The organism is Azospirillum oryzae (assembly GCF_900177515.1).
Lineage (GTDB): Bacteria > Pseudomonadota > Alphaproteobacteria > Azospirillales > Azospirillaceae > Azospirillum > Azospirillum oryzae_A.
In genome coordinates this window covers 57672-115342 of sequence record NZ_FXAK01000008.1, presented here as the reverse complement: position 1 = coordinate 115342, position 57671 = coordinate 57672, and the positions used below count along the sequence as shown (strand labels likewise).

Sequence of the window (57671 nt, the reverse complement as noted above, 5' to 3'; positions counted from 1 at the left end):
CTGCCGCCGTCGCTGGAGGCGCGGCGCGCGTCCTTCACCGGCGTGGTGCTGACCCCGGTCAGGATCGGCCCGCTGGTGGATGGGCTGATCGACGCGAACCGCCAGGACACCGGCATCGAGATCTACGACGTGCCGCCGGCCAGCGCCGAATTCCCGCTGTACCGCAGCCGCCGCCCGCTGGACGCCGCGCCCACCCTCAGCCTGACGCGGAAACTGCCGGTCGGCGGGCGGGTGTGGACCGTCCGTTACGACAGCCTGCCCGACGGGCAGATCACCGCGCATGACTGGGTGCCCGGCGCGCTGCTGGCCGGCGGGCTGGCGCTAAGCCTCGCCCTGTCGTTGTTTGTGCGCATGATGCTGGTTACCCACTCGCGCGCGGTGGATCTGGCCGGGGAGATGACGGCCTCGCTCCGCCTGCAGGAGGCGGAACGGCAGCAGCTGTTCACCCAGGCGCCGCTGGGGATCGCGCTGGTCGGCACCGACGGTCTGGTGATGGACTGCAACCCGGCCTTCGCCGCCGCCGCCGGCCTGCCCCGTCAGGAGCTGCTCGGCACCGACCTGCGTCTGCGCTTCGGCGATCAGGCGTCGGTCTTCGCGCTGGAGGCGGCGCTGCAGGGGGAGAGCGGCAAGCTCGAATCCGACCAGCCCCTGCTGCTGGGCGGCCGGCGCAGCCATTTCAGCCTGCATTTCCAGCCGGTCACCGCCGGAGGCGCGCTGAAATTCGTCCTGGCCTTCGCCGAGGACATCGGCGAGAAGCGCCGGGCCGAGCAGCACATCCAGTATCTCGCCCATTTCGACGCGCTGACCGGCCTGCCCAACCGCGTCCTGCTGTACGACCGCATCGCCCAGGCCCTGCGCGAGGGGCGGCGCGACGGCAGCAAGGTGGCGGTCCTGTTCATCGACCTCGACCGCTTCAAGGTCATCAACGACAGTTTGGGCCACAGCTTCGGCGACGAGGTTCTGCGGTCGGTGGCGCGCCGGCTGCAGGCGGGCCTGCGCGAATCCGACACCGTCGGCCGGCTGGGCGGCGACGAGTTCCTGATCGTCGTCCGCCGGGTGGCGGAGCCGAACGACGCCGCCCGCGTGGCGGAGAAGGTGGTGGCGCATCTGGCCAGCCCCTTCACCGTCGGCGGCCAGAATTTCGTGGTGACGCCCAGCATCGGCATCAGCCTCTACCCCGACGACGCCGAGGATCCCGAAGGGCTGATCCGCTGCGCCGACATCGCCATGTACCATGCCAAGGAGCAGGGCCGGAACGGCTTCCGCTTCGTCACCAGGGAGATGGGCGCCAAATCGCGCGAGCGCATGGACCTGGAGGGCAGCCTGCGCCAAGCGATCCGCGACGGCCAGCTGTTCCTGGTCTACCAGCCGCAGGTCGACACCCTGACCGGCCGCATCGTCGGTCTGGAGGCGCTGATCCGCTGGCGCCATCCCGACGAGGGGCTGATCCTGCCCGGCCGTTTCCTGCCGGTGGCGGAGGAGACCGGTCTGGTCCTGGCAATGGGCGACTGGGTGTTGTTCGAGGCCTGCGCCCAGATCCGGCGCTGGCGCGCGCGCTTCGACCTGTCGATCCCGGTTGCGGTCAACGTCTCCGGCGCCCAGTTCCGCGACGGCCAGCTGCCGGCCAAGGTCGCCCGCGCGCTGGACGCCAACGGCCTGAGCGGCCCGGAGCTGGAGATCGAGGTGACGGAAAGCACCCTGATCGACGACGTCGAATCGGCGGCGGCGACCCTGGCGGCCTTGAAGCAGCGCGGAGTCCTGATCGCGCTGGACGATTTCGGCACCGGCTATTCCAGCCTCAGCTATCTGCACCGTCTGCCGATCGACAAGCTGAAGATCGACCGCTCCTTCATCCACGACCTGTCGACCGGCGCCAGCGACTCCTCCGTCCCCCGCGCCATCGTCGGCCTGGGCCGCAGCCTGGGCCTGTCGGTGATCGCCGAGGGGGTGGAGACGCAGGAACAGCTGCAGCTTCTGCGCGACCTTGCCTGCGAAAGCTACCAGGGCTTCCTGTTCAGCCGCCCCGTCCCGGCCGAGGAGGTGGAACGGCTGCTGGAGAAGATGACGGCCGTGGCGCAGCCGGTTTCGGCGGGGTGAGGGGCGCTCGTCAGATTCAGGGGGCCGCTTTTGACCCTTTGCAGACATTCGGAGGCGAACGGCCGGGCGCGCCGACACCACCGCCGCCCTGTCGCGGAAATGGTTCGGGTTCGACCTGTCCCTGCCTCGCTAGAGCTGCGCACGCGCCCATACCAGCCACGCCTGACAGCGGATCATCTCCTCGCGCATCCACTCATGATAGCCGGGGGTGCCGAAGGCGGGCGGGCGCTCGGGCTCGACGTGACAGCCCTTGCGGCCGCAGGCGGTGCAGCGGGCCCGCCGCGCCACCGCCACCAGGGCGGCGCCGGGCCCGGCGATGGCGATCGCTCGGTCGATGGGAATGGCAGTGCGGTGGGTGCAGCGCGATCCGACGCACCAGATCTCGATATGCCAGCAGCCCCGGCGCTTCCACCAGTCGAGGGAGTGGTCGCCATAGGTTGGCTGAACGGGCGGGCGGTTGCTTTCCGGCGTGAGAACAAGAATAGAACATCGTCCACCTGCCGTCCATACTGCGAAGGGCGTTCGCGACCGCCCCAGGCCCCCGCTATGCTGATTTTGGCTCCCAATGTGCCGAGCGCGACACCATCAAAGCTCGCATCTTTACCACGGGTGTCGATCCAGCGCTGCCCCCAAGCGCCGCCTATCGGCTCACAAGCCATTGTTGCGCAAGGGGTTTACCGTTGAAATTGGAACGGATGCAGGACAAAGTCGCCTAAAGTGCTGGAGTGACGCGGGCAGGATCGTCCGTTCACCGTTCCCGACATGCTCACGGTCTGCTAAGTACCAAGAGACGCGGCCCGGGGAGCTACCCTGGCGACCGCGCCGCGTCTCTTGGTAGAGGAGGCGTAACGATGAATGCGTGGCTTCGCAATTTCATCGCGTTCCTGACGCTTTGCCGTCTTGCGGCCTTGGAGGTTCAGGAGCTGTACCAGCTCCTCCGCAGGCTCTTATAGGCAGAGCATAGAGTGCCGGGGCGTTCGCAGCGCCCCGGCATCTCCGGGCGGAAGACTATGGCAGGGGCTTGTCAAATGGCAAGGCAGGATCCGTTACCAATCCCCACAGACTCGGGCTTATCGCAATCGGCACCGGCTTACACCGATTGGTTCGGCCAGGGCCCATGGGCCCTCATAGAAGACGCCTTCCTGCGGCAGCGCACCGCCGATATGGACGGCTTCCAGGCGCAGTCCTGCGGCGAAAAAGCAGAATGCCGTCCGCTCTCTGTGGAGAAAGCGGACGGCATTCGTCACGGTGCAGAGAACGCCCTGTTACGTGCGATTAGGTGAGTTAGCCCGGCTTCTTGGGCGGAACACTACCTTTCTCAACCAAGCGCATAGGCGGGGGAGTGGGTTTCGGTTTCGGAGGCGGCGGAGGTGACGACGCGGAATCGTTCGACATGGCCAACCCTTCAAGGCTAGGTGACAGTCTTTAGATCAATAACCACCTAGCGGCTGGGTGGCAACGATCCATGGCTTTCGGGAGACTTGGAAGCGCCGTCAGTCTGAGCCGGGTGGCCAATCACCTGTTGCTGCCCATCTTCTTTCGGGCTTCCTTGGCTGTTATTGTTCCGACTTCCTTCGCCCCCCATGGGCCGATCTCGATGACGCGCATCAGGGGGGCTTTCGGCTTCGTCCGACTTGCCGGCTCCGGGCTCAACGGGGTGGAGAGGGACGGTTTGGTCTGCTTGGCCGGGTGCGGCAAGTCCGTTGCCTGGCTCTCTCGCTTCCCCATGTCTTCCTGCATTCGCATCTTTAGCTTCCCCGATATGTGCATTCGGTAGGCTTGATGATCCTGAGCGGGCATGGGAACCTCCAATCTGCCTATCTTGAATAATAGTAACACCAACAAGGATCAATGCCACGACCACGGCAATTACGAGCGTAGTGAACATTTTCGCCCGCATGTTAACCCGGGCGAGATTGATCCCCCTCAACGCCTCTGCGTATATAGCAAGTTGAGCAGTATAGGATTTCTGAATATCCCGTATTACGCCATCCTCGTTAACAGAACCGGAACTTCCTGCGCCATCTTTATGGTATTTGACAAGTTCTGTTGCATAATCGATAAGCTCAGACTCCTGCATTGGATGATATTGGTTCCGCTTTTTAGTAGCGTGATAAATAAGGACGGCGAGTATTAGCAATAAAATTGCCAGCAATACGCAAAGTACATATTCTGCAATGGTCAAGACATTAATCGGATGCAAGGACAAGGACGGTTTTACAAAACCCATCAGGGCAAGAAGGGCTGCAATCGATGTAGCAAAGAATGGTAAGCTACGGACTACATTTTCCTCTTGGTCCATCTCCCGTTTGAGACCTTCAGTTACGAGCTTTTCTACGTGCGCAGATACCTTGGATGGAATTTCAACAGGAGGTTCATTCGAGCTTGAATCAGCGTCGACCATCGAACTTCAATCTCCGTATCACATACATCCATATGTTCAGTAAAACTTGTTGGGTTCGACGCCGTGCTCGCTGACGAATTTCCGGCCATACCGCAGCAAGGCCGATGCCGCCTCTTCGGCGTTGTCGAAGGTCACGGCCGAGGGGTAGTAGATCCCGAGGGCATCCGCAGCCGGCCGGTAATGGTGGCTGATATCCCAGTTGAAGTGGCCCGCATCGAGGTTCCGGGACACCCGGCCGCGCACCACCAGGGTTTCCCCATCCTTGGCCTCATGGTTGAACAGATACTCCTTCACGACTTCGTAGACACTGGCGGCCATGCTGATCTCCGTTGGCGGAATGCCGCGGGCATACTTCGCCTTTGGCGCGCCAAGCATGGCAATGCATCGGTAGAGTCGCAAGCGCAGCCTTGAGCATTGCACCCTTTCCGGGCAGCCCGACTCGGCCCTGTGCGAACGGCGTTCGCGGTCCCCGGCCCCTAGATGTTGAGTCAAGGGGAGAGGAATCCTGGGTTGGGACCGCCCTGCCCGGCCGCGGATGGGCGATAATTCCCCGGCCCGGCTAAGTGCTTGATCCCATTGGCACAACCGAGGCTCCGAACAGGTTATCTGGAAAACGCCCCTACGCAACCGGAAGCGAGGGGGGGAGGGGCACTCTTAGATAGGGGGTCGCCAACGCCGACCCCGAAAATGCCCCGGCCGGCACGGAAAACCGTCCCGCCCTATCCTGCGTATATGACACGGGCGGCTCACGGGCTGTATCCACCCCCAAGCCTTATTCCCCAGCGTAGCGGAAGCATGACTCACGAACCGTCGGCAGAGCCGCCGCAGACCGGCACCCTCGCCAAGCTCCGCCACCACCATTCCCATTATCCAGCCTTGTCTTCAGACAGGCCGCTGGTGTCGAGATAGATCAGGAAATCACGACCGAGCGGCGCGATCTCGACCCCGTCAGGGGTCTGCAGCACCAGTCCGGAGCGCAGCAGGAACCCAAGCCACCTTTCGAATCCGTTTTGAGCGTAGTCCGGCGGGAACCGCTCAGCATAGCTTTGGAAGAACGCCCGCGCGTCAGCCAGCGTCACCCGCCCCTGCCCGTTGAGCCTCCGGAGTCCGGCGATCTGGCTGCCGAAGATCCGGCTGTAGACGGTGGCGTGCGCTGCCTCCAGCCGGGCGAGGGACAGCGCGCGCACCAGCGTCGGCACGCGCTCCGCCTCCGGCACACTGGCGAGTTCCTCGAACAGCCGCTGCTCGACGACGTTGACCGCCGGCCGCTCCGATGGCGGCAGCCGGGTGGGACCGGCGGGCGCCGGGACATTGGCAGGGGTTGGGGCGGCAGCCGCAACTGCGGGCTGTGGCAATGGGGCATTCACAGGCGGCTGCACCGCCTGCTGGCGCGGATCCGGAGCGCCCAGCTTCGCCTCAAAGCTGCCCGCCTTCAGGTCCATCTGGCGGTGAAAGAGGGAGCGCAACAGATCACCGAGATCCTTCCTCAGAACCAGCACCGCACCGCCAACCACCAGCGGCCATGCCATGGCCTTGGCCAAACCCACGACCATCTCGGCTTTATCCATCATGATCTCCACCAACAGCGGCGGACACCATCACCCGACATTTCACGCTTCGCAAGAACGAACACCATCAACTCATCCTAAGGACGCTGCCCCTGTTCCGTTTGCGGCGGGGCGCCGAGCGAACGTCGTTCGCGGGGGTGGAATAACTTCCACCCCCGCGCGAAGGCGTTGCAGAGCAGGGACTTACCCCCCTACAACCGGGGCGGGCTTTGGACGTTATGGAACATGAGGCGGCCGGGCGGGGCTGCTGGCCAGCCTGATCCGGATCGCCGCAGCGGTCCCGGCGAGCGGATCGCCCAGGGAGGTGCGGCGCCGTCAGCGCCGGATAAGGGCACCAGGCGCAGGGCCTCGATGTCGACGAACTGTCGGCCGCGGTGGAGATCGAGAAGTCGGCCGGGCCGGTGCTGGCCAGCCTGCCCCGGCTCCGGATCGCCGCCGGTGTGCCGGCGAGGTGGCCATGCGCCCCTTTCGCGACACTCTCAAGCGTCCGCTTCTGGCGCTTTGCGGTCGTTATCACTACAGCACCGCAAGCTAGACACCGGACCAGTGTCAAATCGCGGCTTCTTCAGGTGGTCACCCTCCGCACGTTTGCAAAACCCCGCCGCCAAAGGAAAATTTTCCTGTAGGCTCCTCCGCCAGCCCCCCCACTTGTGGAGTTTCGCCATGCCCGTCGATCCCCGCACTCTCGCCGCCGAAGCCCTTGGTGACCGTTACCCCTGCTGGGCCGAAGAGCCGCCGACGCCGTCCGAAGGCTCGCTGGTCCCCGGTTCGCAGTTCCACGAGGAACAATGGATCATGGCCGCCGGCATGCTGGCGCGCGGCAACAGCTTCCTGCAGGTCTCGCGCGCCATGGGCTGCAGCCGCACCACGCTCTGGCGCGCCTATTACGGATCGCAGGATTTCCGTCACAGGGTGTGGTGGGAAAGGCAGGCGCTGAACCGCGAGGCCGAGCTGCGCCTGTCCTCGCTGCGCGTCCTGGTCGCCGAACAGATCGAGCGGCTGGTGACCTCCGGCGACCCAGCGACGGTGCGCTGGCTGGCCGAGCGGCTCGGCCTCTTCGCCGGCCTCGACCTGCCGGCCGGCAAGCGTACTCCCGAGCCCGCCGCCGAACCTGCTCCCAAACCCGCCCCCAAACCCGAAGATCCCCCCGCCGTCACCGTCCCCGAACTGGACGACGACCTCCCCGGCGAACTGCGCGAGCGCATGCCGCCCAATCCGCAAGCCGTCGCCGCCATCCTGGCCCGCCCGGAATCGGCCGGCCCGAAGGGTGTCTTCCCCTGGACCGCCAACCAGTACGAGCACTACCCCAACCTCAACCCCGGCCCGGTGAGCCGCCGCGGCGCCGGCGCTTTCTCCTGGCGCCGGTAGATGGAACATCCGCCGGAACCTGTTCCACGCCGTTCCATCCGCCGCTCCCGCGGTCAGAAGCGCAAGCCCTCATCACCCCCCATCAACCCCATCGTCGCCAGCGCCATCACCTGGGCCGCCTTTACCATGTCGTCGATGCCGACCCATTCGTCGGGCTGGTGGGCGAGGTCGAGAATGCCGGGGCCGTAGGCGATGCAGTCCTTCAACTGGCCGACGCGGACCACATGCTTCTGGTCATAGGTGCCGGGGGAAACCACATGCTGCGCCGGGCGGCCCAGCACCGTTTCGATGGCGGCGGCCACCGCACGCACCACCGGCGCGTCGGCGTCGGTCATCGTCGGCAGGAAGGCCAACACCTCGCGCAGCTCGTACGCGAAGCCGGGGCGGGTGCGGCGCAGATCCTCCAGGATGGCGACGATCTCGCCGCGCACCGCCTCGGGGTCCTCCTCGATCAGGTATCGGCGGTCGATCACCATGCGGCAGCGGTCGGGCACCATCGGGCTGGGCAGGCCGTCATGGTCCTCGCGCTGGCCGCCATGGATGGCGTTGATGTTGATGGTGGATTGCCGCGCGCCCTCCGGCACCACCGGCATCTCGGTGCGCTTGGCGGCGAGGCGGGGGATCAGCTCGGTCTCGATCCGGTGCAGCACGGCGCCCATGTGGCGCACCGCGCAGTTGCCGAGGAAGGGCATGGAGCCGTGGGCGACGCGGCCCTGGGTCTCGATCTCCGCCCACCAGACGCCGCGATGGCCGATGCAGACGCGGTCGACGTTCAGCGGCTCCGGAATGATGACGTGGTCGACGCGGGGCCGGGAGAAATAGCCGAGCTTCGCCAGATGCCCGACGCCGCCATAGCCGCCCGATTCCTCGTCCACCGTGCCCGAGATCTCCAGGGCGCCGGCCGTCAGCAGCCCTTCCTCCAGCAGCGATTCCACGGCGATGATCGACGCGGCGATGCCGCCCTTCATGTCGCAGGCGCCGCGGCCATAGACCCGGCCGTCCTTCACCACCCCGCCGAAGGGATCGACGGTCCAGCCCTGGCCGGCCGGCACCACGTCGATATGGCCGTTGAAATGGACGCAGGGACCCGGCCGCGGCGCCTCGATGCGGGCGACGACGTTGGTGCGCGGATAGCGGTCGCTGTCGCCGGCCGCCCCCTCCGCCCGCACATACTCGACGGCGAATCCGCGCGCCGCCAGCCGCCGGCCGATCAGCTCGGCGCAGTCGGTATAGACGTCGCCCGGCGGGTTGACGGTGGGGATGCGGATCAGCTCCTGCGTCAGCGCGACCAGATCGTCGCGCCGCGATTCGATCCGGCGGAACAGCAGCTTGGTTGCGGCGTCGGTGTCGGAACGCATGGCCTCTCCCGCGGCAAGGACCGGTCCAGTGTCTCCGCAACCGGATGGTCCGTCCACCCCGCCTTTCGGGAAGTTCGCTTGTGCGGCGCACTTTCCCCCGCCGGCCGGGGCCGCTACAGTCGCGGCGCCCTTCAGCGGAGAAGCTTTCCATGACCGTCACGCACCCCATCGGGCTGAGCGCCCCGACCCTGGCCGACCCGGTGATCGCCGAGGCCGCGGCCCGCTTCGTCGCCGCCCGCCGCAGCGCGACCGGCCTCGCCGAGTTCCCCGGCCCGCTGCCGGCCGACCTCGCCACCGCCTACGCCATCCAGGCGACGGCGACCGCCGCCTGGCCCGACGAGGTCGCCGGCTGGAAGGTGGCGCGGGTGCCGCCGGCGCTGGAGGAGACGCTGGGCGCCATGCGCTACATCGGCCCGATCTTCGCCCGCATGGTGTCGGCCGCCGACGGCGGGCCGCTGAGCTTCCCGGTCATTCCCGGCGGCTTCGGCGCCGTGGAGGCGGAGTTCGCGGTGCGCATCGCTGCCGACGCCCCCGCCGACAAGCTGGACTACAGCCCGGCGGAGGCCGCCGCCTTCATCGCCGCCGTCCATGCCGCCATCGAGGTGGCGGGCGGGCCGCTGGCGCCGGTCAACACGCTCGGCCCCACCGCCTCGACCTCCGTCTTCGGCAACAACACCGGCCTGATCGTCGGCGAGGAGATCGTCGGCGGGGTGGAGGGCGCCGACGCCCTGCGCGCCGAGGTGTTGATCGACGGGCAGAGCGTCGGCGTCGGCAGCGCCGCCAAGCTGCCGGGCGGCATCGCCGCCGCGGTCGCGGTCGCGCTGGGCATGGCGGCGCGGCTGGGCCGGCCGCTGAAGGCCGGGAATTGGGTGTCCACCGGCGCCCTGACCGGCGTTCACGCTATCGCCATCGGCCAGCAGGCGCGGGTGACCTTCACCGGCCTCGCGCCGATGTCCGGCACCGCCGTCACGGCCGAGGCGGTCGCCTGACGCAATCCAGGGTATGGCGGCGGTCATGGCCGGCCGCCGCCTTGGTTGAAGCCAAACGGCGGCGGGGATGCTTGAATGGCGGCCCCCCTCCTGCCGCCGGAACCGCCGCCTTGTCCCAGTCCAGCCTGTCCTCCGAAGCCGCCGCGACGCGGTTCCTGCCGCCGGTCCAGATGCTGGCCGGGCTGGGCCTTGCCGTGGCCGGGGTGATCGCCTTCTCGCTGCGGCCGGTCATCATCAAGCTGGCCTACCGCTACAACGTCGATCCGGTCACCCTGATCATGCTGCGCATGGTCTTCGCACTGCCCTTCTTCCTCGCCATGGCGCTGTGGTCGGGGGTCAAGAAGGGGGAGCGCGCGCCGATCGCCGGCCGCGACCTCGCCCTCACCGTGGCGCTCGGGATCACCGGCTATTACGCCGCCAGCTTCTGCGATTTCCTGGGTCTGCGCTATGTCTCGGCCGGGATGGGGCGGCTGCTGCTGTTCCTCTACCCGACCATCGTCGTGGTCCTGTCCGCCCTGTTCCTCGGCAAGCGCATCGGCCTGCGCGAGGTGGTGGCGCTGGTGGTCTCCTACGCCGGCGTCGCCCTGGTGGTGTGGTCGGAGGTCGGGACCGGCCATCCCGACTTCATGACCGGGGCCGGACTGGTCTTCATGGGGGCCTTCCTCTATTCGATCTATCTGGTCGGCAGCAGCCGGGTGGTGCAGCGGATCGGCTCCATGCGCTTCACCGCCTATGCGATGACGGCGGCCTGCCTGTGCTGCATCCTGCAGTTCCTGCTGCTGCGCCCGCTGTCGGCGCTCGACCTGCCACCGGCGGTCTTCGGGCTGTCGGTGGTGATGGCGGTGGTCTGCACCGTGCTGCCGGTGCTGATGACGGCGGAGGCGCTGCGGCGGGTCGGCCCTAATCTGGTGGCGCTCAGCGGCGCCATCGGCCCGGTCGCCGCCGCCGTCTTCGGCTATCTGGTGCTGGCGGAGCCGATGGGCTGGCTGCAGCTGGCCGGCGCCGCCCTGACCGTGGCCGGTGTCATGATCATCAGCCTGTGGAGAACGACCTGAGCCCGCATTTTTCCATGGAATAACCGCCGCCCCGCCGCCGTCCCATTCCAAACCCATCGGGAAAGAGACAAGCGATGACGAACCATGCCACCACCTATGAGACCGGCGCCGCCACCGGCGGACAGGATGCGCTGCTGCTGGCGGCCCGCGTGCTGCTGGGCGCCATCTTCGTGCAGAGCGGCTTCGGCAAGCTGATGGCGCTCGGCGGCTTCATCGCCGGGATGGAGAGCCAGGGCGTGCCGCTGGCCACGATCGTCGCCCCCATCGGCGCGCTGGTCGAGGCGTTCGGCGGGCTTGCCATCATGCTGGGCGCCTGGACCCGGCTGGCGGCGCTGGCGGTTGCGGTCTTCACCGCCGCTGCGACCCTGATCGCCCACCGCTATTGGGACGCGGCGCCCGACGCCATGAAGATGCAGCAGATCCAGTTCATGAAGAACCTCGCCATCATCGGCGGCTTCCTGTCACTGGTCGCATCGGGGGCCGGGCGCTTCAGCGTCGACGGCTGGCGCGCCCGCCGCTGATTTTAAGCCTGGACCTCACTCGTCATACGCCGTCAGCGAGACACTGGGCACGTCGATCCGATCACGGCCGTTCAGGAAGGTCAGCTCCACCAGGAAGGCGGCGGCGCGGACGTCGGCGCCGACCTGACGCAGCAGGTTGATGGCGGCGGCCATGGTGCCTCCGGTCGCCAGCAGATCGTCCAGCACCACCACGCGCTGGCCGGGCTTCACCGCGTCGGCCTGAACCTCGATGGTGTCGGTGCCGTATTCCAGGTCGTAGGAATGGGCGATCTTGTCGCCCGGCAGCTTGCCGTGCTTGCGCACCATAATGAATCCGATGCCCAGCGCCAGAGCCAGCGGGGCGGCGACCAGGAAGCCGCGCGATTCGATCCCGACCAGCAGATCGGGCTTGTGCGGGCGCACCGCCTCGGCCAGCTCGTCGATGGCGGCCTTCCAGGCGGCGCCGTTCGCCAGCAGCGGCGAGACGTCGTAGAACAGGATGCCGGGCTTCGGGAAATCCGGAATGCCGCGGATATGGTCTTTCAGGTTCATCGAAGGGCTTGTCCGTCAAGAATCGTGTGCCGGCATGAACGGCCCGGTCCGCCGCCCGGCACTCTAGCGGCTGCCCACCCCGGCGCAAAGCCGGGAATGGACGCTTTGGCGGTGCCGCCTTTTTACCGCATGGGGTTGACCATCTGGCGATGCTCGGCCACGTTCCAGGCGCACCGGCCACGTACCGGTGGATGTGCGGAGGCGTGCGGCGGAGCCTGTGGCTGGGACTTTGACAAAGCAAGGGACGGCGGACGAGGCGCGGATCGATGCCGGTCCGGAGGACGGCGGGTGGCGGATCGGCGCCGTCGGGCGCTGGACCCTGCATGGCGCCGCCGCCGCGTCCGATGCGCTCGACCGTGCACCGAAGCCGCAGCACGGTGCGGCCGTCCGGATCGATCTCGCGCGGGTGGAGGCGCTCGACACCGTCGGCGCCTATCTGCTGAGCCGGCTGGCCGACCGGCTGGGGGCCGCCGGGCATGCGGTGTCGGTCATCGGCTTGCGGCCGGACCATGCCGCCCTGTTCAACGCCGTGCGCGACGCCGGCAAGGCGCCGCCCCATCCGATCGAGCGCGAGCATCATCCGATTCTCGACATGATCGTCCGCACCGGCGAAACGACGGTGAACGCCGTCAAGGAAATCCTGGACCTCGTCGGTTTCCTCGGCCTCGTCACCGTCACCTTCGCCCGGCTGATCCTGCGCCCATCGCGCCTGCGCCTGACCTCCGTCCTGTTCCACATCGAGCAGACCGGGCTGAACGCCCTGCCGATCCTGGGGCTGCTGTCCTTCCTGATCGGCGTGGTGCTGGCATTCCAGGGGGCGGACCAGCTGAAGCGCTTCGGGGCGGAGCTGTATGTCGTCAACCTGCTGGGCATCTCCGTCCTGCGCGAGATCGGCATCCTGATGACGGCGATCATCGTCGCCGGCCGCTCCGGCTCCGCCTTCACCGCCCAGATCGGCACCATGAAGGTGAACCAGGAGGTCGACGCCATAGGCACCATGGGCCTTGACCCGGTGGAGCTTCTGGTGGTGCCGCGGGCGCTGGCGCTGATGATCACCCTGCCGCTGCTGGCCTTCTACGCCGACGTGATGGGGCTGTTCGGCGGCGCGGTGATGGCCTATGCCACGCTGGACATCACCTTCGGGCAGTTCATCCGCCAGCTTCACAGCGCGGTGGGCATCAACACGGTGATCGCCGGCCTGATCAAGGCGCCGGTCTTTGCCCTGGTGATCGCCATGGTCGGCTGTTACGAGGGGCTGAAGGTCTCCGGCAGCGCGGAGAGCGTCGGCATCATGACCACCAAGGCGGTGGTGGAGGGCATTTTCCTGGTGATCGTCATCGACGCGGTCTTCTCCGTCCTCTTCTCCATGCTGGGGGTATGATGGCAGGATCTCCCGTCATCCGCGTGCGAGGACTGGTCACCCGCTTCGGCCCGCAGACCGTCCATGACGGCCTCGACCTCGACGTCGAGCGGGGGGAGGTGTTGGGTGTCGTCGGCGGCTCCGGCACCGGCAAGTCGGTGCTGCTGAAGGAGATCCTCGGCCTGATCGACCCCGCCGCCGGGCGGATCGAGCTGCTGGGACACGATACCGCCGAACTCGATCGGGCGGAGCGCACGGCGCTGCAGGCCCGCACCGGCGTGCTGTTCCAGAACGGCGCCCTGTTCAGTTCCATGACGGTGGCGGAGAATGTGATGCTGCCGCTGAAGGAGCACACCGACCTGCCCCCCGCGCTGATCGCCGAGGTGGCGCGGGTGAAGATCGCCATGGCCGGGCTGCCGCCCGATGCCGGCACCAAGCATCCGGCGCAGCTGTCCGGCGGCATGATCAAGCGCGCCGGTCTGGCCCGCGCGCTGGCGCTCGATCCCGACATCCTGTTCCTCGACGAACCGACCGCCGGCCTCGACCCCATCGGTGCCGCCGCCTTCGACACGCTGATCCAGGGATTGCAGCGCAGCCTGGGGCTGACCGTCTTCATGGTCACCCATGATCTGGACAGCCTGACTTCGATCTGCGACCGCATCGCCGTGCTGGTCGACAAGAAGATCCGGGTCGGGACCCTGGCCCAGCATCTGGCCGATCCGCACCCGTGGATCCACGATTACTTTCACGGACCGCGCGGCCGCGCGGCCCTCGACGCGAAAGAGCGCAATGACGCTCGCCAGCTTGCGAAAGGGTAGGGGCACGTCATGGAAACCCGCGCCAGCTATATCCTGGTCGGCAGCTTCGTGCTGGCGCTGGTCGCCGGCCTGCTGGTCTTCACCGCCTGGATCGCCAAGGTCCAGCTGGACGAGACGCGCGAGACCTACCGCATCTATTTCACCGGTTCCGTCACCGGGTTGCAGCAGGGAAGCCCGGTGCGCTACCGCGGCGTGCCGGTGGGCACCGTGTCGGACATCCGGCTCGACCCCGACAACGTGACGCGGGTGCGGGTGACGATCGAGGTGCAGAACGGCACGCCGATCATGTCCGATTCCATCGCTTCGCTGGAGGTGCAGGGGATCACCGGCGGCGCCTATGTCCAAATTTCCGGCGGGGCGATGGGTGGCAAGCGGCTGACCGCCACCGATGCCGACGGCGTGCTGACCATCCCGTCGCGGCCCAGTTCGCTGACCGCGGTGGTGGACAGTGCGCCGCAGCTGGTCAACCGCTCGCTGGAGGTCATCACCAAGCTTGGCGAGATGCTGAACGGCGAGAACCAGAAGGCGATCGGCGACATCCTGGCCAATGCCCGTACCATCAGCGCCGAGCTTGCCCGCGCCAGTGCCGGCCTGGAGGAAACCATGACCCAGGCGCGGCGGACGCTGAACGGGTTCGAGACGGTCGGGCCGCAGCTGGACCGCACTCTGGCACAGACGCACGACACGCTGGCGACGGTGGACGGCACCGCCAAGCAGTTGGGCGGCGAGGCGCGCGAATTGCTGCGGTCGCTGAAGCGCACCTCCGACACGCTGAACGGTCTCGTCGCCGAAAACCGCGAGCCGGTGCGCGACTTTACCGCCACGGGACTGTATGAACTGACATTACTGATCACCCAGCTGCGCGATCTGTCGGGCCAGCTGTCGCGGGTGGTCACCCGGATCGAGAACGACCCGTCGAACTTCCTCTTCGGCGGGACGCGGCAGGGCGTGGAGGTGCGTGGGAAATGAGGCGTGCGAGGATGGAGCGAAGCGGAACTGCAGGGGCTGTCTTGCGCAGGATGCTGGGGGCCGCCATGCTGCTGGGGCTGGCCGCCTGTTCGACGCTGAACCCGACGGCGCCGCATCTCTACACCCTGACCCCGCGGGCCACCGTCGCTCCCGGCCCCAAGGCCGACTGGCAATTGCTGGTGGAGACGCCGTCGGCTGCGGCGGGGATCGACACGCCGCGCATCGCCCTGGCCCGCACGCCGACCTCGCTCGATTATTTCGCCGATGTGTCCTGGGCCGACCGGGCGCCGAACATGGTGCAGGGGCTGATCGTCCAGACCTTCGAGGACAGCGGCCGCATCGTCTCGGTCGGGCGCGACACGGTGGGGCTGCGCTCCGACTATGTGCTGAAATCGGAACTTCGAGATTTCCAGGCCGAATACGCCACGCCGGGTGCCGCCATGTCCGACCGGGTGCATGTGCGCCTGTCGGCCAAGCTGGTCGCCATGCCGCGCCGGACCATCGAGGCCGGAGAGACCTTCGAAGCGTCGGCACCGGTGCGTGGACGCTCCTTCACCGACGTGATCGCCGCCTTCGACGAGGCGCTGGGCCGGGTCACCGGGGAATTGGTGACTTGGTCGCTGTCGCAGCGTTTCCACCCTTCCGGCAGCTGAACGGCCAAGCGCAGGCCTGGCTGCAACCGCAGGTGCGACAATCGAAAAGACCTTGCCACGCCCGCATAGCCGCGTACGTAATAGGGGTGTTCGCGCAGCGCAGGATCGGGCGATGACGGATTTGTCGGACGTGTCCCGGGAAGAGTTGGAGGCAATGGCCGAGGCGGGACGCGAGGTGCGCCTGTGCCAGCGCGTCCTGGCCAAGACCGGCGACACGGTGGTGGGCGAGCTTCTGCGCGGTCACGGCACGCTGTACGAGTGGAAGCACTATCCGCCCGGCGACGTCTACGACGCCGAATTCCATGCCCAGTATTACTATCACTGCCATCCCGAAGGCGAACGGCCCAACGGGGAGCATGGGCATTTCCACACCTTCCTGCGTCCGCACGGCATGCCGCCGGGGCTGCAACCGGCACCGCTGGCCGATTTTGCGCCACCGGACAACGACAACGATGCGCTGTCCCACCTGATCGGCATCGCCATGGACGTGGCCGGCCAGCCGGTGCGGCTGTTCACCACCAACCGCTGGGTGACCGGGGAGACCTGGTACAAGGCGGACGACGTGATCGCCATGCTCGATGCCTTCGAGGTCGATCATGCCCGGCCGTCCTGGCCGGCCAACCGCTGGATCACCGCGATGATGCGGCTGTTCCGCCCGACCATCGTCGAATTGCTGCGCGACCGCGACACCGCCATCCAGCGCTGGGCGGAAAGCCATCCCGACGCCTACGTCTACGAGGACCGCAGGCTGGAGGTCGCCTCGCAGCGCCACATCTCGGTGGAGCAGCAGATCGCCGAGGTGGCGCTGCATCTGCGCGGGACGCGGCGACGCCGATCCATCCTGCCGGAGCCGCCCAGCTTCGTCGGAATGCCGTAAGCGGCTCCTCCTTTCTCAGGCTTATGGCCAAAGGCCATGGGCTTATGACCGCAGGGCGTTAAGGAAGGTTCAACCGTTTCGGAAGATCCTTGATGGTGTGGACAAGTCTCCGCCCACATTCGCGCGGGTTTTGCGTTCCGCAACCCATATGGAGACGGACCAGGGCAGGAAGGGTCCGGCACCCATGAGTGACGGTTTCAAGTCGGGTCATCTGACCCAACAGGACGTGGCGCGGCTTCTGGCCGACCCGTCGCCGAACAGCCGGACCGATCTGGCCGCCAAGCTGGCTCAGCAGTTCGACAGCCCGGAGCTGTCGCAGTCGGAGCGCCAGTTGGCGGAAGACATCATCCGCGTGATGGTCAAGGACACGGTCCTGCGTGTCCGCCAGACGCTGGCGGAGAATCTGAAGTCCAGCCCCTCCCTGCCGCGTGACGTCGCCCTGACCCTGGCCCGTGACGTGGAGGCGGTGGCGATCCCGGTGCTGAGCGTGTCCACCGTGCTGACCCCGGCCGATCTGGTCGAGATCGTGCGGACGGGTGCGGAAGCCAAGAGCACCGCCATCGCCCAGCGCCCGACCGTGCCGGCCGTGGTCGCCGACGCGCTGATCGAAAGCGGGTCCGAACACGCGGTCGCGGCGCTGGTCGCCAATGAGGGGGCGGAGCTTGGCGAGCAGAGCCTGGGCCGCGTCATCGACCGCTTCGGCGCCAGCGAGGCGGTGCAGGACCCGCTGGTCCACCGCTCCAAGCTGCCGATCACCATCGCCGAGCGTCTGGTCGCCGTCGTGTCGGAACGGCTGCGCCAGCATCTTGTCTCGCACCATGAATTGCCGTCGAAGGTCGCGTCGGAGCTGATCCTGCAGAGCCGAGAACGGGCGACCGTGGCCCTGTTCACCGGGGAGAGCGACGAAGGCGCGCTGGACCGGCTGGTGACCCAGCTTGCCCGCACCGGCCGTCTGACGCCGTCGCTGCTGGTCCGCTCGCTGTGCACCGGCGACATCGCTTTCTTCGAGATGGCGATGTCGCGCATGGCGAACGTGCCGCTGACCAACGCCCGGCTGCTGATCCACGATGCCGGACGGCTGGGGCTGAAGTCGCTGTATGACAAGGCGAAGCTGCCGCCGGCCCTGCTGCCGGCCTGCCGCATCGCCATCGACGTGCTGAAGGAGACCCCCTATGACGGCGAACCCGGCGACCGCGAGCGCCACCGCCGTCGCGTCATCGAGCGCATCCTGACCCAGTACGAGGATCTGGCGCCGGAGGATCTGGAGTTCCTGCTGGCGAAGTTGGGCGACATGATGCAGCCGGAAAACGCCGCGGCGTGACTGATCCGACCTTTTTCGCCGGCCCGGCCGACACCATCCGCCGGCTGGAACGCCGCATCGCAGAGTTGGAAGCCGCACTGCGCCAGAGCGAGGCGCGGGCCGGGGAGGCGCGCTTCCGCTCCCTGTTGCGCACGGCGGCCAGCATCATCCTGGTGCTGGGCGAGGACGGTCGCGTGCTGGAGGCCAACCGTGATGCCGAACGCGCCTTCGGGCTGGAGGCCGGCACCGCCATCGGGCGCCCCTGGACCGAGATGATGGGAGAGCAGCCGACCGGCGCCTTCGCCGCCCAGCTCAAGGTCGCTGCCGAGGGAATGGAGGTGCGCAATTTCGAGCAGGCCCTGCGCGAGCAGGACTGCATGAGCGAACGTGTGCTTCTGTGGAACCTGAACCGGCTGCCGGAGGCCGACGGCCCGCCGGCGGGCATCCTCTGCGTCGGCCAGGACATCACCCGCCGAAAGCGGGCGGAACTGGCTCTGCGCCAGGCCCGCGACGAACTGGAGATGCGGGTGGCCGAGCGCACCCGCGCTTTGATGCAGGAGGTCCAGGAACGCCGGCGCGCCGAACAGGCGCTGATCCAGGCCAAAGAGCAGGCCGAACTCGCCAACCGCGCCAAGAGCGAGTTCCTCGCCAACATGAGTCACGAGTTGCGCACGCCGCTGAACGCCATCATCGGCTTCTCCTCGATGATGGAGAGCGAGATCGTCGGGCCGCTCGGCCATCCCAAATACCTTGACTATGCCAAGGTGATCGGCAAGTCGAGCCAGCATCTGCTGGCGGTCATCAGCGATATCCTGGACGTCGCCAAGATCGAGGCTGGCAAGCTGGAAATGCATCCGCAGCCGATGGACGTGCGGGACGCCGTGGAAAGCTCGCTTCTGCTGATCGCCGAACGGGCGGAGGAAGGCGGGTTGACCCTGACCCAGGACATCGCCCCCGAAACGCCCCGCCTGCTGGGCGACCCGGTGCGGGTGAAGCAGATCCTGCTGAACCTGCTGACCAACGCGGTGAAGTTCACCCCCGCCGGCGGCTGTGTCGCCCTGCGGGTCCGCCCGGAAGCCGGCCGCATTCTGATCGAAGTGGCCGACAGTGGGATCGGCATGAATGCGGAGGGCATCGCCGTCGCCCTGCAGCCCTTCGGCCAGGTCGACAGTCAACTGTCCCGCCGCTCCGGCGGCACCGGACTGGGCCTGCCGCTGGTGCGGTCCTTCGTCGATCTGCTGAACGGCACGCTGGACATCCGCAGCCGTGAGGGGGAAGGCACGACGGTCAGCGTGCGGCTTCCGGTGGCGCCGCCCTACGACGGGGATTAATCAGGGAAATACATGGTCATGCGGCAGGGACCGGTTGCGCGGGACGGCGACCGGCAGGACGAACCGTTGTCGGTCGCGATGGTGTTCGGGATTTCCGGGGTCGATCCGCTGGAATGGGATGCCTGTGCCGCCGGCAAGGGGCCGTTCCTGCGCCATGCCTATCTGAGCGCGGTTGAAGACGGCGGACTGGCGGTGCCGGAAAACGGCTGGCGCCCGGCCCATATGATTGCGCGGGATGTGTGTGGCCGGATGGTTGGCGCAGCGCCCCTCTATCTTCGGGACCGGTCCACGGACGAATTCTGGCCCGATCAGGCCTGGATCGACAGCTTCCAGGCCTCGGGCGGACGCTATTTTCCGAAACTGGTCATGGAGGTCCCCTACACGCCGGTGACCGGCGCGCGGATATTGCTGCGGGAGGGGGCGCCATCCGGCGTAGCAGACGCGCTGTCAGGGGCCATGCGTTCGCTGGCCCACAAGCATGGTCTGTCTTCCATCCATGTGGGCTTTCCGGACGAGGAGGACCGCGCCCATTTCGAACAGGCGGGATGGTTGACCCGCCATGCCGTCGATTACGAATGGCGGAACGCGGGCTATGGCGACTTCACCGATTTCACCGCCGCCCTGTCGAGCCATCGGCGCAGCGTGATGCTGTGGGAACGCCGTAAGGTCAGGGAGAGCGGGGTACGGTTCCGCGACCTGCCGGGCAGCCGGGTCGGAGAGGCCGATGTCGTTGCTTTCCTGGATCTGCTGGCTGACCTTCATAACCGTCGGGGCAGGCGTCAGGCGCTGACGATGGATTTCGTTCTGCGGCTCTGTGCGACCTTCGGCGATGCCGTGACGCTGACCTTCGCCGAATCCGTCGGAGTTGCGATCGGCGCCCTGTTGACCATCGAAGGAGAAGGCTGCCTCTATGTCCGTAGCTGGGGGGCGAGGGAGGGTGCGCGACTGGTCCATTTCGAGACCTGCTATTACCGCACCGTCGAACAGGCGATTGCCCGGGGTTTGAACCGGGTGGACGGCGGGCGCGGCGGCCCGCACAAGCTGGCGCGAGGATTCCTGCCGAAACTCTCCCATGCCTGCCACTGGTTCCTGCACACCAACATGCGCCGCGCGGTGGCGGAAGGGCTGCAACTGGACAACGCCAAGGTTCTCGCCGCCTTCACGCAGGAGCAGGCCCGCTCCCCATTCCGTCGGCAGGCTGGCCGTTAGCCGCTTGCACGGCACGGCGCGCCGGGCCACTTTCCCTCTTTGAATAGACGACAGGCGGAGTGGGACATGTCGGTCAGCCGGGCAGTGGGGCGGGACGATCTGAAGACGCGCATCGGGCAGGCGCTGGGCGAAGCGAAGGCCGATCTGGTCATCAAGAACACGCGCTTTCTCAACGTCGTCACCGGTGAGATCGCTGAGGGCGACATCGCCGTCTGCGGCGAGGTCATCGTCGGCACCTACGAGTCCTATGACGGGGTGGAGGAGATCGACGGGCGCGGACTGACCGTGGTTCCGGGCTTCATCGATACCCATGTCCACTGCGAATCCACCTGCGTCACCCCGCAGGAGTTCGACCGCTGCGTCCTGCCCCGCGGCACCACCACCGCCATCTGCGACCCGCACGAAATCTGCAACGTGCTGGGCGAGCAGGGCCTCAGCTATTTCCTCGACAGCGCCGGCGGCACGGCGCTCGACCTGTTCGTTCAGTTGTCCTCCTGCGTGCCGGCGACGGAGCTGGAGACGTCGGGTGCCCGGCTGGAGGCGCCGGACCTGATCCGCCACATGGACCATCCCCGCGTGCTGGGGCTGGCGGAGTTCATGAACTTCCCCGGCGTCTTCCATAAGGTGGACGGGGTGCTGGACAAGTTGGCCGCCTTCGATGGGCGTCACATCGACGGCCACGCTCCGCTGGTGTCGGGGAAGGAATTGAACGCCTATCTCTCCTGCGGCATCCGCAACTGCCACGAGACGACCAGCGCCTATGAGGCGATGGAGAAGCTGCGCAAGGGCATGCAGGTGCTGATCCGTGACGGGTCGGTGTCGAAGGATGTCCATGCCCTGGCCGAAATCATCAAGCCGGAGACTTCGCCCTTCCTCGGCTTCTGCACCGACGACCGCAACCCGCTGGACATCGCGGAGGAGGGGCACATGGATCACCTGATCCGCAGCGCCATCCGCCTGGGCGCCCCGGTCGCTCATGTCTACCGCGCCGCCACATGGTCGGCCGCCCGCGGCTTCCGCCTGTACGACCGCGGGTTGGTGGCGCCGGGTCATCGCGCCGATCTGGTCCTGCTGGACGATCTGGAGGATTGCGCGGTCAACCGGGTCATCCGCAACGGCAAAATCGTCGGCCCTCACAGCTTCGACGGCCGGCCGGCGGTGACGCCGGTGGGGCTCGATTCGGTGAAGCTGGAGCCGGTGGCCGAGGAGGATTTCGCCGTGCCGGCCGGCGGGTCGGTCCAGTCGGTGATCGGGCTGGAGCCGGGCAAGATCCTGACCGAACACCGGAGGATCGAGGTGCCGGTGGTCGGCGGCCGGATGGTGGCCGATCCGTCGCGCGACCTTCTGAAAATCTGCGTCTTCGCCCGCCACGGCAGCAACCGAAACATCGGCCGCGGTTTCGTCCAGGGCTTCGGCTTCACGGAGGGGGCGCTGGCCTCATCGGTCGGTCATGACAGCCACAACATCTGCGTGGTGGGTGCCAGCGACACCGACATGCGCATCGCGGTGAACCGGTTGATCGAGCTGCAGGGCGGTTTCGTCGCCGTGCGCAACGGGCAGGTGGTCGGCGAACTGGCGCTGCCGCTGGCCGGGCTGATGAGCCTGGAGCCGTTCGAGACGGTCGAGGTGAGGCTGCGGTCTTTGCGCGCCGCCGTCCGCGCCATGGGCTGTCCGCTGGCCGAGCCCTTCCTGCAACTGGCCTTCCTGCCGCTGCCGGTCATCCCGCACCTGAAGATCACCGACCGCGGCATGGTCGATGTCGACCGTTTCGAGCTGATTGCCGCCTGATCGGGCGGATTGCCTGCGAAAGCGGCAGAGGGCTGAAGGCTGGGTGGGCCGCAACGCGGCCTGTCCAGCGCATGAGCGTGGAAATGACGCAGTCGGACCACTGGCACGAGCTTTGCCACGACGACACATTATCTGTTGTTCGTCATCGAGCGAGCCCGACCCGCCATGACCCATCTGGCCCCGATGATCCACCAGTCACACAGCCTGCTGCCGGTCCGGCCGCCGGAAACCGTGTCGATGCGGACGCGCGACGGCGTACGGCTGGATGCGGACCTCTACCGGCCCGACGCTGCCGGCACATGGCCGGTGCTTCTCCTGCGCGTTCCCTGCGGCCGGCGCACCGCCCTGACCAGCCATTATGCCCATCCGCGCTGGTACGCCGCGCGCGGCTATGTGGTGGTGGTGCAGGACATGCGCGGCTGCGGCACTTCCGACGGCCGCTTCCGCCCCTTCGAGGCGGAGCGGGAGGATGGAGCGGACGCGGTGGCCTGGGCGGCCTCCCTGCCGGGATCGTCGGGATCCGTGGCGATGTACGGCTGCGGCTATGCCGGCATGGCGCAATGGCTGGCGCTGGCCGAGGCGCCGGCGGCCCTGCGGGCGGTGGCGCCGGCCTTCGCCGGCTGGGATGTCTTCTCCGACTGGGCCTATGAGGGCGGGGCCTTCCGGCTGGCCGATGCCATGGGCTGGGCCCTGCGCACCGCGGCCGACGCCGCGCGGCGGGTCGAGGACGGAACCGGCCATCGGCTGCTGTCGGACGCCGCGTGCTGCCTGCCCATCGACGACGAAATCCCATCACGGCCGCAGGCCCTGCGCGACTACGCCCGCTATACACATTACGACGACTGGCTGACCAACCCGGTGCCCGGCCCGTCCTGGGCCGCGCTGTCGCCCAAGGCGATGCAGGACGCCATGCCCGCCGACGTGTCGGTTTTGCAGATCGGCGGCTGGTACGATCCGCGGCTGGCCGGCATGCTGGATGCCCATGAGCGTTTCGCCGCAAGCCAGAGGGCGCCGGTGCGGCTGGTCGTCGGTTCCTGGGGCGCCGGGGGACCCGCCGCCGAGCCTGGACAGGCGCCGACGCTCGACACGCTGCAACTGGCTTGGTTCGACCGGGTGCTGAAGGGCGAAGGTGGCGACCGCGGCGGTTCGGTCCGCCTGCATGATGTGGAGACCGGACGCTGGCACGACCTGCCCAACCTGCCGGCGGCCGAAGCGGTCCTGCATCTGGCCAGCGACGGCCTCGCCAACCGTCAGGGCGGGCGGCTGGAGTTGGAGATGCCCGATCTGGAGGTGCTCGACGTGGTGGTGCACGACCCGCGCACGCCCGTGCCGACAGTCGGTGGCCATGCGGTGCCGGATGCCGCCGGGCGTCCCGACCGCGCCGCCGTCGACCGCCGCCCGGACGTCGCGACCTACACCAGCCTGCCGCTGGACGGGCCGCTGACGCTGGCCGGGCGGGTGGCGCTGGATGTCTGGGTGGAGGCGGACGCGCCATCCTTCGACGTCAGCGCCGTGCTGTCGGTGCTGCGGCCCGACGGGCAGGTGCTGCCGCTGACCCAGGGCCATGCGCGGGTGGAGCCGGGCGATCCGACCCGTCCGCTGACCATCGGCATGCGGGCGGCCTGCGCCACGCTGACGCCGGGGTCGGCGCTGCGTCTCAGCCTTGCCGGATCCTGTTTCCCGGCCTATCCGGTCAATCCGGGCACCGGGGCGGAGCCGGGCGAGACCCGCCGCGTCGATGCGCTGCCGATCACCCTGCTGATCCACAGCGGTCCCGACCGGCCGTCGCGCCTGCGCCTGCCGGCGGGATCGGCCGCTTAGGGAGCTTCGCCCCCGTCCGCCTCGCCGTCGCCTTTGCCTGCCGCCTCCAGGCAGAAGTCCAGGCTCTGGGACAGGAAGCGCATCATCAGGTCGCGGAAGGGCGTCTTGTCGCCGACCGACCAGGCCCGCTCGACGAGGTCCAGATACAGGCCGCGGTCGTCGGCCTGGACCACCACCGGCGGATAGCCGGCGCGGTTCAGGATCAGGTTGCACAGCAGCAGCGCCGTCGCCCGGTTGCCGGCATGGAAGGGGCGGATGGCGCTCAGCCGGTGATGCGCCTCGAAGGCGGTGTCGGGCCCGGCGTCCGACTTGCGCATCCAGGTCGACAGCGCCGACATCGACACGCGCAGCTTTGCCGGGTCGGGCGCCGTTTCGGCCGGATCGTCCTTTGGTGGACCGTCGCGGTACTTCCCGGCCTCGTCCTCGATCCCGCGATAGAGCACGGCATGGAAGGCGGTGACCGTGCGTTCGGTGACGGCGCCAGACGGATCGAAGGATAGGCGGGCCATCAATTCCAGCGCCGCGCGGTGGTTCAGGACGAAGCGCTGTTCCTCCACCCCGCGATGGCGCAGGATGCTGCCGCGCTCCAGGATCGCTTTCACATCCGCGCGCTTGAGCGGGATCTCCTCCAGCGCCGCGGCGGCGACGGTCAGATCCAGCTCGAACCGGTCGGCGATGCCGTGCACGACCTCCTGCGGCAGGGGACGCGCGGCGTCCAGCGCCCGTTTCTTCTCCGCGATCTCGTCGAGCAGGGCCATCGGTCACTCTGTCGCTTTAGCAGGGGAGGGCTTGGCGCGATGCGCGTCTTGCCGCGCCCCCTGCGGGGATTTGCCGCTTGGACGGGCACGGTTGCCGGTTTTAGGATCCCTGTCAAGATGTCCACAACCCAGCCTTGGCCGGCCGCAACCGCCTCAGTCCGCGGGATGCGCCTGCAATCGCGGGTCGCGAGGGGGGAGATCGCTGCGATGAGCTACGTCGTTTGGGACAAATCCATGAGCGTCGGCGTGCCCGTGCTCGACGACGAGCACCGGCGCCTTCTCGACCTGTTCAACGGTTTGCTGGAAAGCGGCATCACCCCTGCCAACCGGGAGGAGCTGTCCAGCCTGCTCGCCAGCCTCCGCGACTATGTCGCCGTCCATTTCGCCCGGGAAGAGGCGATGATGGAACGCTGCGGCTATCCCGAGCTGGACGGCCACCTCGCCGCCCACCGCTACTTCGCCGACGAGGTGGAAAAGCTGGCCCGCGACTTCGACGGCGACAACCCCACAATGCTGCGCATGGACCTGATCCTGCTGCTGAAGGACTGGTTCGTGGAGCACATCCAGCAGACCGACAGCCTGTACAAGCCCTATGTGGCGGAGAAGGCGTAAGGGCAGTCCCTCACTGCTTCGCGGCGGCCTTCTGTTCCGGCAGGCCCTTGTCCAGCTTGGCCTGTATCGCGGCCTTGTCGGTGTCGTCGTCGGCGCTGCGCAGCGCGCGCATCCATTGGAAACGGGCCTCGTTGCGGCGGCCGGCGCGCCAATAGGCGTCGCCGAGATGGTCGTTGATGGTCGGATCCACCGGCTTCAACTCCACCGCGCGCTCCAGCTTGGCGACGGCCGCCTCATAATCGCCCAGCCTGTAGAGTGCCCAGCCCAGGCTGTCGACGATGTAGCCGTCACGCGGGCGCAGTTCCACCGCCCGCTCCACCATCGCCCTGGCCTTGCCCAGATGCTCGCCGCGGTCGATCCAGCTGTAGCCGAGGAAGTTGAGCAGCGACGGCTCGTCCGGCCGCAGCTTCAGCGCCGCCTGCAGGTCGGCCTCCGCCTGCGGCCACTGCCCGGTCTTCTCGTAGCACATGGCGCGGGCATACAGCAGTGGCCAATGCCGTTCCTGTGGCGTGCCGATCCGCTCCAGCGCGGTGGTGTAGGCGGGGATGGCCTCGGCATAGCGCTTGGCGTAGCGATAGATGTCGCCCAGGCGGGTGATCGCGTCGGTGCGCTCCGGCCGTTCGGCGGCGAGGTCCTTGAGGATCGCGATCGCTTCGTCGTTGCGGTCCATGCGGGCAAGGCTGTCGGCCTCGCGCATGCGGGCGGTCCAGCCCAGCAGCGGGTCCTTCTCCAGCCTCCTGTAGGCGGCCAGCGCCTCCTCGTGATGGTCGCGCGACGCGGTGATGTCGCCGATCAGCAGGTGGGCCAGCCCCAGGTCGTCGCGCAGGTGCAGCGCGATACGGCCGAACAGCAGCGCCGGCTCGTCGGCATTCTCATGATGCAGGGCGCTGCCCAGGTCGAAAAGCGCCTCGGCAAGGCCGGAACGGGCATCGGGGACCGGACGGATGTCGGACGGGGCGTTGGCCATGGCGGCCAGCGCCGGCTCCACCAGCAGCCCGTCGGGGTTGCTGCCCTGGAAAGCCTCATAGAGCTTGCGCGCCTCGTCCTTGCGGCCGGTGCGGTTCATGAAGCTGCCGACGATCTGCACCACGCGCAGCGGCGCGTCGGTCTCCGTCACCTTGGCGTAGCGGGCCGCCGCCTCGTCATTGCGGCCGGCGAGGTCGAGGATCAGTCCGGCATGCAGGTTGTAGAGCGCCTCGAAGCCCTGGACGCCGGACAGCGGCTGCAACGCCGTCAGCGCTTCGTCCGTCTTGCCGCGGGCCGTGGCCAGCCAGGCGCGGGTCAGCGGCGTCAGGAAACGGCCGAGTCCGTCGCTCGGCAGGCGGGCGGCATAGCCGTCGGCCTCGTCCAGCTTGCCCTTGGCCAGCGCGTCGGCGGCCAGCAGGGTCAATGCCATCTGCGGCTCGCCCTTTTCGTCGAGCAGCCGGCCGGCGTAGCCGACCGCCGTGTCGATCCGCCCCTCGCCCAGCCGCAGCAGGAAGGTGCGGCGCAGCAGGGCGGGATCGTCGGGATCGGCGGCCAGAGCCTGCGCGGTGAAGCGCGCCGCTGCGGTCCAGTCGTCCTGGTGCTGGGCGTAGCGGCCCGCCAGATAGCTGCCGGTGGCGGACCCGGTGGCGTCATCCGCGGCGGGACCCGCTGCCGGCCCGGCGGCACGGGCGGGCGCCAAGGCGGTCCCGGCCAACAGGACGGCCAGGGAGATCGGCAGCAACCGGCGTCGGAAACTCGTCATGCTATCGTCACCTCGTTTTCCGAGTCGGTATCCCATCACTTTCGGCAGGGCGCGGGCAAGAGACTTTCGCGTGCGCTCCGCTTTCACATCCGCTGATGCCACTCCCGCCGCACCTGTTCGATCCGCTCCGGGCGGAGGATGTCGGTGGCATGCGCGTCCATGTGGGCGCGAAGATGCTCCGGCATGCCGGGAGACAGGGTGGCACCCTCCACCGACCAGCGGGCCATCCAGGACAGGGTGCGCAGCCATGTCAGCCGGCGCAGTTGCTTCAGCCAGGGCCGCACCTCGTCGGCGAGGTCGCCGGGAACCGCGATGGCCCAGGCTTGGATGAAGGCGTCCACGTCCGCCGGGGCCAGCTCCGCATTCACCTCCGGATCCCACTTGGTCGAGGTGTAGAGGCTGGCATGGGCGAGATCGCTGGCCGGATGGCCGTATTGCAGCTTTTCCAGGTCGGTGAACCACGCCTTCCCGTGGGGGTCGATCAGGAAATTGCCGGGATGCACGTCCACCCCCACCACGGTCAGCGGCATCGGGGTCTCTCGCGGCGGAGCGAGGTCGCCGGCACGGGTGGCGGCAAGCTCCTCCGCGATCAGGCTGCGCGCATTGGGCGTCAGGTCGGCCCGGTCGAACCATTCCGCCTGCCGTTCGACCTGGGCCAGCAGTGCGGCGACCGGATCGGGCGGGGCGGGAAGCGGCTCAAAGAAATCCGGCGGCGCCATGCGGTGCAGGGCCGCGAGTGCGCGGGCGATGGCCGGCATGTCGCCGGGCAGGGTGGGGGTGCGCCCCTCCACCTCGCCCACCACCAGGGCGCCGAGCGGCAACCCCTCTCCCGGCGGCAGCAGGCCGGCGAAGCGCGGGGTGTGGCCCGACGGCTCGGCCCGCTGGAAGGCGGCGGCCTGCCGCTCCAGCGCCGTCCAGGCGTCGAGGCCGAGCTGGCTCCAGCGCGGGATGCGGGCGACCAGCCGCCGGCCGCGCAGCCGCACATGGTCGTGGGCGACGCCTTTCAGCGGCATCGGCTCCAGCGCGTCGGCGGACAGGTCGGCAAGGCGCGGCAGCCGGGTCAGCGCCGCGTGCAGGACCTCGATCGAGAATCCAGCCGGTCCGCTCACGCCATATGCTCGCGCAGGCGGGGCATCAGTTCCACCAGGTTGCAGGGGCGGTGGCGGTTGTCGAGCTGCCAGACCAGAATGTCGTCCCAGGCATCGCGGCAGGCGCTGGGCGAGCCGGGCAGGGCGAAGATGTAGGTGCCGTTGGCGACGCCGCCGGTTGCCCGGCTCTGGATGGTGGAGGTGCCGACCTTGGCATAGCTGAGATAGCGGAACAACTCGCCGAAGCCGGGGATCGCCTTTTCATAGAGCGCCTCGACCGCCTCCGGCGTCACGTCGCGGCCGGTGACGCCGGTGCCGCCGGTGGTCAGCACCACATCGATCTGTGGATCGGCGATATAGCCCTGGACCTGGGCGCGGATCGCCGCGATGTCGTCCTTGACGATGATGCGGGCGGCGACCTTGTGGCCGGCCCCGGCGATCCGCTCCGCCAGCGCGTCGCCGGAGCGGTCGTCGGCGGCGACGCGGGTGTCGGACACCGTCACCACGGCGATGTTCACGGGAAGGAAGGGGCGGCTCTCGTCGATCTTCGGCATGGCGGCAGACGTGTCCTCATGTCGGGCCGGAGCCCGACAGGGGGGCGCCGGCGGTCAGGGTGTCGGGCTGGCCTCTCCCCGCTCCGCTACCGTTTCCACCGCGACGGGGGTCGCCGGCTTCACCGCGGGCAGCGGATCCGGACGGGTCGCGACCTCGGTCGGGCGGGCTTCCACCGCGGTGTAGGTCGGCCATTTTCCGTCGGCAACGGCGGTGAGCGAAGCGGTCTCCTGGCCCAGCCGCAGCCGGTAGATCCAGAAGTTCGCCATCACCTTCTCCACATAGTCGCGTGTCTCGCCGAAGGAAAGGCTTTCGATGAACAGCAGCGGGTCGGTGATGTCGCTCAGCTCGCGCCGCCAGCGCGCCAGATTACCCGGCCCGGCATTGTAGGCGGCGGCGGCCAGGAACAGGTTGCCGTCGATGTCCGGCATGCCCAGCAGTTCCGACAGGTAGCGCTGGCCCAGCTCCATGTTGCGGGACGGGTCGAACAGGGCGTCGCGGCTGGCGTCGTCGCTGCCGATGTCGGCGTTGCGTTCGCGCACATGCTGGGCCGTGCTGGGCAGGATCTGCATCAGCCCGGTCGCCCCGGCGGAGCTGACAAGCCGCGGGTCGAAGCGCGATTCCTGGCGCATCACCGCAAAGACCAGCGCGCGGTCCAGCGCAAAGCCGTCGCGCGGCTTCCAGTGCGGCAAAGGATAGAGCGCCGCGGCATAGGGCGCGCCGTCCGGCCCGGCCACCGCGTTGCCCAGCCGCAGCGACAGCGAGGCCACGCCGGCGCGGTCGGTCAGCGCCACCATCGCCTGTTCGACCAGCTGGTCGCCATTCGGATCGATGCGTTGCAGCTCCATTCCCGCCAGCTCGCGCTGGCCGGCCTGGAGCAGGGCGATGGCGCGGGATCCGGCCGGTTTTGCCGCCATCGCCGCCAATTGGCGTCCGGTCAGTTCCGGCGCCTGCCAGTGCACTTTTCCCAGCCCGTCCAGGGTGCGCAGCGCGATCAGCCCATAGAAGGTGTGCGGATAGCGGGCGGCCGCGGCCAGATGCTCGGCGGCTTCCTTTTCCTTGCCGGGCTTGCGGGCCAGCGCCCGGGCCGCCCAGTAGTCGGCGGCGGCGGCTTTCCAGGGGGAACGCGGGCCGGCCGCGGCCATGCCTTCGAAGTGGCGGGCGGCGCGGTCGGTCTGCTTCAGCCGCCACGCCGCGAGCCCGGCGATCCAATGCGCTTCCGGCAGCATGTCGCCGGACCGGGCGGCGCTGGCCGAGGCGAGAGTCAGCGCCTGGGCCGTCTCGCCGGAATAGAAGAGGGCTGCGGCGATGCGGGCGCGTGCGGCGTCATACTGCACGGTGTCGAGCTTGCCGCCGAAATCGTCCTGGCCCAGCAGGCTGAGGGCGGTGGCGGTGCGGCCTGAGCGCAGCAGTTCCTCCACCCGGGCCACCGCAGCCCGGTCGCTTCGGGCACGGGACACGGTGCGGCTGCGCGGCGCGACGGTGACGCTGTCGTCATCGTCATCCTCGTTGCTGGCGACGGTGCGCAGGCCGCCCAACCGTTCCAGCGATCCGACGAGGCGCACGCGCTCCTCGCCCCGCGGCGGCTTCGGCGCGCGCTGGCCGGCGGGCTGGCGCTTCTGGGCCAGGCTGTGGATCCGCTCCGCCCCTGCGAGGTCGCCGTAATCCTGCATCCAGCGGGCGAGTTCCTCGTAGCTGGCCTTGCGGTCGGGGTGGAGATAGCGCTGGCGCAGGACGTAGCCGACCAGACGGCGGTCCTTCAGTTTCGCCATCTCCGCATCGGCGGCGTCCCACTCCGCCCGCTCCTGCGCCGCGAAGATGCGGCGGTAACGGGCGGCATCCTCCTCGTCCAACTGGACGGCGCGGGCATCGTCGTCGGTCGCGAGCAGAAGCGGGACGCCGGCCGGGCCGGGCGCTTCATCCACTGTGGGGGCAATCGTCGGGCCGCCGTCGGCGGACTCGGGGATTGCAATTTCGGGGAGCCCAGCGGCCGGATCGCCAAGCGATTCGCCGAAAACGGGGCTGTCGGGGTCAGGCACGGAATCCCCGCCGGGCGGGACGACGGCGTGACCGTCCGGCGCGTGGATGATGAGGGCGGCGCAAGCGGGCCGGAACCCGACCGCGCCGTCGGGTCCCAGGGTGTAAGCCACCGTGAGACCCAGCACCCCCAGAAGGTTCCGCCGCAGCGGGGCCGCGCTCGCGACCCGGTATGCTGCACTGCAAAATATCCGGAGCATGGCTCCGGGATACCCCACGACCGCGCGAACCGCAAGCAACGGATTCGCACGGAATGTGTCATGGCTGGTATTCAGCAGATGTTACAACGGCTTAACAGGGCTGGAAAAAAGGCTCTAGCCCATTGGGAAGGTGCCTTTCGGCATGGGTTGACGGCATTTGTGCTGCGCGGCGACCGCTTTCATACGAACGATTTAGGCGACGCTGTGACATCGTTTTTAGTCTTGGGAATACTTGATGCCTTCTTCGCCGATCCTTTGCTGCAACGCAAGCATGTCCCGCCACGCTTCCCGTTTTGCGATAGGGTTGCGCAAGAGGTACGCCGGATGGAGCATCGACATCAGCGGGACCGCTGTTCCCGCGACTTCATACGTCTTCCATTGCCCGCGCAGGCGGGTGATCCCCTCCGCCCGGTTCAGCAGGGTCTTGGCCGAAACGCCGCCCAGCGCCACCAGCAGCTTCGGCCGCACCAGCTCGACATGCCGTTCCAGGAAGGGCAAGCAGGCGGCGATTTCGGCCTGGGTCGGGCTGCGGTTGCCGGGCGGGCGCCAGGGCAGGATGTTGGAGATATAGACCTTGCCGCGGTCCAACCCGATCTGGGCCAGCATGCGGTCCAGCAGCTGGCCGCTGACCCCGACGAAGGGCTTGCCCTGCCGGTCCTCGTCCTCGCCCGGCGCCTCGCCGATCAGCATGACCGGCGCCTGCGGGTTGCCGTCGGCGAAGACGGTGTTCATCGCCGTGGCCTTCAGCGGACAGCCGTCGAAGCTGCGCAGTGCCGCCTCCAGCGCCTCCAGCGTCTGCGCCTCTCCGGCCCTGGCGCGGGCCTGAATGCCGGCCTCGCTGGCGCCAAGCGGCTGGTCGGGGGAGGCGAAGAGGGCGGCCGGACGAGCGGCGGCAGGGGCCGCCGCAGCGGGCGCCCGAGTCGGTGCCGGGCCACGCGCCATGCTGCCGCCTGGGGCCGCACCCGCCGCCGGCGCGCCCGAAGACGGCGCGCGCGCGACCGGCCGGGCGGTGAGGGTGGCCCAGTCGGTCGGCTCGTCGCCGATGGCCTCGTCGCAGCCGATGTCGGCATGCCAGCGCAGCGCGTCGAGGATGTCGCATACGTCAATCATCGTTTGACCTTACCACAGATCGTGTGGTCTTACATGTCCAGATACCCAATTTGGGTGCGGCGCAAACCGTGCTACAAGCACGCGCCCGCAAAACACCATAGGGCGTCCCGAGGGAAACAGTACCAAAACAAGACGGTGGGGGAGTGTGGTGATGGAACGCGAACCGCGCGAGGTCATGGAATACGATGTTCTGATCGTCGGCGCCGGCCCGTCGGGTCTGAGTGCGGCGATCCGTCTGCGGCAGCGCGCGGTCGAAAGCGGCCAGGAGCTCAGCGTCTGCGTGATTGAGAAGGGGTCGGAGGTGGGCGCTCACCTGCTGTCCGGCGCCGTCTTCGAACCGCATGCGCTGGACGAACTGATCCCGGACTGGAAGGAAAAGGGCGCTCCCCTCACCACGCAGGCTCGCGAGGATCACTTCCTCTATCTGACGGAAACGAAGGCCTACAAGGCGCCCTTCACCCCGCCGCAGATGAACAACCACGGCAATTACATCATCAGCCTGGGCAATCTGGCCCGCTGGATGGCGACGCAGGCCGAGGAGCTGGGGGTGGAGATCTACCCCGGCTTCGCCGCCGCCGAGGTGCTGTATGACGACAACGGCGCGGTGAAGGGCGTCGCCACCGGTGACATGGGCATCGGCAAGGACGGCGAGAAGACCGGCAACTACACGCCGGGCATGGAACTGCACGCCAAGCAGACCATCTTCGCCGAGGGTTGCCGCGGCTCGCTGACCAAGACCCTGTTCGAGAAGTTCGACCTGCGCCGCGACTGCCAGCCGCAGACCTACGGCATCGGCATCAAGGAACTGTGGGAGGTCGACCCGTCGCAGTCGAAGCCGGGCCTGATCGTCCACACCATCGGCTGGCCGATGGACCCCAAGACCTATGGCGGGTCGTGGCTGTATCACATGGAAGGGAATCTGGTGTCGGTCGGCTTCGTGGTCGGCCTCGATTACTGGAACCCGCACATGAGCCCGTTCGAAGAGTTCCAGCGCTACAAGACCCACCCGGCGATCCGCCCGACCTTCGAGGGTGGCCGGCGTCTGGCCTATGGCGCCCGCGCCCTGTCGGAAGGCGGTTTCCAGTCGATCCCGAAGCTGACCTTCCCCGGTGGCCTGATCGTCGGCGACGGCGCCGGCTTCCTGAACGTGCCGAAGATCAAGGGCAACCACACCGCCATGAAGTCGGGCATGGTCGCGGCCGAGGCGGTGTTCGACCACCTGACCGGCGGCGCCGACAATGGCCCCGAGGTGATCGCCTATCCGGAGCGGCTGAAGCAGTCCTGGGTCTGGCCGGAACTCTACGCGGTGCGCAACATCCGCCCCGGCTTCCAGAAGGGCCTGTGGGCCGGTCTGGCCAATGCAGCCTACGAGACGGCGCTGAAGGGCAAGTCGCCCTGGACGCTGAAGCACCACGCCGACCACACCACCCTGGTGAAGGCCAGCGAGGCGCCGAAGATCGCCTATCCCAAGCCGGACGGCAAGGTCAGCTTCGACCGCCTGTCCTCGGTCTACCTCTCCAACACCAACCATGAGGAAGACCAGCCGCCACACCTGACGCTGAAGGACAAGTCGGTCCCGATCAGCGTTAACCTGGCGCTCTACGACGCGCCGGAGCAGCGCTATTGCCCGGCCGGCGTCTACGAGATCGTCCGCAACGACGACGGCAGCGATCCGCGCCTGCAGATCAACGCGCAGAACTGCGTCCACTGCAAGACCTGCGACATCAAGGACCCCACCCAGAACATCAACTGGGTCGTGCCGGAAGGCGGCGGGGGGCCGAACTATCCGGGCGGCATGTAAGGGGGCGTCTGCCCCCTCCCTCCCACGCTCTCGGCCGACCGAAGGTCGGTCCGATCGCGGGAGAGGGGAAGATTTGCGATGCCGCGGCAGCTCCCTCTCCCGCGTGAGCGGGGGAGGGTTGGGGAGGGGGCACCGCCGTCCCTCCGGTGTCGGTTGCGCCGGGGGCCACTCCTATCTATAAGGCAGGGGGTAACCTTTCTGCGACGGCGCGATGATCGTTTCCTGTCCGACCTGCTCGACGCGCTACACCCTGTCCGACGAGTCGCTCGGCCAGGACGGCCGGAAGGTCCGCTGCGCCCGCTGCGGCCACACCTGGTGGCAGATGCCCGACCGGCCGGAAGCCGATGAGGTGGTTCCCGACGCGCTGACGGAAATCCGGCCGGACACCCTCACCAAGACTGCCGCCAAGACAGCGGCGAAGACCAAGGTCAAGCCGCCCAAGGCCCCGCGCGCCAAGCCGGCGCGCAGCACGGTGATCGGCTTCGCCCTGCTGGGGCTTCTGGTCGCCGGCACCGCTGCCGGCGCCTATTTCGGCCGCGACGCCATCGTCCGCAACTGGCCGCCCGCAGCATTGCTCTATGACACCATCGGCATGCCGGCCGAACCGCCGGGTTTCGGGCTCGAACTTCGCAACATCCGCTCCGAACAGAAGATCGAAAACGGGACGACCGTCCTGCTGCTCGATGGCGAGGTCGCCAATGGCACAGACGTCGAGCGCACCCTGCCGCCGCTGCGCGTCATCACCTTCGGTCCCGAGCACAAGCTGCTGCAGAGTTGGACCATTGAGCCGTCGGCCGAGACCCTGGGCCCCGGCGCATCGGCGAATTTCCACCACAGCCAGCCCGATCCCGGCCCGGTGACCGAGGTGACCATCACCTTCGGCGGCCCGCCCCCCGGGCTGGAGCCTCCAGCCGCCGAGAAGCCGGCCGAGAAGGCCCCGGAGAAGGCCGCCAGCCACGCCAAGCCGGCGGCGGACAGCCATGCCGCTCCGGCCAAGGCATCCGGACATTCCAGCGGCCATTAGCCCGGCCCGGGTCCGGCGACTTCACCGCTCCGGAATGCCGTATTTCCGCAGCTTGTTGGCGATCATCGTGTGCGAGGTGTTGAGCCTTGCGGCCAGCTTGCGGCTGGACGGGAAATGCGGATAGAGCCGGCGCAGCAGTGTCCGCTCGAACCCCTCCACCGCGTCTTCCCAGCTGTCCGCCTCTTCCGCCGGCACGGCGGACGACTGCATGCCGGCACCGGCAAGTTCCAGATCGGCGGCATCCAGCGCGCCGCCGTCGCTCATGGTCATGGCGCGGAAGATGACGTTCTCCAACTGGCGCACATTGCCCGGCCAGCGGTTGGCGAGCAGCGCCGCAGCTGCCGCCGGGGTCAGGCGGCCGGGCGGCCGGCGGGCCTGCGCCGCGGCGCGGGCGATGAAATGGCGGGCCAGAAGCAGGATGTCCTGGCCACGCTCGCGCAGTGGCGGGACACTCAGCGACAGCACGTTCAGGCGATAGAACAGATCCTCGCGGAAGCTGTGGTCGGCGACCATCGCCTCCAGCGAGCGGTGGGTTGCGCTGATGACGCGGACATCCACCTTCTGCTCGCGCTCGCCGCCGACCCGGCGGAAGCTGCCGTCGTTGAGGAAGCGCAGCAGCTTGGCCTGGAGATAGGCCGACATCTCGCCGATCTCGTCGAGGAATACGGTGCCGCCATGGGCCAGTTCCAACAGGCCGGGCTTGCCGCCGCGCTGGGCCCCGGTGAAGGAGCCGGGGGCGTAGCCGAACAGCTCGCTCTCCGCCAGATTTTCCGGCACGGCGGCGCAGTTCAGCGCCAGGAAGGGCTTGTCGCGGCGCGGACTGGCGCGGTGGCAGGCATGGGCGATCAGTTCCTTTCCGGTGCCGGTCTCGCCCAGGATCAGCAGCGGCGCCTCCATCGCGGCGACCCGCGCGGCCCGTGCCTTCAGCGCCCTGACCGGCGGCGATTCGCCGAGGATGCGGTCGAAGCCGCCCTCATCGAAATTCTGGATGGCGTCGAGCCGCTCGCCCAAACGTGACGGGGTGAACAGGGTGATGACGGCGCCCGCCGCCTCGACATCGACGATGGGCGTCACCTCCAGCAGGAAGGGCTGACCGTTCAGCGTCACCTCGCGGCCGGACATGCGGAAACCGCCGGCAGTCAGTTCGCGCGTCAACTCGGGCTCGCCGAACAGCTCGCCCAGATCAAGGCCAGCGAGGCGCGACTCCGGCAATCCCGCGACCTGGGCGGCGGCGGTGCTCGCCACCACCACGCGGCCCCCACGGTCCACCGCCAGCACCGGGTCGGGCAGGGCGGCGAGCAGCGCATCAAGATGCAGACGCCGCCGCGTGCCCGGCAGCATGTCGATGGCCGCCACCGACTGCACGCCGGCGATGGTGCGCAGCGCGTCCGACAGGGCCGGCAGCGCCGCCGGGTCCAGGCCGGGAGCGTCGATATGGATCAGCGGCGGGTCGACCTCGACGCCGACGACGTTGAGCCGGCGCAACGCCAGCACGGCGAGGATCTCATGGGCGATGCCGACGCGGTCGGTGAAGGTAACTTCGATGCGCATGGGGGTGCTTGAGTGGGTAAACACTTGCCCCCACCCCTCCGCCGCCCCGCGGGGGAGGGGTGGGGTGGGGCATCCGGCAACCACTGTACACATATCTTTACGACGTATCAAAATGTTTACACCCGCCTAACTCCTTGCTGTGCAACACCGGTGCTCTTCGGTCTCCTCAATCTGTAAACATTTTCATACACCCGCGCGACCACCACTCCCCCCGCACCGCAGCAAATCCGCCACTTCCGTCTCTGGCACGCCCTTTGCGAACTACTCCCTCAAGCAAAGTCATCCATCCCCTTGGGAGCCAGTCTCATGCGCGTGATCGTTCTGGGCAGCGGCGTCATCGGTGTCACCACCGCCTATTATCTGGCGCGTGCGGGGCATGAGGTGACCGTCATCGACCGTCAGGCCGGCCCGGCGCTGGAGACCAGCTATGCCAACGCGGGCGAGGTGTCGCCGGGCTATTCCGCTCCCTGGGCGGCGCCGGGGCTGATGCTGAAGGCCGCCAAGTGGATGATGATGAAGCATTCTCCGCTGGTGATCCGGCCGAAGCTGGATCCGGCCATGTGGTCCTGGTGCCTGAAGCTGCTGGCCAACGCCAACGAGGCGAGCTATCAGCTGAACAAGAGCCGCATGGTCCGCGTCGCCGAATACAGCCGCGACTGCCTGAAGGCTCTGCGCGCCGAAACCGGCATCACCTATGACGAGCGCACCCAAGGCACGCTGCAGGTCTTCCGCACCCAGAAGCAGATGGACGCCGCCGGCTACGACATGGCGGTGCTGGAGCGCTATGGCGTTCCCTACAGCCTGTTCGACCGCGACGGCCTGACCTCGGTCGAGCCGGCGCTGGCCCATGTGAAGGACAAGCTGGTCGGCGCGCTGCACCTGCCGGGCGACGAGACCGGCGACTGCTTCCAGTTCACCAACAAGCTGGCCGACTATGCCGCCAAGCGTGGTGTGGAGTTCCGCTATGGCGTCTCCATCCGCGGGCTGGAAAGCGACGGGCGCAAGATCACCGGCGTGCTGACCGACCAGGGCACGCTGACCGCCGACAGCTACATCGTCGCCATGGGCAGCTATTCCCCCAAGCTGGTGAAGCCGCTGGGCATCGACCTGCCGGTCTATCCGGTGAAGGGCTATTCGCTGACCCTGCCGATCACCGACGCCGCCCACGCGCCGGAATCGACGGTGATGGACGAGACGCACAAGATCGCCGTCACTCGGCTCGGCGACCGCATCCGCGTCGGCGGCACGGCGGAGCTGTCCGGTTTCGACCTGACCCTGCGTGAGAGCCGCCGCGGCCCGCTCGACCATGTGGTCAGCGACCTGTTCCCGAAGGGCGGCGACCTGTCGAAGGCGGAATTCTGGACCGGCCTGCGTCCGAACACCCCGGACGGCACGCCGATCCTGGGGCCGACCCATGTCCGCAACCTGTATCTCAACACCGGCCACGGCACGCTGGGCTGGACGATGTCCGCCGGCTCCGCCCGCGTGCTGGCCGACGTGGTCAGCGGCCGCCGGACCGAGATCGACATGGAGGGCCTCAGCGTCGAGCGCTACGGCCGCAAGCCGTCGGTGGCGGTGTCGCGTCCGACTGCGGTGCGTCCGGCCTGATGCGATAAGGGAACCCGCGCCGCCCGGCGGACGCGGGTCATTGCCAGCTCCAGAAGGGCGGCGTCGGTGATTTCGGCCCCATCCAGCCGATGTCGCCCGCGCCGCCCTTCGCATTTCTCCACCCGATGGCCGAGGCGCCTGAGATGCAGGATCGCCTCGTAGAGCCGGGCCGCCGGCTCGTTGGCTGGGCGGGCGGTCATGGATGGACCACCAGGACAATCAGCCGCTTCGGACCGTGGACGCCGTAGGCCAGCGTCTGCTCGATGTCGGCGGTCTTGCTGGGGCCGGACACCAGCAGCACGTTGGTCGGCATCGCCTGCGCCCATCCCTGCTCGCGCATGGCCTGCAGGAAGGTGTCGTAGAGGGCGTCGGTGCGCAGGATTGCGACGTGGATGTGCGGGACGAGGGAGAGGGTGCGTGGCTCGTCCGCCGTCGGCCACAGGATCAGGCTGCCGGTCTCGGCGATGGCGCCGCGGGTGGTGGTGAGACCGGCCTCGATGGACTCGAACAGCTGGGGCTTCAGGTCTTCGAGCGGGCGGTCGTAGGGGATGAGGGTGGTGGAGGCGGCGTCCCACCCCTCGACCAGCCGCTTCCCCGCCGCCGTCGCCGGCGCATACATCAACGAGCCCACGCCCTCCCGTACCAGAAACTCCCGCAGCACTGCCGGCCAGTCGGCCTCCGTCGCGTCGAGGAACTCCGTATGCACCGCTTCCATCAGGCGTCGGATGCGGGGCAGGCGCTCATCCGCCGCCCACTGCTTCGCCTCGATCGGCGCGAAGTCCGACGCGGGCGACGTCAGCGGGTGGGCGTCGCGCGTCCTGCGCAGCGTCGTCAGGATCGAGTTGCGGGCGTCAGACATCGGGAATCCCCTTGGCGCGGGCGAGGTCGTGCAGGGTGCGGCCGGCGAAGCGCGGCTTGGTGCGGACGTTCGTCCACTCCTTCAGCATGGGCAGCGACGATGGCGCGACGTTGCCGAGCCTGCTCATCGCCACGGTCGCGATGCGGTAGGCGGTTGGGGAGGCGTTCATCGCCGCCCAGCCGCTCCACACCATCGATTCCGTCCGGTTGGCCTTGGCGCCGCCGTCCTTCACCGTGCCGCCGGGCTTCACCGCCTCTACCCGCAACCGCCCCATGATCTCGACGATCGGGATCTTCACCGGGCAGATCTCGACGCAGGCGTTGCACATGGTGCAGGCGTGGGGCATGGCGCCGCGCTTGGCCAACCCCTCGATCTGCGGCACCAGGATCTTGCCGATGGGGCCGGGGTAGGGCGCCTCATAGGCGTGGCCGCCGACCTGGGTGTAGACCGGGCAATGGTTCATGCAGGCGCCGCAGCGGATGCAGCGCAGCGTGTCGCGCAGCTCCGGGTCGGCGTAGATGGTGGACCTGCCATTGTCGAGGATGACCAGATGCACCTCGCGGGGGCCGTCCTTCTCGCCCTCCTTCCGAGGGCCGGAGATCATGTTGACGTAGGTGGTGATCGGCTGGCCGGTGGCGGAGCGCGGCAGCAGGCTGATGACCGGCGGAACGTCCTCCAGCTTTTCCACCACCTTCTCCAGCCCCATGAAGGCGATGTGGACCGGCGGCACCGTGGTGCACATGCGGCCGTTGCCCTCATTCTCGATCAGGCAGAGGGTCCCGGTCTCCGCCACCGCGGCATTGACGCCGGACATGCCGACATCGGCGGCCTGGAACTTGGCGCGCAGCACCCGGCGGGCGAGGTCGGTCAGATAGGCCGCGTCCTCCCGGCTTTCGGCGTCCTTGATCTTGCGCTTGAACAGATGGGCGATCTGTTTGGTGTTCAGGTGGATCGCCGGCATGATGATGTGCGACGGCATGGTGCCGTCCAGCTGAACGATGTATTCGCCGAGGTCGCTTTCCAGCACCTCGATGCCGTCCTTTTCCAGGACGGCGTTCAGGTGCATCTCCTCCGTCACCATCGACTTGCCCTTGACCACCAGCTTGGCGTTGGCCTTGTGCAGGATGTCGAGAGCGATGGCGTTGGCGTCATCCGTCGTGGCGGCCCAATGGACGGTGATGCCGTTGCGGGTGCAGTTCTCCTCCAGCTTTTCCAGCAGTTCCGGCAGCTTCGACAGGGCGCGCAGCCGCACGCTGGCGGCCAGCGCCCGCACGCCGTGCCATTCATCCTGGTCGGCGAACTGGGCGGCGCGCTTGGTCATCAAGCCATCCATGGCGCGGCGGAAATTGCCGCGCAACTGCGGGTCGGCCAGCGCTGCGCGGGAGGCGGCGGCGAAATCCGGTGCGTTACCGTCCATGGATGCGCTCCTTCAGGAACTGGGCGATGTGCTGGCCGCGCGTGGCCTTGTTGCCGGCCTCCAGCGCGCCGGTGATGTTCAGCAGGCAGCCGCAGTCGCCCGATACCACGCGGGCGGCGCCGGTGCCTTCGATGTCCGCCACCTTGTCGCCGACCATCGCGGCGGAGATCTCCGGATGGCGCACGGCGAAGGTGCCGCCGAACCCGCAGCATTCCTTCTCCCGCTTCAGTTCCACCAGCTCGACGTTGGCGAGCTGGCGCAGCAGGGCCTTGGGCTCATCCACCACGCCCATTTCGCGCTGGGCATGGCAGGAAGCGTGCCAGGTGACGCGCAGCGGCTCCCCCTTGTCGGTCAGTCGGACGTCGAGGACATGGACCAGGAACTGGGTCAACTCCCAGACGCGGGCCGCAACCTGGACGGCCTTGGCCTCGTCCGGCTCGCCGCGGAACAGGTCGGGCCAGTGCTTCTTCATCATGCCGGCGCAGGACCCCGACGGCACGACGATGGGGTCGTCGCCGGGGAACAGGTCCAGCTGGGCACGGGCGACCTTCAGCGCGTCGGCGCGGTAGCCGGAATTGTAGGCGGGCTGGCCGCAGCAGCTCTGCCCCTGGGGGAAGACGACGGTCAGGCCCTGGGACTGCAGCAGCTCGATCCCCGCCATGCCGGCGTCGGGGAAGAACAGGTCGACGAGGCAGGTGCCGAAGTAATAGACGCGGGTGGGTTTGGGGGGCTGGTGGTCCATGGGCGTTTCCTCAGCGTCTTGGTTATTGCCCCCACCCCGACCCTCCCCCGCTGGGCGGGGGAGGGGGACAGGAGCTTTGTCGGCGCTCTAGCGGCAGTCCCTCCCCCGCCCAGCGGGGGAGGTTAGGTGGGGGCAAGTGTCCCCCCTAGAACGCCACCTCCGCCACCCGCGCCCTCTCCTCCACCTTCGCGGTGGTGCAGGCATCGACCAGATAGACGATCGACCGGTAGGGCACGCCCGCCTTGTCGGACAGCCCGATCTCGCAGGTGCGGCTGGTGGAATAGCCCGACGCGCAGCCTTCCGGCACCGATGCTGGCAGGTGGCGCAGCGCGTGGGCGTTCAGTTCCGACGTGGTGAAGCCCTTGTCGCCGGCGAAGCCGCAACAGCCGACGTCGGGCGGCACCACCACCGTCTCGGCGCAGGCTTTCGCCACCGCGGTGAGCGCCCCGTCCAGCCCCATGCGGCGGGTGGAGCAGGTCAGGTGCAGCATCACCGGCTCTGCCGTCTTGACGATTTCGAGGCGGGGCAAGGCGAACTCGCTCAGGAACTCCGCCACATCAAGGATGCGCAGGCCCACGTCGGTCAGCCGCTTCTTCAGGCGCAGGGCGCAGGGGCTGGTGTCCATCACCACCGGGTACAGGCCGCCCCGGCTCGCCTTCGACACTGCGGCGAGCATGGCGTCGGCCTTGGCATCCGCCGCCTCGGCCAGCCCCTTGCTCTCCAGCGGCATGCCGCAGCAATGGCCGTCCGCCGCCTCCGGATAGAGGATGCGGAATCCGGCCTTGCGCATCACCGATTCCACCACCTGCGGCAACGGGCGCTGCTGCGGATCGGTCGCCGCAGGTCCCATGCTCCGGCTGACACAGCTTGGGGCATAGACCACCGTCGGTACGTCATCCATGCCAAGAGCGTCTGGGCGCGGTGTGAAGGTTGCGGCCGTCGGCATGTTGCGGGGCAGAACCGGCAGCCTGCCGCCGGTCAGCACCCGCGCCGCTGCCTCGGTGACGCCGTGCCCGACCGTACGGCGGGCGAGGTCGGCCAACCGCAGACCGGTGCGGGCGAGGCCCAGCGCCCCTTCCATGTGGTCGGCCACCAACGCCCCCGCCTTGCGGGCCATGGTGCCGCGCCGCTCGCCGCGCATGGACTTGATCAGCAGCCCCGTCTCGATTCCCACCGGGCAGGCGGTGGCGCAAAGGCCGCAGGCGGCGCAGGTGTCGATGCCCTGGTAGTCATAGGCGGCACCGATCTCGGCGAGGCGCCCAAGATCGTCCCCGGCAGCCTTCAGCCGCGCCATCTCGCGTCGGCCGACGATGCGCTGGCGCGGCGACAGGGTGAAGCGGTGGGACGGGCAGGTCGGTTCGCAGAATCCGCACTCGATGCAGGTGTCGACCAGCGGGTCGGCGGGCGGCAGCGGCTTCAGGTCCTTCAGATGGGCCTGCGGGTCGCCGTTCAGGATGACGCCGGGGTTCAGTAGACCGTCGGGGTCGAACAGCTCCTTGATCTCCTTCATCAGCCCATAGGCCTGCGGACCCCATTCCATCTCGACGAAGGGGGCCATATTGCGGCCGGTGCCGTGCTCCGCCTTCAGCGAACCGTCATAGCGGGTGACCACCAGCACGGCGACATCGTCCATGAAGCGGCGATAGCGGTCGATCTCCTCCCGGCTGTCGAAGGCCTGGGTGAAGACGAAGTGCAGGTTCCCTTCCAGCGCGTGGCCGAAGATGATCGCCTCGCGATAGCCGTGGCGGAGGAACAGCGCCTGCAGCTCGCGCGTCGCCTCGGCAAGCCGCGGCAGGGGGAAGGCCACGTCCTCGATGATGACGGTGGTGCCGGTCTGGCGGATGGCGCCGACCGCCGGGAACAGGCCCTTGCGGATCTTCCAGAAGCCCTCACAGGCCTTGGCGTCGGTGGTGAAGCGGGTGTCGCCGATGGTGATGCAATCGGCCAGCACCGCGGCGATCTCCGCCACATTGGCCTCCAGCGCCGCGGCGCTCTCTGCGCGGGTCTCCACCAGCACCGCCGCCACGTCGGGGCCGAAGCCGCGGATCTGCGGCGGCATGCCCAGCTTGTCCTGGATGGAGCGCAGCGAGGCGCGGTCCATCAGCTCCGCCGCATCGACCGGGGCCGCCTTCAGCAGGGCCACGGCGTGGCAGGCCTCGCCGATGTCGGGGAAGAACAGGAGCGCGCTGGCCTTGTGCGGATGCTCCGGCACGGTGCGCAGCGTGATGGCGGAGATGAAGCCCAGCGTCCCTTCCGACCCGATCATCAGGTGCTGGAGGATATCGACGGGATCCTCATAGTCCACCAGCGCGTTCAGGCTGTAGCCGGTGGTGTTCTTGATGCGGAACTTGTCGCGGATGCGGCCGGCCAGCGCCTCGTCGGCACGTGTGCGGGCGCCGAGATCGGCGAGCCGGTCGAGCAGCACACCGTGGCTGTCGCGGAAGCGGCTGCGGCTGGCCGGGTCGGCGGTGTCCAGAACCGTGCCGTCGGCCAGCACCAGCCGCATCGATTCCAGCGTGCGGTAGCTGTTCTGCGCGGTGCCGCAGCACATGCCGCTGGCGTTGTTGGCGGCGATGCCGCCGATCTTCGCTGTGGCGATGGAGGCCGGGTCGGGACCGATCTTGCGCCCCAGCGGCGCCAGCCGCCGGTTCGCCTCCGCGCCGATCACGCCGGGCTGCAGGGTGACGGTGGCCGCGGCCGGACCGATCGTGCAACCACGCCAGCCGTCGCCCAGCACCACCAGAACGCTGTCGCTGACCGCCTGCCCCGACAGGCTGGTGCCGGCGGCACGGAAGGTCACCGGCACCTTGTGGCCGCGGGTGATGCGCAGCAGCCGGACCACCTCCTCCTCCGTTTCCACCAGCGCCACGATCTTGGGGATCAGCCGGTAGAAGCTGGCGTCGGTGCCGTAGGCCAGCGTGCGCAGTGGGTCTGTCACCAGCCGAGATTGTGGGACGACCGCCTGAAGCTCGGCCAGCACGCGGTCATAGGGGGCGGGCAGCGTGGCGGCCTGGGGGAGGGTCGGCATCGGCGGCGGCTCCTGCTGGAAAGGAACGGAGGGCATGGCGTCGGTACGGCGTCCTCCGCCCACGGCAGGGGGCGGTCCCCCATCGGACGGGCAGGTGCAGACAAGTCTTTTCCATGCGGCAAAAACGTGGATAAAAGATTTTACCAAATTGTGCAACGGCTGAATCATTTGCCAGACGATCCGCTCCGGCCACGTGCTGTATCCACGGCAGGCCGGCGGTGCTGGACGGACGTTCCTTGGATCGGTAGAAGTGGATGAAGACGTGCAGGGAGAGGCCGCCCACCCAATGCAGGGGACGATCAAACCGGCCAAGCTGGCCGACGCCATTGCCGAGCATCTGGAACGGCTGATCCTGGAGGGCGCCTTGCGTCCCGGCGAGAAGCTGCTGGCCGAACGCGAATTGGCGGTGAAGCTGGACGTGTCGCGCCCGTCGCTGCGCGACGCCATCGCCAAGCTGGAAGAGCGCGGACTTCTGGTCACCGGACGCAGCGGCACCCATGTCGCCAGTTTCCTGTCGCAGATCGCCGATCCGCTGATGACGCTGCTGCGCAACAAGCCGGACGCGTCCTTCGACTATCTGGAGTTCCGCCGCTCCATCGAGGCGGCGGCGGCCGGGCTGGCGGCGCAGCGGGCCACCGACCTCGACCGCGACGGCATCCGCGCCATCGTCGCCCGCATGCAGGCCGCCCATGGCAAGGACGACAGCTCCGAAGAGGCCGATGCCGACGCCGAGCTGCATCTGGCGGTCTATGAGGCGGCACACAACGTCGTCATGCTGCACATCATGCGGACGCTGTCCGACCTGCTGCGCAACGACGTGTTCTACAACCGCGCCGACCTCTATTCCCGGCCGGGGGTGCGCGACCTTCTGCTGCAGCAGCATCTCGCCATCGCCGACGCGGTGCTGGCCGGCGATTCCGCGGCGGCGAGCGCGGCGGCCGACGCCCATGTGGAGTTTACGCTGCAGACCCTGCGCGAGATCCGCGAGCACAACGCCCGCGTCCAGGTCTCGCTGCGGCGGATCGGACGGACCGACCTGATCGACAGCGGGGCGTAGGGAGGGGGCGGCGGCCCTGCCCAGCGCTCTGGGTCAAAAGTCATATGCAGGTAGGTTCGGCCCGACTGGCGGCAGACCCCCGGCCGGGTTACACTGCGCGGGCAGTCCTGCCTGATCGAAGCCCTTTCACCGACCGTCAGAGTGCCGCCCAGTGTCTTCTCCCAAGGTGTCCTCTCCCAAGAAGCGCCGCATCCTGCTGATCGAGGACACGGTCCCGCTCGCCAAGCTCTATATCGAGTTCCTGCGCGCGGACGCCCATGAGGTCGTGCATTGCACACGTGGGGGAGAGGCGCTGGACGCGGCGGCGGAAATGCCGCCTGATGCGGTGATTCTGGACCTGAAGCTGCCGGACATGGATGGGCTGGAGGTGCTCCAGGCGCTGCAGGCCCGCGACGCGAGCGTTTCGGTGGTCATCATCACCGCCCACGGCTCCATCGATCTGGCGGTGGAGGCGATGAAGCTCGGCGCCTTCGACTTCATCGTGAAGCCCTTCAACGCCGACCGGCTGAATCTGACCCTGCGCAATGCGCTGGAGCGGCGGACGCTGGCGCGGATGGTGGAGGGCTACCGCAAGGATCTCGACCGCGGGCGCTTCCACGGCTTCATCGGCAGTTCGCCGGAGATGCAGGCGGTCTACCGCACCATCGAAAGCGTGGCGGCCAGCCGTGCCAACGTCTTCATCACCGGGGAGAGCGGGACCGGCAAGGAGGTGGCGGCCCAGGCCATCCACCGTGCCAGCCCGCGGCGCGACGGCGCCTTCGTCGCGCTGAACTGTGCCGCGATCCCGAAGGATCTGCTGGAATCGGAGATCTTCGGCCATGTGAAGGGCGCCTTCACCGGGGCGGCGGGCGACCGGCCGGGGGCGGCGTTGCTGGCCGACGGCGGCACGCTGTTCCTGGACGAGATCTGCGAGATGCCGTTCGACCTGCAGAGCAAGCTCCTGCGTTTCGTCCAGACCGGAACGGTCAGCCCGGTCGGCAGCGGCCGGGAGGAGCGGGTGGACGTGCGCTTCGTCGCCGCCACCAACCGCGATCCGCTGGCCGAGGTGCAGGCCGGCCGTTTCCGCGAGGACCTCTATTACCGCCTGCACGTCATCCCGCTGGCCCTGCCGCCGCTGCGCGACCGCGGCGACGACGTGATCGAGATCGCGCGTTCCTTCCTGATCGATTATGCGCGGGAGGAGGGCAAGGCGCTGTCGGCCTTCGCTCCGGAGGTGGAGGCGCGGCTGCGCGCCCATGACTGGCCCGGCAACGTACGGCAACTGCAGAATGTCGTCCGCAACGTCGTGGTGCTGCACGATGGGCCGCAGGTCACGCTGGACATGCTGCCGCCGATGGGCGGCCCGGCGATCGGCGGTCCTGATGGCGGCGCCTCTTCCTGCGCCGCCTGCGGGTCGCCGGCCGCCGATGCGTCGGCGGAGGATAGCGCCGTCCAGCCGCTGTGGCGGGTCGAGAAGGACATGATCCAGAAGGCGCTGCGGATGACCGGCGACGATGTGCCGCGCGCCGCCCTGATGCTGGAGATCAGCCCGTCCACCATCTACCGCAAGCTTCAGCAGTGGCGCGTCGCCGAGGCCCGCGGCGCCGGGGAGACCGCCGCGTGAGCGCGGGGGCGGTGCCCGCCCCGCTACCGCCCGACGAGCGCTGGCGGCAGGCGGTCTTGGACTCCTACTGCATTCTCGATACTGCGGCGGAATCGGGCTTCGACAACATTACCCGGCTGGCCCGGCATTTCTTCGGCACGCGCATCGCGCTGGTCTCGCTGATCGACCGCGAACGCCAGTGGTTCAAGAGCCGCGTCGGGCTGGAGGCGACGGAGACCCACCGCGATCTGGCCTTCTGCGCCCATGCCATCCTGGACGACGGCATCCTGGTCGTGCCGGACGCGACCAGGGATCCGCGCTTCGCCGGCAATCCGCTGGTCACCGGCGCGCCGAACATCCGCTTCTATGCCGGCGCGCCGCTGGTGGCGGATGGGCAGAAGCTGGGAACGCTCTGCGTCATCGACGACGTGCCCCGCGCCGGCTTCGACGAGCGCGAAGCGGAGACGCTGGCCCAGCTCGCCCGCTTGGTGGTGGACGAGATGACGCTGCGCCGCGAGGTGGCCCGGCGCGAGCGGGCGGAAGCGGAACTGCGCGACCGGTCGCGCCTGCTAAATCTCGCCGAGGAGATCGGCCAGTTCGGCCACTGGTACATCGATTTCGTCACCGATGCCCGCCGCTGGTCGGATGAGGTCTACCGCATCCTGGGCCTGCCGCCGCAGGGCGAGCCGCCGACCGTCGAACTGTCGCGCTCCTGCTACCACCCTGACGACCGGCCGCGTCTTGCCGATCTGGTCGAGCGGGCCCGCAACACTGGCGAAGGGTTCTCGGTCGAGGCGCGCGTCATCCGGCCGGACGGGTCGCTGCGCCATGTCTTCATCCGCGGCATGGCCGAATGCGGGGCCGACGGCCGGCCGGTCGGCCTGCTGGGCGTCGTCCAGGACATCACCGACGCCAAGCGGGAAGAGGCGGAGCTGCGCTCCAACCGCGAGCTTCTGGACCTGACCGTCCAGGCGACGCGGGACGGCATCTGGGACTGGAACCTGGAAAGCGGTGGGATCTGGTTCTCCCCCACCTGGAAGGAACAGCTCGGCTATGGCGACGGCGAGCTGGAGAACAGCCTGGACATGTGGGCCGGCCTGATCTTCGAGGAGGACCGGATCGCGGCGCTGGAGATGGTCCGCGCCTACAATGCCGGGTTGATCCCGAAATTCGAGGCGGTGCAGCGCTTCCGCCACAAGCAGGGCCACACCGTCTATATCCTCAGCCGCGCCATCCACATCCGCGATGCCGACGGCCGGGTCGTGCGCATGGTCGGCGCCCACACGGACATCACGCGCGACAAGCTGACGGAAGAGGAGCTGCGGCTCGCCAAGCAGACGCTGGACGACGCGATCGAAGCGGTGCCGGAGGGGCTGGCCTATTTCGATGCCGACGACCGGCTGATCCTGTGCAACGAGCGCTATCGCGAAGCCCATCCGCTGACGGCGCCGCTGTTGACCCCCGGCCGTCCGTTCGAGGACATCCTGCGCGCCGCCATCGCCAACGGCGAGTTCGCAGGCAACCCGGACGGTCCGAGCGACGAAGCCTGGATCCGGGCAGAGCTGGCTCAGCACCGCAACCCCGGCGCCCCGTTCGAGCGGGAGTTGCCCGACGGCCGCTGGATCGTGGTGGCGGAGAATAGGACCAGCAACGGTTCACTGGTCTGCACCCGCACCGACATCACCGAGCGCAAGCGCTTCGAGGCGGAATTGCAGCGTCAGGCCGCCGACATGTGCGCGCTGGCCGAAGGGCTCGACGCCGCCCGCGAGGAGGCCGATGCGCTCCGCGCCCGCGCCGAGGCGGCGACCCAGGCGAAGTCGGAATTCCTGGCGGCGATGAGCCACGAGATCCGCACGCCGATGAACGGCATCATGGGCATGACGGAGCTGCTGTTCGACACCGCCCTGACCCCCGAGCAGCACCAGTTCGCCCAGGCCATCCGCAGCTCGTCCAACGCGCTGCTGACGATCATCAACGACATCCTCGACATCTCCAAGCTGGAGGCCGGCCGCGTCACCATCGAGACGCTGCCCTTCGACGCCGCCGATCTGGTGGAAGGGGTGGTGGAACTGCTGACCCCCCGCGCGCACGAGAAGGGAATCGAGATCGGCTTCTACATCGACCCGCTGCTGCGCCGCACGCTGCTGGGCGATCCGACGCGCATCCGGCAGATCCTGGTCAATCTGGTCGGCAATGCGGTCAAATTCACCGACGAGGGATCCGTCGCGGTGGAGCTGGAGGCGCTGGACGCCACCGAGTCCCATCTGGTGCTGCGCATCACCGTGACCGACACCGGCATCGGCGTCCCGGCCGAAGCGCTGCCCACCCTGTTCAACAAGTTTCAGCAGGTCGACGGGTCGATCACCCGCAAGTTCGGCGGCACCGGCCTGGGGCTTGCGATCTGCCGCCAGTTGTCGGAACTGATGGGCGGCAGCATCGCGGTGGAGAGCAGCCTGGGCTCAGGCAGCCGTTTCCTGGTCGACCTGCCGCTGGCCCTGTCGGAGGAGGCATCCAATGAGGCACTGCCGCCGGCCGAACGGCCGCTGGCCGGGCGCCGGGCCCTGGTGGTGGACGATCTGGCGGTCAACCGCCGGGTGCTGGTCTCGATGCTCGACAGCCTGGGGGCCATGCCGGCGACGGTGGAAAACGGACCGGACGCGCTGGAGGCATTGAGGCGCGCGGCGGCCGGCGGGCGGCCCTTCGACGTGGTGCTCGCCGACCAGAGCATGCCCGGCATGGGCGGCGATGCGCTGCTGGCGGCCATCGCCGGCGATCCGGCGCTGACGGCGACGCGGCGGGTTCTGATCGTCACGCTGGCGCCCGCTGCGCGCGTCGACGGCGTGCCTCAGGGGTTGGCCCACACCACGCTGAACCGGCCGCTGCGCCAGAGTTCGCTGGCCGACTGCCTGACCGGACTGCTGTCGGCGACAGGCCCGGCGCCCCCTTCAGCCGCTTCGGTCACGGACGCCGGGGCGGAGGAGACGTCGCGCCGCGGCCGCATCCTGCTGGCGGAGGACAACCGCACCAACCAGCTGTTCGCTACCACCCTGCTGCGCAAGCTGGGCTACACGGTCGAGGTCGCGGAGGACGGGGAACAGGCGGTCGCTGCAGCCTGCCGCGGCGGCTTCGATCTGGTGCTGATGGACGTTCAGATGCCGGGGATGGATGGGCTGGAGGCCGCGCAAGCGATTAGGGCGCGCGGCGGCGCCATGGCCAGCCTGCCGATCATCGCCCTGACCGCCGATGCCATGCCGGGGACGCGTGAACTGTGCCTGCGCGCGGGCATGAGCGATTATCTGACCAAGCCGATCAGCCGCGCCGGCCTGCTGGCTGCGCTGGACTGCTGGATCGGATCGTCGGAAGACCGGCCGGGGTCCGCCGGCGTCCCGGCGGACCCTTATGACGGGAGCGGCGATGACGAGGGCGGCGAGGCGGCGGTGGACGAGGCTGTGCTGGCCGATCTGGTGGAGACGGTGGGGGCCGACAATCTGGCGCTGATCGTCGACAGCTTCCTCGACGACGTGTCGCGCCGGTTGGATCGGCTGTCGGCGATGGCGGAGTCCGTCCTGGCCGGCAACGCCGACCTGCGGGCACTGGCGGGGGAGGCGCACGACCTGTCCAGCCTCGCCGGCAGTTTCGGCGGGATGACGGTCATGCACCACGCCTGGCGCATGGAGGTCCTCTGCCGCAACGGCGACAGGGATCAGGCGGGCCAACTCCTGCCCCTGCTGTTGCACGAGTCCGCCCGGCTGGAGCGTTGCTTGCGCGCGCGCACCGGCGTGCAGCGGCCGGCGGCCTGAGCTTCCCTCCGGCCCTCCGGCCCGATGTCAGCCGGTGCCCGGCTGGGTCGAGCCGTCGGCGTCCTCCGCGCGCTCCCGCAGCTCTTCCGACGACAGGCCGGCCGGGGTGGCGTCCTGCAGCGTGCCGTCGCCCGGCGTCTTGGTCATATCCTCGCGCGGGGAGCGCTCGCCGGCCGGCGTCTGGTCATGTGTGTCCGCACCGGATTTCCTCGGCTGGGGCATTCCTTCGGAGGGGGTGCGTGTTTGAGGCGTGTCGGTCATGATGTCCTCTGCTATCTTCTGGAGGAGTCAACGACCAGGAAGGGTGGGGGTTCCGCTCCCGACCTGTCCTTGTGTCCGACCGGGAGAAGACGGCGCGGCGCCGCAAGGGGCGAACGCGCGCGCGATAACAAGCGCGCCGCCCATGCGCGCCGAAGACGGGCCAACCACCAAGGTCCGGCAGCGGAGGCCGCGAGCCGCCGCCCGGCCGGCCAGCAAGGAGTGTGAGAAGGTCATGGAATCGAGCAAGCACACGCCGCACGGCGATGTGAACCAGGTCGGCACCGTCACGCTGACCGACGACGCCACCGGCAAGACCCTGAAGCTGCCGGTGCTCAGCGGGTCGACCGGTCCCAACGTGATCGACATCCGTAAGCTCTATGCCGAGACCGGCTATTTCACCTACGATCCGGGCTTCACCTCCACCGCCGCCTGCGATTCGGCCATCACCTACATCGATGGCGACCAGGGCGTCCTGCTGCACCGCGGCTATGCCATCGCCGATCTGGCCGAGAATTGTGACTTTCTGGAGGTCTGCCACCTGCTGCTGAACGGCGAACTGCCCGACCCGCAGCAGAAGGCCGATTTCGAGCGCACCATCACCTACCACACGATGGTGCACGAGCAGCTGACCAAGTTCTACAGCGGCTTCCGCCGTGACGCCCACCCGATGGCGATCATGTGCGGCGTCGTCGGCGCCCTGTCGGCCTTCTATCACGATTCCACCGACATCTTCGATCCGGTGCAGCGCAAGATCGCCGCGCACCGCCTGATCGCCAAGATGCCGACCATGGCCGCCATGGCCTACAAGTACACGGTCGGCGAACCCTTCATGTATCCGCGCAACGACCTGTCCTTCGCGGAAAACTTCCTCTACATGACCTTCGGCACGCCGTGCGAGGAATGGAAGGTCGATCCGGTCCTGTCCGAGGCGATGGACAAGATCTTCATCCTGCATGCCGACCACGAGCAGAACGCCTCGACCTCCACCGTCCGCCTCGCCGGCTCGTCCCATGCCAACCCGTTCGCCTGCATCGCGTCGGGCATCGCGGCGCTGTGGGGTCCGGCCCATGGCGGCGCCAATGAGGCCGTGTTGAAGATGCTGGAGGAGATCGGCTCGGTCGAGCGTATCCCCGAGTTCGTCCGCCGTGCCAAGGACAAGAACGACAGCTTCCGCCTGATGGGCTTCGGCCACCGGGTCTACAAGAACTACGACCCGCGCGCCAAGATCATGCGCGAGACCTGTTATCAGGTTCTCGACCGCCTGGGCATCAAGGACGAACCGCATCTGGCCATCGCGATGGAGCTGGAGAAGATCGCTCTGTCGGACGAGTATTTCGTCGAGAAGAAGCTCTATCCGAACGTCGATTTCTATTCCGGCATCATCCTGAAGGCGATGGGCTTCCCGACCAGCATGTTCACCGTGCTGTTCGCCGTGGCCCGCACCGTCGGTTGGATCAGCCAGTGGAAGGAGATGATCGAGGACCCGGCCCAGAAGATCGGCCGCCCGCGCCAGCTCTTCACCGGCTACGCCGCCCGTCCCTTCGTTCCGCTGGACAAGCGTTGATCGGTCGAATTACGGCGTCCCCTCTCCAAGAGGAGAGGGGCGCTCTGTGACCCAGCCTCTCCAACTCGGCCTGTCGGTCGCCATCGTTGCGGTGACCGGCGGGACCCCGCGCATCGTAACGGTGCGCAGCGGCTTCACCGTGCCGGAAGACCACCGGCGCGGCGACGAGCCGTTGCCGCATCGCGACGCGCTGCCCGGCGCACCCTTCGAGCCCGACCGCTTCCGCACCCTGCAGGACGGTGTCCGTGCGGTGGCGGAGGGGCTGTCGGGGCTGGCGCTGCGCTATGTCGAGCAGCTCTACACCTTCGGCGACCGCTACCGCGACCCGCACGAGCTGTTCGGCGGGCAGCGCTCCGTCGTGGTCGGCTATCTGGCGCTGGTCCGCGACGGCCCGTTGGGCGGCGACGCCTCGGCCGAATGGCGCGACCTCTACGATCATTTCCCGTGGGAGGACTGGCGCGACCGGCGCCCGCCGCTGCTGGACGCCGTGATCGCCCCGGCGCTTAACGGCTGGATCGCCTCCGCCCCCGACGAGGGCACCCGCCTGCGCCGGGCCGAGCGTGCCCAGATGGCCTTCGGCCTGGACGGCGCCGACTGGGACATGGAACGCGTGCTGGAGCGATTCGAACTGCTCTACGAGGCCGGTCTGGTGGTGGAGGCCTTCCGCGACCGCGACCTTGCCGCCAGGGTCGATCCGTCGGTGCGGGCCGGCGGGCCGATGCCGCGGGCGCTCGGCCGGCCGATGGCGCGCGACGGCCGGCGCATCCTGGCGACTGCGCTGGAGCGGCTGCGCGGCAAGCTGCGCTACCGCCCCATCGTCTTCGAATTGCTGCCGCCGACCTTCACCTTGCATCAACTGCAGTTGGTGGTGGAAGCGCTGTCGGGTGAGCGGGTGCACAAGCAGAATTTCCGCCGGCTGATGATCTCCGGCGGCTTCGTCGAACCCACCGGTCAGTTTGAAAGCCAGACGGGTGGCCGGCCCGCCGAGTTGTACCGCTTCCGCCGCCAGGCCATCCACGAACGCACCAGCGCCGGTGCCATCCCATCCGCGGACGGGTAAGGGTAAAATCCATCGGAAACTTCGACGCGCGGCATTGGGCGCAGTTGTCAACGGGCGGCTGCAAGCCGATACTGGTGGAACGGTTTTAAACCCGGAATGTCCATAGCCGGAAAGTCTCAAGAAGGCCGATGTCGCACCGCATCCTGATCGCCGACGACCACCCGCTGATGCGCACCGCCTTGACCCAGACCATCGGTCAGGCGATCCCCGGCGCCGTGATCCTGGAAGCGTCGCGGTTCGACCAGATCAAGCCGCTGCTCGACACCGGGGAGCCGCCGGACATCATCCTGCTGGACCTGCACATGCCCGGCATGAGCGGCCTGATCGGGCTGATGATGCTGCGCTCCGAACATCCGGCGATTCCGGTGATCGTGGTGTCCGCGTCGGAGGATCCCGTGACGATCCAGCGCTCCATCGACTATGGCGCCTCCGGCTTCGTCCCGAAATCCGCCCCCAACACCCAGATCGTCGAGGCGATTCACGCGGTGCTCGACGGCGAGCTGTGGCTGCCGGAGATCAACGGAGGCCCCGAGACCGACGCCCCCGACCCCGCCCAGCGCGCCGCCACCCTGACCCCGCAGCAGCTCCGCGTCCTGGCCGGCATCGCCGAAGGCAAGCTGAACAAGCAGATCGCCTACGAGATGAACGTCGCCGAGACGACGGTGAAGGCCCACGTGACCACGATCCTGCGCAAGCTGGGCGTGCTGACCCGCACCCAGGCGGCGGTGCTGGCGAGCCAGCTGGCGCTGTCCTCGGCACCGCCGCCGCCGGTAGAGTGAGAGGGCAGAGCGCGTCAGTCGCTCGCTATCCGCTGCCCCTCCGCCAGCAACTGGCCCAATAGCGCACGCAGCGCACCCGGACGCACCGGCTTGTAGAGCAGCCGGCAGCCCGCTGCCTCGATGTCCTCGCGCACGGCGGCGTCGCGGTCGGCGGTCACGACCGCTGCGGGAATGTCGCTGCCCAGCCGGGCGCGCAACGTCCGCAAAGCCTCCACGCCCGTCAGGCTGCGGTCGAGGTGATAGTCGGTCAGGATCACGTCGGGAGTCCGCCCCTCCAGCTTCTCCAGGGCAAGCTCCGGAGCGACCGCGGTGACGACGCGGCAGGACCAGCTTGACAGCAGATCCTCGGTCGCGCGGGCAATGGCGGGCTCATTCTCCAGGCAGAGCACCAGCACGCCGCGCAGGTCGCGGCCACGCGGACGCACCACCATGGCGCGGGCGGCGACCGGCTCGTCGGTCAGCGGCACCAGAACGGAGAAGGCGCTGCCCCGCCCGACCTTCGAGCGCACCTGCACCGTATGGCCGAGGATGCCGGCCAGACGCTCGACGATGGCAAGGCCGAGGCCCAGCCCCTTGCCGCGGTCGTCGCCGTCATTGTCCAACTGCCGGAACTCCATGAAGATTTCCGGCACCTTGTGTTCGGGGATGCCCGGCCCGGTGTCCCAGACCTCGATCGACAGGAAATTCCCCCGCCGGCGGCAGCCCAGCAAGATGCGGCCGGTGCGGGTGTACCGCACCGCATTGGCAAGGTAGTTCTGTAGGATGCGCCGCAGCAGCGTCGGGTCGCTGCGCACCGTGGCCGAACAATCGACCACCCGCAGCCCCAGCCCATGGCGGCTGGCCAGCACGGTGAATTCCTCGCCCAGCGGTTTCAGCAGCTCTTCGATGCGCATCGGCACCGGGTTCGGTTTCACCACGCCGCTGTCGATTTTGGAAACGTCCAGCAGGTCGCCCAGGATCTGCTCCACCGACCGCAGCGAGGCATCGATCTGGCGGATGGCGCTGTCGCCGTTGCGTTCACCCAGAGCGGACAGGAACAGCCGGGCGGCGTGCAGCGGCTGCAGCAGGTCGTGGCTGGCCGCGGCCAGGAAGCGGGTCTTGCCGCGGTTGGCGCGTTCGGCCTCCGCCTTCGCTTCCGACAGGGCGTGCGTGCGCTCCTCAATGCGGCGTTCCAGCGATTCGTTGGCTTCGCGCAAGGCGGCGGCGGCGCGGTGGCGCTCGGTGACGTCGGTGTAGACGGCGACGAAGCCGCCGCCCCCTGGCTTTGAACTGGGCATCGGGTTGGTGGCGATCTCCAGCACCGTGCCGTCGGGCCGCACCCGCTCATAGACGTCCGGCTTGTTGCGGCGGCGCGGATCGGAGCGGCGTTCCAGCAGGGTCTCAATCTCGCCGTTGCGGCCATATTCGCCGCGGCGCGCGATCAGCCCGACGATGTCCTGCAGAGAGGTGCCGACCTGGACGAAGCCGTCCGGCAGGTTGAGCAGCACGAGAAACTGGTTGTTCCAGGTGGCGACGCGCCAATCCTCGTCGAACACCGCGATGCCCTGGGGGACGTTCTCCACGGTGGCGCGCAGAAGCTCGTGCTGCTTCAGGATGGCCCGCGACGCCTCGTCGATGATGGAGCGCGCGTCGGTGCGCGACAGCCGGCGGTCCGACAGCAGCCCGGCCACCACCACGCGGGCCGACGCCGAACCGACGGCGCCGGCCAGCAGCCGCTCGGTCAACTGGATCGCCTCCCCGTCGGTGCGGGTCAGCAAAGCGGTGCGCAGATCGCCGTCCGCCACCCCGGTGAACCGGCGGAAGGCGGCATCGGCGCGCGGCTGCCCGACATAGCGCACGGCCAGGTCGTGCAGGTCTGCCAGGGTGGCGCCGCGCGGCCCGTGCGGCTCGCCGTCGGAGGCGCGGCGCAGGCTCATGAAGCGGGCGGCCTGTTGGCGCTCCAGCGTCGACGGGCGGGTCAGCAGCGACACGACGACGAACAGCAGCAGGTTCGGACCCAGGCTCCACAAGGCGGCGTTGGTCAGCGGGTCGATGCCGGTGATGCCGGCCAGCGCCACCGGGCTGAGCCCGGTCAGGCCGAACGGCCCCTCGCGCAGTGCGCTGGAGGCCAGCCATCCGGCATCGGCGAAGGACGGCAGCAGCATGGTATAGGCCCAGCCCAGGAAGCCAGCGCAGATACCGGCGAAGGCGCCGCTACGGCTGGCCCGGCTCCAGATCAGCCCGCCCAGCAGGGCAGGGGCGAACTGCGCCACGGCCGTGAAGCTCATCATGCCGATGGTTGCCAGCGGGAAGGCCGGCCCGATCAGCCGGTAGCAGCCATAGGACAGCAGCACCAGCACGATCACCGCCGACCGCCGCACCAGCAGCAGAATTCCCGCCGGATCGTCGCGCAGCCGCCGGTCGTCGGGGCGCAGCGCCATCAGCAGTGGAACGGCGACGTCGTTGCAGATCATGGTGCTGAGCGCCACCATTTCCACCAGGATCATGCTGGTGGCGGCCGAAAGCCCGCCGATGAAGGCGGCGAGCGCCAGCCACGGCCAGCCCTGGCTCAAGGGGATGGACACCATGAAGGTGTCGGCGTTGGTGGTGCCGTCGGGGAACAGCATCAGCCCGGCCAGCGCCACCGGCAGGACGAACAGGTTGATGGCGACCAGATAGGCCGGGAACAGCTTCGCCGACGACCGCACGTCGCCGCCATGGGTGTTCTCCACCACCGCGACATGGAACTGGCGCGGCAGGCACAGGATCGCCAGCGCGGACAGCAGGCAGGCCACCCACCAGTCGGTGCCGATGCTGTCCAGCCGGATCAGTTCGAGGAATCCGGGATTGCGGACGGCAGCGTCGATGAAGGTGGCGGGGTCGCCGAAGACGGAAAAGGCGATGGCGCCGCCCACCCCCAGCGCCGCGGCCAGCTTCACCACCGACTCTGCGGCGATGGCCATCATCAGTCCGCGGTGATGTTCGTTGGCCGATACGCTGCGCACGCCGAACAGGATGGCGAAGGCCGCCATCAGCAGCGCCGCCATCAGCGCCGTCCCGCCCGGCATCTGGCTGAGGTCGGTGCCCAGCGAGGCCCCGGCCAGGATCTCGAAACTGACGCTGATCGCCTTCAGTTGCAGGGCGATATAGGGCAGAAGCCCGATCACGGCGGCGATGGTGACCAGCGCCGCCAGGCTGCGGCTCTTGCCGTAGCGGGCCGACAGGAAATCGGAGATGGAGACGACGTTCTCCGACTTCGCCACCCGGACGATTCGGGCCAGAACCGGCCAGCCCAGCCCGATCATCAGGATCGGCCCGATGTAGATCGGCAGGAAATAGAAGCCCCCGGTCGCCGCCCGCCCGACGGCGCCGTAGAAGGTCCAGGAGGTGCAATAGACGCCGAAACTCAGCGCATAGAGCCAGGGCGTTCGCCGGTCGCTGCCGTGGTTGCCGGTG

General features: G+C 68.4%; 44 protein-coding genes (2 of these 44 cut by a window edge). 25 read left to right on the top strand and 19 right to left on the bottom strand.

What is annotated here, in order from left to right; genetic code table 11:
• Positions 1 to 2097 carry the 3' portion of a bifunctional diguanylate cyclase/phosphodiesterase gene (locus B9N97_RS26550; RefSeq protein ID WP_085090847.1) on the top strand. It extends 711 nt beyond the left edge of the window, so the window shows 2097 of its 2808 coding nt (coding positions 712–2808); its start codon lies beyond the left edge, outside the window; it ends in the stop codon at positions 2095 to 2097.
• A 1441-nt stretch (positions 2098 to 3538) separates the two neighbouring features.
• On the opposite strand, the gene B9N97_RS35225 is transcribed toward B9N97_RS26550, so the two are convergent.
• The 3 genes from B9N97_RS35225 to B9N97_RS26535 all read right to left on the bottom strand — a co-directional run bounded on the left by B9N97_RS35225 (position 3539) and on the right by B9N97_RS26535 (position 6072).
• Positions 3539 to 4501, bottom strand: a complete 963-nt coding sequence (locus B9N97_RS35225; RefSeq protein WP_143266882.1) for a hypothetical protein — start codon at positions 4499 to 4501, stop codon at positions 3539 to 3541.
• A 36-nt stretch (positions 4502 to 4537) separates the two neighbouring features.
• The gene (locus B9N97_RS26540; protein WP_143266881.1) at positions 4538 to 4819 is read right to left on the bottom strand and encodes a hypothetical protein; all 282 of its coding nucleotides are present in this window, start codon (positions 4817 to 4819) and stop codon (positions 4538 to 4540) included.
• Positions 4820 to 5367: 548 nt separating this feature from the next.
• Positions 5368 to 6072: a hypothetical protein gene (locus B9N97_RS26535; protein ID WP_143266880.1), complete on the bottom strand. Its 705-nt coding sequence runs from the start codon at positions 6070 to 6072 to the stop codon at positions 5368 to 5370.
• 660 nt (positions 6073 to 6732) lie between these two features.
• Here B9N97_RS26535 and B9N97_RS36845 point away from each other — a divergent pair.
• Complete coding sequence (locus B9N97_RS36845) at positions 6733 to 7437, top strand: hypothetical protein (protein WP_085091172.1); 705 nt, start codon at positions 6733 to 6735, stop codon at positions 7435 to 7437.
• A gap of 53 nt (positions 7438 to 7490) precedes the next feature.
• Here B9N97_RS36845 and B9N97_RS26525 read toward each other — a convergent pair whose 3' ends face one another.
• On the bottom strand, positions 7491 to 8795 hold the full coding sequence (locus B9N97_RS26525) for an acetylornithine deacetylase/succinyl-diaminopimelate desuccinylase family protein (RefSeq protein ID WP_085090843.1): 1305 nt from the start codon (positions 8793 to 8795) through the stop codon (positions 7491 to 7493).
• Between the two features lie 149 nt (positions 8796 to 8944).
• Between B9N97_RS26525 and B9N97_RS26520 the strand changes: the two genes are divergently transcribed.
• From B9N97_RS26520 to B9N97_RS26510, 3 genes are all read left to right on the top strand, one after another.
• Positions 8945 to 9784, top strand: a complete 840-nt coding sequence (locus tag B9N97_RS26520) for a 2-keto-4-pentenoate hydratase (protein ID WP_085090842.1) — start codon at positions 8945 to 8947, stop codon at positions 9782 to 9784.
• A gap of 110 nt (positions 9785 to 9894) precedes the next feature.
• Positions 9895 to 10839, top strand: coding sequence for a DMT family transporter (locus B9N97_RS26515; protein WP_244560940.1), 945 nt, complete (start codon positions 9895 to 9897; stop codon positions 10837 to 10839).
• A gap of 74 nt (positions 10840 to 10913) precedes the next feature.
• Positions 10914 to 11360, top strand: coding sequence for a DoxX family protein (locus tag B9N97_RS26510; RefSeq protein ID WP_085090840.1), 447 nt, complete (start codon positions 10914 to 10916; stop codon positions 11358 to 11360).
• A gap of 15 nt (positions 11361 to 11375) precedes the next feature.
• Here B9N97_RS26510 and B9N97_RS26505 read toward each other — a convergent pair whose 3' ends face one another.
• Positions 11376 to 11891, bottom strand: coding sequence for an adenine phosphoribosyltransferase (locus tag B9N97_RS26505; RefSeq protein ID WP_085090839.1), 516 nt, complete (start codon positions 11889 to 11891; stop codon positions 11376 to 11378).
• Between the two features lie 229 nt (positions 11892 to 12120).
• On the opposite strand from B9N97_RS26505, the gene B9N97_RS26500 reads away from it, so the two are divergent.
• The 10 genes from B9N97_RS26500 (at position 12121) to B9N97_RS26455 (ending at position 24017) form a co-directional block, all read left to right on the top strand.
• Complete coding sequence (locus B9N97_RS26500) at positions 12121 to 13272, top strand: ABC transporter permease (RefSeq protein WP_244560939.1); 1152 nt, start codon at positions 12121 to 12123, stop codon at positions 13270 to 13272.
• Positions 13269 to 14069 carry an ABC transporter ATP-binding protein gene (locus tag B9N97_RS26495; RefSeq protein ID WP_085090838.1) on the top strand — a complete coding sequence of 267 codons (801 nt, stop codon included), beginning with the start codon at positions 13269 to 13271 and terminating at the stop codon, positions 14067 to 14069. Before B9N97_RS26500 ends, B9N97_RS26495 begins: the two co-directional genes overlap by 4 nt.
• A 9-nt stretch (positions 14070 to 14078) precedes the next feature.
• Positions 14079 to 15038, top strand: a complete 960-nt coding sequence (locus tag B9N97_RS26490) for an MlaD family protein (protein WP_085090837.1) — start codon at positions 14079 to 14081, stop codon at positions 15036 to 15038.
• 50 nt (positions 15039 to 15088) lie between these two features.
• A complete protein-coding gene (locus B9N97_RS26485) occupies positions 15089 to 15691 on the top strand; it encodes an ABC-type transport auxiliary lipoprotein family protein (RefSeq protein ID WP_244560975.1) in 603 nt (200 codons plus the stop codon).
• Between the two features lie 112 nt (positions 15692 to 15803).
• A complete protein-coding gene (locus B9N97_RS26480) occupies positions 15804 to 16568 on the top strand; it encodes a DUF6969 family protein (RefSeq protein WP_085090835.1) in 765 nt (254 codons plus the stop codon).
• A gap of 184 nt (positions 16569 to 16752) precedes the next feature.
• Positions 16753 to 17889, top strand: coding sequence for a SpbR family protein (locus B9N97_RS26475; protein ID WP_085090834.1), 1137 nt, complete (start codon positions 16753 to 16755; stop codon positions 17887 to 17889).
• Positions 17886 to 19199 carry a PAS domain-containing sensor histidine kinase gene (locus B9N97_RS26470; protein WP_085090833.1) on the top strand — a complete coding sequence of 438 codons (1314 nt, stop codon included), beginning with the start codon at positions 17886 to 17888 and terminating at the stop codon, positions 19197 to 19199. Before B9N97_RS26475 ends, B9N97_RS26470 begins: the two co-directional genes overlap by 4 nt.
• An 18-nt stretch (positions 19200 to 19217) precedes the next feature.
• Positions 19218 to 20408, top strand: a complete 1191-nt coding sequence (locus B9N97_RS26465) for a GNAT family N-acetyltransferase (protein ID WP_085091170.1) — start codon at positions 19218 to 19220, stop codon at positions 20406 to 20408.
• A gap of 66 nt (positions 20409 to 20474) precedes the next feature.
• Positions 20475 to 22196 carry an adenine deaminase gene (gene ade / locus B9N97_RS26460; RefSeq protein WP_085090832.1) on the top strand — a complete coding sequence of 574 codons (1722 nt, stop codon included), beginning with the start codon at positions 20475 to 20477 and terminating at the stop codon, positions 22194 to 22196.
• 165 nt (positions 22197 to 22361) lie between these two features.
• Complete coding sequence (locus B9N97_RS26455) at positions 22362 to 24017, top strand: CocE/NonD family hydrolase (protein ID WP_085090831.1); 1656 nt, start codon at positions 22362 to 22364, stop codon at positions 24015 to 24017.
• On the opposite strand, the gene B9N97_RS26450 is transcribed toward B9N97_RS26455, so the two are convergent.
• Positions 24014 to 24775 (bottom strand): Fic family protein, encoded by a 762-nt coding sequence (locus B9N97_RS26450; RefSeq protein ID WP_085090830.1) that lies wholly within the window; start codon positions 24773 to 24775, stop codon positions 24014 to 24016. The genes B9N97_RS26455 and B9N97_RS26450 overlap by 4 nt on opposite strands.
• A gap of 207 nt (positions 24776 to 24982) precedes the next feature.
• Here B9N97_RS26450 and B9N97_RS26445 point away from each other — a divergent pair, with 207 nt between their 5' ends.
• Positions 24983 to 25387, top strand: a complete 405-nt coding sequence (locus tag B9N97_RS26445; protein ID WP_085090829.1) for a bacteriohemerythrin — start codon at positions 24983 to 24985, stop codon at positions 25385 to 25387.
• A gap of 10 nt (positions 25388 to 25397) precedes the next feature.
• Here B9N97_RS26445 and B9N97_RS26440 read toward each other — a convergent pair whose 3' ends face one another.
• The 5 genes from B9N97_RS26440 to B9N97_RS26420 form a co-directional block, all read right to left on the bottom strand.
• Positions 25398 to 27116 (bottom strand): tetratricopeptide repeat protein, encoded by a 1719-nt coding sequence (locus tag B9N97_RS26440; RefSeq protein WP_085090828.1) that lies wholly within the window; start codon positions 27114 to 27116, stop codon positions 25398 to 25400.
• An 83-nt stretch (positions 27117 to 27199) separates the two neighbouring features.
• Positions 27200 to 28225 (bottom strand): aminoglycoside phosphotransferase family protein, encoded by a 1026-nt coding sequence (locus tag B9N97_RS26435; RefSeq protein WP_244560937.1) that lies wholly within the window; start codon positions 28223 to 28225, stop codon positions 27200 to 27202.
• Positions 28222 to 28758 (bottom strand): molybdenum cofactor biosynthesis protein B, encoded by a 537-nt coding sequence (moaB, locus tag B9N97_RS26430; protein ID WP_085090827.1) that lies wholly within the window; start codon positions 28756 to 28758, stop codon positions 28222 to 28224. Before moaB ends, B9N97_RS26435 begins: the two co-directional genes overlap by 4 nt.
• Positions 28759 to 28812: 54 nt before the next feature.
• Positions 28813 to 30993 (bottom strand): transglycosylase SLT domain-containing protein, encoded by a 2181-nt coding sequence (locus tag B9N97_RS26425; RefSeq protein WP_085090826.1) that lies wholly within the window; start codon positions 30991 to 30993, stop codon positions 28813 to 28815.
• Positions 30994 to 31209: 216 nt separating this feature from the next.
• Positions 31210 to 32103, bottom strand: coding sequence for a uracil-DNA glycosylase (locus B9N97_RS26420; RefSeq protein WP_085090825.1), 894 nt, complete (start codon positions 32101 to 32103; stop codon positions 31210 to 31212).
• A gap of 151 nt (positions 32104 to 32254) precedes the next feature.
• Between B9N97_RS26420 and B9N97_RS26415 the strand changes: the two genes are divergently transcribed.
• Together B9N97_RS26415 and B9N97_RS26410 are read left to right on the top strand one after the other, a co-directional pair.
• Positions 32255 to 33904, top strand: coding sequence for an electron transfer flavoprotein-ubiquinone oxidoreductase (locus B9N97_RS26415; RefSeq protein ID WP_085090824.1), 1650 nt, complete (start codon positions 32255 to 32257; stop codon positions 33902 to 33904).
• Between the two features lie 211 nt (positions 33905 to 34115).
• The gene (locus tag B9N97_RS26410; protein ID WP_085090823.1) at positions 34116 to 34928 is read left to right on the top strand and encodes a zinc-ribbon domain-containing protein; all 813 of its coding nucleotides are present in this window, start codon (positions 34116 to 34118) and stop codon (positions 34926 to 34928) included.
• A 21-nt stretch (positions 34929 to 34949) separates the two neighbouring features.
• Here the strand turns inward: B9N97_RS26410 and B9N97_RS26405 are convergent, their stop codons facing one another.
• Positions 34950 to 36479: a sigma-54-dependent transcriptional regulator gene (locus tag B9N97_RS26405; protein WP_085090822.1), complete on the bottom strand. Its 1530-nt coding sequence runs from the start codon at positions 36477 to 36479 to the stop codon at positions 34950 to 34952.
• Positions 36480 to 36785: 306 nt separating this feature from the next.
• Here B9N97_RS26405 and B9N97_RS26400 point away from each other — a divergent pair, with 306 nt between their 5' ends.
• Complete coding sequence (locus tag B9N97_RS26400) at positions 36786 to 38087, top strand: D-amino acid dehydrogenase (RefSeq protein WP_085090821.1); 1302 nt, start codon at positions 36786 to 36788, stop codon at positions 38085 to 38087.
• Here B9N97_RS26400 and B9N97_RS26395 read toward each other — a convergent pair.
• The 5 genes from B9N97_RS26395 to B9N97_RS26375 form a co-directional block, all read right to left on the bottom strand.
• Positions 38030 to 38287 carry a hypothetical protein gene (locus B9N97_RS26395; RefSeq protein ID WP_085090820.1) on the bottom strand — a complete coding sequence of 86 codons (258 nt, stop codon included), beginning with the start codon at positions 38285 to 38287 and terminating at the stop codon, positions 38030 to 38032. The two genes, B9N97_RS26400 and B9N97_RS26395, sit on opposite strands and share 58 nt — an antisense overlap.
• On the bottom strand, positions 38284 to 38946 hold the full coding sequence (locus B9N97_RS26390; RefSeq protein WP_085090819.1) for a LutC/YkgG family protein: 663 nt from the start codon (positions 38944 to 38946) through the stop codon (positions 38284 to 38286). The genes B9N97_RS26395 and B9N97_RS26390 overlap by 4 nt, the downstream gene beginning before the upstream one ends.
• Entirely contained in the window at positions 38939 to 40363 is a 1425-nt protein-coding gene (locus tag B9N97_RS26385; RefSeq protein ID WP_085090818.1) for a LutB/LldF family L-lactate oxidation iron-sulfur protein, read from the bottom strand. The genes B9N97_RS26390 and B9N97_RS26385 overlap by 8 nt, the downstream gene beginning before the upstream one ends.
• Complete coding sequence (locus tag B9N97_RS26380) at positions 40353 to 41105, bottom strand: (Fe-S)-binding protein (protein ID WP_085090817.1); 753 nt, start codon at positions 41103 to 41105, stop codon at positions 40353 to 40355. Before B9N97_RS26380 ends, B9N97_RS26385 begins: the two co-directional genes overlap by 11 nt.
• 145 nt (positions 41106 to 41250) lie before the next feature.
• Entirely contained in the window at positions 41251 to 44133 is a 2883-nt protein-coding gene (locus B9N97_RS26375; RefSeq protein WP_085091168.1) for an FAD-binding and (Fe-S)-binding domain-containing protein, read from the bottom strand.
• A 286-nt stretch (positions 44134 to 44419) separates the two neighbouring features.
• Between B9N97_RS26375 and B9N97_RS26370 the strand changes: the two genes are divergently transcribed.
• The 3 genes from B9N97_RS26370 (at position 44420) to B9N97_RS26360 (ending at position 50572) form a co-directional block, all read left to right on the top strand.
• Positions 44420 to 45190 carry an FCD domain-containing protein gene (locus B9N97_RS26370; protein WP_085090816.1) on the top strand — a complete coding sequence of 257 codons (771 nt, stop codon included), beginning with the start codon at positions 44420 to 44422 and terminating at the stop codon, positions 45188 to 45190.
• 166 nt (positions 45191 to 45356) lie between these two features.
• The gene (locus tag B9N97_RS26365) at positions 45357 to 46793 is read left to right on the top strand and encodes a sigma-54-dependent transcriptional regulator (protein WP_085090815.1); all 1437 of its coding nucleotides are present in this window, start codon (positions 45357 to 45359) and stop codon (positions 46791 to 46793) included.
• Positions 46790 to 50572, top strand: coding sequence for a response regulator (locus tag B9N97_RS26360; protein WP_244560935.1), 3783 nt, complete (start codon positions 46790 to 46792; stop codon positions 50570 to 50572). The genes B9N97_RS26365 and B9N97_RS26360 overlap by 4 nt, the downstream gene beginning before the upstream one ends.
• A 27-nt stretch (positions 50573 to 50599) precedes the next feature.
• Here the strand turns inward: B9N97_RS26360 and B9N97_RS26355 are convergent, their stop codons facing one another.
• Positions 50600 to 50833 carry a hypothetical protein gene (locus B9N97_RS26355; protein ID WP_085090813.1) on the bottom strand — a complete coding sequence of 78 codons (234 nt, stop codon included), beginning with the start codon at positions 50831 to 50833 and terminating at the stop codon, positions 50600 to 50602.
• Positions 50834 to 51065: 232 nt separating this feature from the next.
• On the opposite strand from B9N97_RS26355, the gene gltA reads away from it, so the two are divergent.
• The 3 genes from gltA to B9N97_RS26340 all read left to right on the top strand — a co-directional run bounded on the left by gltA (position 51066) and on the right by B9N97_RS26340 (position 54236).
• Positions 51066 to 52397, top strand: coding sequence for a citrate synthase (gltA, locus tag B9N97_RS26350; RefSeq protein WP_085091167.1), 1332 nt, complete (start codon positions 51066 to 51068; stop codon positions 52395 to 52397).
• Between the two features lie 46 nt (positions 52398 to 52443).
• Positions 52444 to 53457, top strand: a complete 1014-nt coding sequence (locus B9N97_RS26345) for an NUDIX hydrolase (RefSeq protein WP_085090812.1) — start codon at positions 52444 to 52446, stop codon at positions 53455 to 53457.
• A 128-nt stretch (positions 53458 to 53585) separates the two neighbouring features.
• Positions 53586 to 54236: a response regulator gene (locus tag B9N97_RS26340; protein ID WP_085090811.1), complete on the top strand. Its 651-nt coding sequence runs from the start codon at positions 53586 to 53588 to the stop codon at positions 54234 to 54236.
• A 14-nt stretch (positions 54237 to 54250) separates the two neighbouring features.
• Here the strand turns inward: B9N97_RS26340 and B9N97_RS26335 are convergent, their stop codons facing one another.
• Positions 54251 to 57671, bottom strand: the 3' portion of a protein-coding gene (locus B9N97_RS26335) for a hybrid sensor histidine kinase/response regulator (RefSeq protein WP_085090810.1). The gene runs 77 nt beyond the window's last position; 3421 of the gene's 3498 nt are visible here — the last part of the coding sequence; its start codon lies beyond the right edge, outside the window; its stop codon occupies positions 54251 to 54253.

Bases quoted from the DNA above. Each gene is read 5' to 3' on its own strand.
- B9N97_RS35225 (WP_143266882.1), bottom strand. From the start codon at position 4,501: ATGGTCGACGCTGATTCAAGCTCGAATGAACCTCCTGTTGAAATTCCA.
- B9N97_RS26540 (WP_143266881.1), bottom strand. From the start codon at position 4,819: ATGGCCGCCAGTGTCTACGAAGTCGTGAAGGAGTATCTGTTCAACCAT.
- B9N97_RS26535 (WP_143266880.1), bottom strand. From the start codon at position 6,072: ATGATGGATAAAGCCGAGATGGTCGTGGGTTTGGCCAAGGCCATGGCA.
- B9N97_RS36845 (WP_085091172.1), top strand. From the start codon at position 6,733: ATGCCCGTCGATCCCCGCACTCTCGCCGCCGAAGCCCTTGGTGACCGT.
- B9N97_RS26525 (WP_085090843.1), bottom strand. From the start codon at position 8,795: ATGCGTTCCGACACCGACGCCGCAACCAAGCTGCTGTTCCGCCGGATC.
- B9N97_RS26520 (WP_085090842.1), top strand. From the start codon at position 8,945: ATGACCGTCACGCACCCCATCGGGCTGAGCGCCCCGACCCTGGCCGAC.
- B9N97_RS26510 (WP_085090840.1), top strand. From the start codon at position 10,914: ATGACGAACCATGCCACCACCTATGAGACCGGCGCCGCCACCGGCGGA.
- B9N97_RS26505 (WP_085090839.1), bottom strand. From the start codon at position 11,891: ATGAACCTGAAAGACCATATCCGCGGCATTCCGGATTTCCCGAAGCCC.
- B9N97_RS26495 (WP_085090838.1), top strand. From the start codon at position 13,269: ATGATGGCAGGATCTCCCGTCATCCGCGTGCGAGGACTGGTCACCCGC.
- B9N97_RS26490 (WP_085090837.1), top strand. From the start codon at position 14,079: ATGGAAACCCGCGCCAGCTATATCCTGGTCGGCAGCTTCGTGCTGGCG.
- B9N97_RS26485 (WP_244560975.1), top strand. From the start codon at position 15,089: ATGCTGGGGGCCGCCATGCTGCTGGGGCTGGCCGCCTGTTCGACGCTG.
- B9N97_RS26480 (WP_085090835.1), top strand. From the start codon at position 15,804: ATGACGGATTTGTCGGACGTGTCCCGGGAAGAGTTGGAGGCAATGGCC.
- B9N97_RS26475 (WP_085090834.1), top strand. From the start codon at position 16,753: ATGAGTGACGGTTTCAAGTCGGGTCATCTGACCCAACAGGACGTGGCG.
- B9N97_RS26465 (WP_085091170.1), top strand. From the start codon at position 19,218: ATGCGGCAGGGACCGGTTGCGCGGGACGGCGACCGGCAGGACGAACCG.
- ade (WP_085090832.1), top strand. From the start codon at position 20,475: ATGTCGGTCAGCCGGGCAGTGGGGCGGGACGATCTGAAGACGCGCATC.
- B9N97_RS26455 (WP_085090831.1), top strand. From the start codon at position 22,362: ATGACCCATCTGGCCCCGATGATCCACCAGTCACACAGCCTGCTGCCG.
- B9N97_RS26450 (WP_085090830.1), bottom strand. From the start codon at position 24,775: ATGGCCCTGCTCGACGAGATCGCGGAGAAGAAACGGGCGCTGGACGCC.
- B9N97_RS26445 (WP_085090829.1), top strand. From the start codon at position 24,983: ATGAGCTACGTCGTTTGGGACAAATCCATGAGCGTCGGCGTGCCCGTG.
- B9N97_RS26440 (WP_085090828.1), bottom strand. From the start codon at position 27,116: ATGACGAGTTTCCGACGCCGGTTGCTGCCGATCTCCCTGGCCGTCCTG.
- moaB (WP_085090827.1), bottom strand. From the start codon at position 28,758: ATGCCGAAGATCGACGAGAGCCGCCCCTTCCTTCCCGTGAACATCGCC.
- B9N97_RS26425 (WP_085090826.1), bottom strand. From the start codon at position 30,993: ATGCTCCGGATATTTTGCAGTGCAGCATACCGGGTCGCGAGCGCGGCC.
- B9N97_RS26420 (WP_085090825.1), bottom strand. From the start codon at position 32,103: ATGATTGACGTATGCGACATCCTCGACGCGCTGCGCTGGCATGCCGAC.
- B9N97_RS26415 (WP_085090824.1), top strand. From the start codon at position 32,255: ATGGAACGCGAACCGCGCGAGGTCATGGAATACGATGTTCTGATCGTC.
- B9N97_RS26410 (WP_085090823.1), top strand. From the start codon at position 34,116: ATGATCGTTTCCTGTCCGACCTGCTCGACGCGCTACACCCTGTCCGAC.
- B9N97_RS26405 (WP_085090822.1), bottom strand. From the start codon at position 36,479: ATGCGCATCGAAGTTACCTTCACCGACCGCGTCGGCATCGCCCATGAG.
- B9N97_RS26400 (WP_085090821.1), top strand. From the start codon at position 36,786: ATGCGCGTGATCGTTCTGGGCAGCGGCGTCATCGGTGTCACCACCGCC.
- B9N97_RS26395 (WP_085090820.1), bottom strand. From the start codon at position 38,287: ATGACCGCCCGCCCAGCCAACGAGCCGGCGGCCCGGCTCTACGAGGCG.
- B9N97_RS26390 (WP_085090819.1), bottom strand. From the start codon at position 38,946: ATGTCTGACGCCCGCAACTCGATCCTGACGACGCTGCGCAGGACGCGC.
- B9N97_RS26385 (WP_085090818.1), bottom strand. From the start codon at position 40,363: ATGGACGGTAACGCACCGGATTTCGCCGCCGCCTCCCGCGCAGCGCTG.
- B9N97_RS26380 (WP_085090817.1), bottom strand. From the start codon at position 41,105: ATGGACCACCAGCCCCCCAAACCCACCCGCGTCTATTACTTCGGCACC.
- B9N97_RS26375 (WP_085091168.1), bottom strand. From the start codon at position 44,133: ATGCCGACCCTCCCCCAGGCCGCCACGCTGCCCGCCCCCTATGACCGC.
- B9N97_RS26370 (WP_085090816.1), top strand. From the start codon at position 44,420: ATGCAGGGGACGATCAAACCGGCCAAGCTGGCCGACGCCATTGCCGAG.
- B9N97_RS26355 (WP_085090813.1), bottom strand. From the start codon at position 50,833: ATGACCGACACGCCTCAAACACGCACCCCCTCCGAAGGAATGCCCCAG.
- gltA (WP_085091167.1), top strand. From the start codon at position 51,066: ATGGAATCGAGCAAGCACACGCCGCACGGCGATGTGAACCAGGTCGGC.
- B9N97_RS26340 (WP_085090811.1), top strand. From the start codon at position 53,586: ATGTCGCACCGCATCCTGATCGCCGACGACCACCCGCTGATGCGCACC.